This window comes from Trichocoleus sp. ST-U2 (genome assembly GCF_039961875.1).
Classification (GTDB): domain Bacteria; phylum Cyanobacteriota; class Cyanobacteriia; order Cyanobacteriales; family FACHB-T130; genus FACHB-T130.
In genome coordinates, this window is the sequence record NZ_JAMPJY010000006.1 from 173,014 (window position 1) to 225,341 (window position 52,328).

The window sequence follows — 52,328 nt, forward strand, 5'->3', positions numbered from 1 at the left end:
GAATGAGCTGCTGCTGAGCCTGTGTCTGAACTTCAAAGTCGGCTTTTTGTGCCAGCAATTGCTGGGTAATCAGAGCAATTTGGTTTTTCTGCTGTTCGATCTCGGTTTTTTGGCGATCGATTTGGTCAGCTTCCGCCTTCAAGTTTTTCAAGATTTGTTGGTCGGCTTGAAACACCAATTTGATCTGGCGACGCCGGTCGGAAAATTGACTGAGATTTTGGCTAGAAAGCAGGATTCCCCATCCTTGGTGAGAGAGTTGCTGGCGTTGCAGGAAACGCAAACGGGCAACTGTGGCGGCTTGCTTTTGTTGATAAGAGCGTTCCGCGATCGCCAGATCCTCTTGTAACGTCTTTAATTCCTGAGTGGCTCTTTGTAATTGGTACTGGTAGTCATTAAGCTGGGTACCTGTTAATTCCAGGTTTTGCTGCAAGCCACTGAGTTGTCCCTTCGCGGCTTTTTGGAGTTTTGATAAGCGATCGCGTTCTTTAGAATAATTAGACCGCTGCCGATCTAGTTGTTGCTGCATCTGTCGCAGCGTTTCTATTGTGACGGGTGACGGCGATGGTAAATCTTCAGCGAGCACCGGCATTGCTAGCAAAAGCCAAAGGAAAATTAGGCAACAAACAACCGGCAATCGGCACTGATGCCAAAAATTTTTCCTTTTTCCTGAAAATGGTGCTTTCATCCTTTCAAACTCAGTCGTGCCAAAACGCCGAATTTCATCATGATGCCACCAGAAATTTTATTCACCTAATATTCCAGTCGGCTTGCCGAACAAGCATTGCCGAACCACTGCATTTCCTGCCCTCTCCACCCCCAACCCCTAAGCGAAAAGACAGAGGGATTGGGCGTGAGGTGTTCTAATCACGCCCAATTATCCAGGCTTGATATGACTGCAAGCTGCGGCAGTTTAACAATTTAGCATTTAGCTAGAGTGTCGATGCTGGACACTGGCGACGATTTGTTTTGACAACCGAATGAGTTGATAAGCACCGGCTTTGCCTAAATTTTGGTACTCCTTGGGCTGTATTTTTGTGTTCTCTAAATATTTAGGCTCAGTCAAAATCAATACCGAAGGTGGCTTGGGTTGAGTCGCCGCGATCGCTTCAATGTATTCCATTGCCGAGCTAACTTTGGCAAAGTAATTCACCGGGCGCTGCGTGTAAAATACGACACTCGGTTTTTTGAAACCAATCATTAATATGGCTTCCCCTGGCTGCTGGACTTGGGCGATCCGTGCCGATAATTCCCGCAGCGGCATCTGACGTGCTCGATCCATCATGAAGTAGGCAGGCGTTACCACAAAGATGATAAAAGCCATAAATCCGATTAGATTTGAAGTCCACAGCCAACGCCACCGCCGTCGTTTCAGCAGCAACAGCCCTGTCCAAATAGCGGTTGCCCCCCAGATGATGCCTCCCCACACCGTCAAACCAGATCGTTGAACCATTTGGCGCAGATCGGGCACGGCAGGGTCATATCCTAAGAAGTTTGGGCTGTATAGAAGCGCACCTGCCAGAACTGATAAAAACACCACATTGACAACGCCACTCCAAAACAAAGGACGGAGGAATGAGGGCTGAGGACTGAGGACTGAGGACTGAGTGGGGAATTCTCCTTCCGGCTGGTTAACTGCTAATTCTGAACTACCGACTTCTTCCTCAGTTCTCAGTCCTTTCACCCCAGTCCTCAATTGGTCGCTGAACAAAAGTGCCACCAAAATTCCTGCTGCTGGCATTAAAGGCAGCACATAGCTGGGGAGTTTTGTCACCGCAACGGTGAAGAAGCCAAAGATCCCGGCAAACCAAAATAGAGCAAATAAACCTAAATGAGTGGAACGGGGGGAGTTCCGCCATTTGCTGCGCTGCCAAAAGCGGAGACGGGCGATCGCTACCGGCAAATAAATCGACCAAGGCGCAAAACCCAGCAGCACCACTAGGAAGTAAAAATACCAGGGTGCCCAGTGGTGATTAACAACGCCTGTGAAGCGTTCCAAGTTGTGATAACCAAAAAACTTATTAACGTAGTTTTCGCCGTTCCGCAAAATCACCAAAACATACCAAGGCACTGCCAAAACCAACACCAGTGCCAAGCCCCGAATCGGAAACATCTCCCGCAACACTTCCTGAGCCTTGCCCAGGTAAAGTAGAAAAGCCCCAATAATCAGAACGGGTAAGACAATGCCGACCGGCCCTTTCGTCAAGATTGCCAAGGCAACTAGCACGTAGAAAGCGAGATACCAACGAGTTTGGATCGCGGGTTGGTTGGTGTTGACATAGCCAAGAAAAAAAGAAAGTAGCGCACAACCCACGCAGCCGGTTAGCAGCATATCAGAGACGCCTGTGCGTCCCCAGACAATCATTTCTGGATTTAGAGCGATCGCAGCCGCACCTAGTAAAGCCGATAGCCACAACTGACGCTGCGTTATCATCCCATCCCTAGCTTGCCCCGTCACCGCACTCGGAGAAGGAAGCCCATAGTAGCGCAACGTATAGAAGCCTAATCCCGTCACAGCGATCGCAGACAGCGCCGAAGGCAATCGCACCGCCCATTCATTGACGCCAATCAGTTTATAAGCGATCGCCATCAGCCAGTAAACTAACGGCGGCTTATCAAAGCGCGTCTCCCCGTTAAAATACGGTGTAATCCAATCTCCCGTTACCGTCATCTGGCGGGCAGCTTCAGCAAACAGCGGCTCAGTTTCATCAACCAGACCGATATTCCCTAAATTCCACACAAAAGCCAGCCAGCAAACCACTAGCACCCACAGAATCGATAGACTCACCAGCACGCTGGGATGCTTCTCCCAAGATTTCCACCAACTTCTAACCGTTCGCTCAACCCTAAATTTCATGAACCCCCGAACCGTCCGTCAGTAATGGGCAACCTCAAAAGGCATTTTCCCAGACCTTAATCTAGCTGGAAATGCGACGCCAGCGCACTCATTGCAAGATGTCATGACTCCCACCTACCCAGCAGCACTTCCTGACTCTGGCAAAACCTATGAGTTCCCTAAATTGTCATTGGTGAATGGGTAATTGATAAGAAGTCATGGGTAATTCGTCCGTAGAGAAGAAAAAACAACTGACTTCTAACTGCTGACTATAAACGAATGACCCCCGACTATCTACGACCTAAGATTGCAAAACCAGTTGCCATTCCGACACCTGAGCATTCCAGACAGGCAGAGGCGTCTCACCCACAACATACGGTCCCCAATACCGGCGGGAACCATCTTGGGCAAATGCCACCAGAATATCCCCCTTTTTTAGCTGCAAATCCCCTCCAGGCAGCGATAAAGTCACGCCCTGACTCCCCCCTTCTCCTGGAGCAAAATCCCAGTGTGCTGGCTCCCCATAAGATGTCGTTGGTGGCTGATAAGTCAGCAACGCCAGCCGTAGCGGATACTCCGTTTGATTCGTCACCCGTAAAGGCCCTTGACGAACCGCAATTAGCGGTATTGGTCGATCGTCTGTGGGTGAGGCAACTGGTGTAGAGTTCGGCAACTTTCCCGCGCCGGGAGGATTTTCCCGCAGTGAAGCATTCGTTTTTGAGAGCAACGAAGCATCTAACTTTGCCCAATTGAGTTCCACCCGCTCCTGAAGCAGTCCCAGTCCTAACCCGATGAGTCCTAAAAGCACAGCAATCAGAAACCCAGGGTAAACCTTTAAAATCATAAGCTTTTGGATAGTCTTTCAGGAGTTTACCGTCCTTAATGGCAAAAAGCTCCGCCAAAGATGGACTCCTCGCGTGAGCGATCGCGCCCATCGCCATTTTTCATCTACGCCACAAAACAAGAATCTTGGGTGAGGCTTCTAGACACTCAAGCTTTGGATGTTTCCCGCCCCTATAACACTTTTGAAAGGGCTGTCCTGAGCGGAATCTCAATCATAAACTTCGTCCCTTCTCCTGGCGCTGAGATACAGCTCAATTGCCCACCATGTTTATCTACGACAATCTGATAGCTAATGGATAAACCTAGCCCCATCCCCTTGCCTACCGGCTTCGTTGTAAAGAAGGGTTCAAACAGACGTTGCCGAACTTTTTCCGGCATTCCCGGTCCGTTGTCAGCAATCTGAATCGCTACTTTCTCACCATTAATTACTTCCGTGTGAATCTGAATCTTTGGCAAGGGGTAATTCGCACTTTCGGGTCGATTATCGATTCCCCGTATCTTCTTACTCATTACCTCATCGATTGCATCAATTGCATTCGCCATAATATTCATAAACACCTGGTTAAGTTGTCCGGTGTAACATTCCACTAACGGCAACTCACCATACTCTTTCACCAGCTCAATTGCCGGACGCTCCACGCTCGCTTTTAGACGATGATGTAGAATCATCAACGTGCTTTCTAACCCAGCATGAATGTCCGCAGGCTTTCCGATTGCTTCGTCAACCCGCGAGAAGTTGCGTAAAGACTGCATGATCTCTCGAATTCGGTCAGTCCCTACTTGCATCGAAGTGAGCAATTTGGGCAAATCTTCCATCAGATAATCCAGCTCGATTGTCTCAGCTTCCTCTTCAATTTCGGCAGGTGGATTGGGAAAATGTTACTGATAAAGATTAACTAAGTTAAGTAAATCATGTACATACCCAGAAGCATGATGCAGATTACCGGAAATGAACCCAACAGGATTATTTACTTCATGGGCTACCCCCGCCACCAGTTGTCCCAGGCTAGATATTTTTTCGGTTTGAACTAATTGAGTCTGAGTTTGTTGTAACTGGTGAAGGGCTTGTTCTAGTTCCTGAGTTTTTTCCGATAAAGTGCTATTCTTAATTTCCAGTTCGTGAGAGTAAATTTGCAAGTTTTTGTAAATTTGGGCATTCTCTATTGAAATGGCGACTTGGGATGTCAATACTTTTAAAACTTCTAAGCGTTCTGAAGTAAAAACTCCTTGAGCCAAGCCATTTTCCAAGTAAAAAATCCCCGTCAACTGTCTTTTGTGAAAGATAGGCAACCCTAAGATGGGCTTGGGTTGGTTTTTCAGAATGTATGGGTCATTGATAAAGAGTCCTTCTGTAGTTGCGGAGTCTAAAACCACCGTTTCTTTAGTTCTTTCGATGTATTGGATTAAAGAAATCGGTAGATCATCGCAACTTTTAAGGGAAATTAAAGGTAAAGCCAAACAACTTTGTTTGCCCAAAAGTTTTTTAGCAACTAGCAACCATTGATTTGCTTTTTTTTAACAGAAGAATTCCTTTTCTCGCTCTGGCTGTCTCAACCAAGATATGGATCAACTTCTCCAGCAATTGTTCGAGAACAAGTTCTGATTAAATCGCAATTGACGCCTTTACAATTGCTGCTAAATCTAGTGCAGCAGAACCTGTTCCTGTTGTGGAAGTTGTTGTCAAATTTCTCTCAATGCTAATCGTTTCTCTAACAAGTAGCCGGGAGAAGAAATCAGAATATTTTGCTTCTAAATCTTTGGATTTTGCCGTTGCTCCCCACCGAATAAAAGTATAGTATGCTTCAGTTAAATAAAACTGAGCTAACTTCTCTCTACCAAGCGAGAAATAAAACTCTGCCGCTAGTTCATTAGCCAGTGCTCCTTCTTGGATATATCCTTGCTGTCTGGCTCTTTGAATGCTGATGTCATACAACTCCATCGCGCTAGAAGTTTGTTTTAATATCCGCGCCTTCTCTGCCTCTACTAAATCGTACTTATGTTGATAATTCAGTGGCGCATGGTACGCCCAATGTTTCATATTTTCTTGATTGGCATTTCCTGTATTTAGGTATTGTTGTTTCTCAGTATCGTTAACTTGGGGATAATGAGCCAAAAGAGCCAAGGAATGGTAGAAATTCAGTACGGCAACCTGCATAAAACCAAATGCAGAACCAGCTTGCTCTGCGGCTAAAGCTGCGCTTGCGATCGCGCCCTCGTAATCTTTAAATTGATACAGAAGAATTGTCTTAGCAACATAGGCAACAAATAAGCCAGTGCCCCCTTTCAATTCAATTAACTGGGGCAAGGTTTCGGCTTCATTAAAGCTTTCACCAATCAATAGAAATTTATCCGCAGCTTTGCCTTGAAAATTTAACGCTATCGGTATTTAAACTAAAATTCAGAAACAATAAAGATATAATCCAGACATGGCAAGTATTCCACGTTAAAGATTGAGCCATGAAAGAGACAACTCCTGCCGCCATGCCTGCTTGTTTTGAGAGATGGTGTAAACGCTTTGATGATATCTGGACGCATCAAGCCCAAAAACGGGAATTTAGGAACTATATAGGCGGATTATTGGGGGAAAGTGAACGAAAAAACCTGTCTCAAATGGCGGATAACGCGGTGGGAGTGACTTACCATCGATTACATCATTTTTTGACGGAAGCGCCCTGGTCATCCCAAGAGGTAAACGAGCGCCGATTGCTGGTGATGAATCAGTGCAGCCAAACCCGAATCAGTAGAGGATGCACGTTAATCGTTGATGACTCCGGGCATAGAAAAAGCGGCAATTTCACAGCCGGAGTGGGACGGCAGTACATTGGAGAAATAGGGAAAACCGATAACGGGATAGTAGTGGTAACAACTCATCTATATGATGGCAAAAAAAGCCTACCGTTAGATATAGAGTTATATCAACACGCGAGTTCTTTACCTGAGGGAAAAAAAGATAAAGACCTTGAATTCAAGAAAAAGCCAGAGCTAGCTTTAGGGTTAATTGGCCGCAGCTTACAGAGAGGATATCGACCGGGTATCGTATTAATTGATGCTGGGTATGGAAATAACACAACGTTTTTGCTGGAGCTGGAAAAAAGGAAACTCAAGTATCTAGGAGGATTAGCCAAAAACCGTAAGGTGATAATCCAAATAGGGACAAGTCAACGAGAAGAGATTCGCCTAGATAAGTTATCGGAATTTTTATCCGTAGAGGATTTCACCCCTGTTCAACTCAACCTAGATAAACCGAAAATTGTTTGGGTAGCTTCTGTTGAAGTTGAACTATCACAGCTAGAAGGAACGAGAAAAATTGCTATCGTCATGAATGCCTCAACCTTCGACTCTTCTAGTGACGTTGACTATTTTATTACTAATGTTGAATCAACAAAAGCCACAGCCGAGTGGATAGTAACTACCTACTCTCAAAGGATAGTGGTAGAAGTTTTCTATCGGGAAGCTAAAGGATGGTTAGGACTATCTGAATATCAAGTCAGAGATTATAGAAGCCTGATAAGACATTTCATTCTTGTGTTTTGCGCCTATACATTTATTTTATGGCACACCAAAACTGGAGGATTAAGAAGGCGTTGGGCGTCGAAACCTTTAAACACCTTTCCTGAAGCATTAGAGGCGTTTCGGACAGCCATGTCTTTCCGTTTTGTGCAGTGGCTGAATCAGAATCAGGACGTATTCTCATCTTATAAAGCGGCTTTGGGCTTTATTTGGGCTTGAAATCTGTCTAAGTCCCGCTAAGGAGTATCGGTAGTTCCAGCACTGACTCGGTCAAAGGCATCCATTAGGGTGGATACTTCAGTTTCACGACCATACAGTTTTTGGGGGATAAGCAATTGCCCAGATTTATCTCGCTGACCTGGAAGGAAGTATTCAATTTTGCCATTTCTTTGCAATTGAACGAGGCATTCCTCTAAATCTACCTTTAATCCTTGGGCGCTTTGATATCGAGCTTCAGCGTTTTTAGCTAATAATTTTATTACAATCGCTGAAATTGATGCCGGGATGTTTGGATTGATTTGGTCGGGAGAAGCAGGTTGTTTAGCAATGTGAAAATGAACGAGTTCCAGCGGATCAGTAGAAGAGAAAGGTAAATTTCCCGTCAGCATTTGATAAAAGGTGACGCCTAACGAGTAAAAGTCGGTACGGTAGTCAATCGACCGATTCATTCTCCCTGTTTGTTCGGGCGACATATAGGCAAGGGTGCCTTCTAGTAAAGTGGGATTACCTTGTGTCTGAGTTTCTCTAGAAAGACGCGATGAAATGCTGAAATCTATAATCTTAACTTGACCAGTTTTAGAATTCATCAGGATATTGTGTGGTTTAATATCTTTATGAATAATCTGGTTTTGATGCAAGGCGGCAAGGGTATCTGCTAGCTGAATAGGAATCGGAATAAACTGGTTTAAATCAGTTCTTAGGGGAGATTTGATAACTTTTTCTAGAGATTCTCCGTCAAAATATTCTAATACTAACGCTAGACCGTTGTTATAGTTTTCTAATGCCAGTGATTTAACAACCTCTTCTATATCCAAAGGAAGTAAAATTTTATATTCATGTCTCAATCGAAAAATTTCTTCAAGAGCGGGATATTCGGCTTTAAGGGCTTTTACACTCACAGAGGTTTGTTCAGCCTCTCTATTACCCTGATAAATAACCGTTTTGGCTCCTTCATGAAGGGGCAAAGGAGAAAGCTGATAACCCGTTAAGTTGATGCTAATTTTTGGAAGTTAGATAAGTATAGTATTGATGTGTGATATTAATAGATTCTAGGAGAGGAGACTTCTTTCGAGAAATTTCTCCGGCATAAGTTGTCGCAAAATTGACACAAATTGAATTTATACCTTTTTTCTATAAACTCCGAATTCAATTTTTAAATCTTATAGAGCGTATGAGAGGTGTTGGGTTTTGGTTATTGCGTTTTATAAGTTACTCACGATTAGAAAATGAATTTGGACGAAGTGCAAACCTACGCTGGATATGTAAAATGGAGCGATCGCTACCCCATTGCCGCAGCGCGATCGCTCCAATCCTAAGTTGTCTCCTGATTACCGTTGCCAGGGCTACCTGTATGCTGGTTGGCATAGGAGAAGGCACGGACACATCATCTCATCTGTATTGAGAATGCCCTTACTTTTAAGAAATTTTTTGATTCTAAATAAATCTCTATATTACAAACACAAATCTTTATTAAGGCGGCGCTTAGCGCGATCGCCGTCTCTAGCTTTAAAAACTTCCCAATCGAGGAAGTGGTAGGAGCATCAGATAATTAAAAAAAGCTTTTGGAAAGCAGGACATTACTTCGGAGTCAGCCTCAACGATGCAAAGGACTCGTCTCAACAATCTCTTTGATGTTGTCAGCCAACAGCTGAGGCGATGGTTTCGCAATCCCTGGCGACGGATATCGCTGGTGGTGATGAGCCTATTAGTGGGCGTGTTTCTAGGAACCGCTATTCCCACAACAGCGGGACAAACCGCTAACTGGGATGTGATTGCCGCTGGATTTTTAATTTTTTTCACCGAAACCGTGAATCGGTTCGTTTACGGCAGAAACCGGCGAGTTGTGCCAACAGGTGAAGGCGTTCCCAACCGCTTATTAGTGACAGAAATGTTGAATGCGCTGAAAATTGGTCTGACTTACAGTTTATTTATTGAAGCCTTTAAACTTGGTTCGTGATGGACTCTCTTCGCCAAATTTTTAACGATTGGATCGCTAGAAAAACGCCGACTTCAGCACAGTTGGAACATTTGGCAGCACAGGCGCTAGCAGATGACTTCCGGGCGAAAGCTTTTGGGATCGCACCCGCCAATGTGGAGGAAGTCATCCGCAAGCGATCGCATTTGTTCCTCTTAACCTATCCCCATCTTTCCTCAGTCCTTAGCCCGCAGTTCCTAGTCCTTAGTTTAGAAACGCTCTGGAACCTCTGGCTTCCCTTAGCCACAAAACTAGCGCAGGATCGGCAACAGTTAGGACGCCCCCTCATCCAGGGGATTTTAGGGGGACAGGGAACTGGCAAAACGACTCTGGGAGCCGTCCTTACCTTAATTCTCAAACACCTAGGGAACTCGACACTCAGCCTATCCTTGGATGACCTTTACAAAACCTATCGCGATCGCCTTGCCTTAAGAAAGCAAGACCCCCGCTTAATCTGGCGCGGGCCACCCGGAACCCACGATATTCAATTGGGTTTAGACGTTTTGGACTGTCTGCTTCAGCCATCCGGGCAACCGATTCCAGTCCCCCGCTTTGATAAATCTGCCTGGGAAGGTGCCGGTGATAGGACGCAGCCAGAAATTGTCCAAAACATCGATATCATCCTGTTTGAAGGGTGGTTTGTCGGCGTCCGTCCCATAGACCCCGCTACCTTTGACAATGCGCCACCGCCGATTGTAACCGCTGCTGAGCGAACGTTTGCCCGTGACATGAATGCCCGATTGCAGGACTATGTACCTTTGTGGGAACGGTTAGATCGGCTGATGATGCTGTATCCCGTTGATTATCGTCTGTCTGTGCAGTGGCGACGGCAGGCAGAACACGACATGATTGCTGCTGGTAAATCTGGCATGACAGATTCGGAAATTGATGAATTTGTCAAGTATTTCTGGAAATCGCTCCACCCAGAGTTATTTATCAAACCGCTGACGAGAAATCCTAGGACGGTAGACTTGGTGGTTGAGATTAATCCCGACCACTCTCCCGGTGACGTTTATCGACCGAGCGATCGCACAGATGGAGATCCCCCCAATTCCCTTTTTTAAGAGGGACTAGAAAAGAGCTGGTGCATTCCAAGTGCGAAACTGAAGATAAATGCCAAACCGCCCCATTTGGACGCCTCTCCATGCCCAATTGCATCGAATTTTACGCGATCGCCATCTCTTACCGCGAAACCAGCCCCTATTAGTTGCAGTCTCCGGGGGACAAGATTCTCTCTGCTTAATCAAATTACTGCTAGATTTGCAGCCAAAGTGGGGATGGCATCTAGGAATTGCTCACTGCGATCACCGCTGGCGTCCGGATTCCCAAGCAAATGCCAACCATGTGGAACAGTTGGCGAGAACCTGGCAAGTCTCCTATTACTTGGAAACCGCCCCAGAAACGCCATCTATCACCTCAGAGGCAGCGGCGCGGCAGTGGCGTTATCAAGCCTTGAGTGCGATCGCCCAAACCAACAACTTCCCATACATTGTCACAGGTCATACAGCGAGCGATCGCGCCGAAACCCTCCTTTATAACCTGATGCGCGGCAGTGGTGCCGATGGATTACAAGCCCTAACCTGGCAGCGTCCGCTGACTCCAACACTGCATCCAACACTGCAACTGGTGCGCCCTCTTCTAGAAGTTACTAGGGCACAAACCGCTCAATTTTGCCAAGAATTTCAGATTCCCGTTTGGGAAGATTCTACGAATCAAGATTTCAAGTATGCCCGTAACCGTATCCGCCAGGAGTTACTGCCATACTTACAAACTCACTTCAACCCCCAAGTTGAGCAAACACTGGCGAAGACAGCGGAACTGTTACGGGCAGATGTGCAATATCTTGAAGAAGCCGCTCAGAAGCTGCTGCAACAAGCCCTAGAAAACGAAGACTCGCCACTCAGCCCTGAGCATAAGCAGGAAAACCCCGCTCCTACAGCACTGAGCACTGACTACAGACGTGACCCAAGACTCAATCGCCTCGTATTGCGTCAAGCCCCCCTAGCCCTGCAACGTCGCGTCATGCGACACTTTCTCGCCTCAGTTCTAACCATCACTCCCAGCTTCGAGCAAATCGAAAAACTGACTGCCTTAATTACAGCCCCCAACCGCTCTCAAACCGATCCCTTTCCTGGGGGCGCGATCGCACAAGTAGATGGAGTTTGGATTTCAATTAAAAATTAAAAATCCAAAATTAAAAATTCAGAACGACTCATTTTAAATTTTGGATTCTTAATTTTTAATTCTCATGCCGCATTCAACTAACCACCGATCAAGGTGAGGAGAACTTGCCGCATCTCAGTAATTGATTGCAGCTGATAGTCACCCGTTTCCTGAACCTGAGCCAACGTCCCTACGATTGCCTCCAACTTCTGCCGCATCTCATTCAGGCGATCCTGCATTGGCTGTAGCGTTTCCTGATAGGTATTTACCTTGCCCACGAGTTCCGCCGCCGCCGCCCTCATTTCCTGCAATTTCTGCTCTAGCTGCTTAATCTGCTGGCGCTCTTGCTCCTGTTCGCCAGCTTGATGGTCAATCATGCCTTGAGCTTGCTGAATGCTCATCCGCACCTGCTCAATCTGGCTTTCCAGCTTTTGTAGTTCCTCTGCCTGTTGTTGTCGTTGTCCCTCCAATTGACTCAGAACCGGACCCAAGTCAATCTTTTGATTGTCCTGCCCTTCATTGTCCACAATCCCTTGCCGTCGCCGCAGCACCCGCAAGTGTTGATTTAAAACTTCTTCTCGCTCCCGCAGGTAGATGCGTTGGCCCACCAGCGTCTCATCCAGCATTTGGTAGCAATCCTGCTCCTCTGCTAGCTCATTTTCCAAACTGAGGCGGTCATACTCGCTGGCTTGCTCGATCTTCGTCTGCAATTCCTCAACCGTTTGACGCTGCAAGGTCAACTCTTCTTCTTGGTCATTGACAAAGCGCATCACTTTTTCCAAATCTTGCTGAAGATTTTGCACGGTTTCTTGCAGCTCGCCTAGGGGCATTTTCTCCAGCGCTTCCAGATCGACCTTTTGGCTAATTTTGACACCCGTTGAAGTTGTTGCCAGACGGTGAAGTTGCTCGTACAGCTCCTCCTGATTTCGCAACTGGAGACTCTGCATCTGAGCATACTCCTGCTTGATCTCCAGGGAGTTTTGAAGCACCATCCGCTCTAAACGCACTTTTTCCAGAGCCTCTTGAGCCTGCTTTAACTCCTCCGTGCGCCTTTGCAGTTCTTGAGTTTGCTGGTCTACTTCCGCTTGCTTCTGTTGGGCATTGTTGCGTTGTTGCTCCAGATTTTGCCAGTGCTGGTCTAGGGTTCCCTGCTGCCCGTTGACAATTTCAAAAGCCAGATTCAGTTGTTCTCGCACTGCTTCCGTAGGAGGGATCGCCGAAGCTAAACGATCTAGTAATTCCCGAATCTTTTGACCTTGCTCCTCATCTAATACGGTTCCCTGTTGGAACTCCGCCTGTCGTTCCTCCAAGCGTCGCTGCTCGCCCCGCAAGTGTTCCCACGCTCCCTCCATCTCGATGCGGTTGCGATCGCACTCTTCCCGCAGTCGCTCAATTTCCTCCCGCGAACTGTCAATTTCTTGACGTTGCGCCTCCAACCGTTCAAAGTCTTCCTCCAACTGTTGCAGCTGTTCCACCCGCGCTTCCATTTCCATTTCGCGCCGGTTTAACTCCTGACTCTGATAAGTCAGCGACTGCTTCCACTGTTCAATTTCTTCTTCCTGAGTTTTCGACTTTTCCAGTTGGCGAGAGAAATTCTGCAAGATATTCACCAACTGACGCCCCGCCTCTGTCGGCGGACGCTGCACTTGCCGATTCCCGCTTAGCTCAACCAGCACCAAGACGCCACCATTAAAATTATTGGCTTCTTCAGGAGCGGGAATCACTTCATCAGACGCAGCACGCCAACTCTGGTCATTCTGCTGACAAGCCAGCAGTTTTAGTTCGGCCTTGCCACCACCAAAAACACCGCCACTCTTTTTTTGTACTTCTGCTAGATACAGCACGCTGATGGTCCTCTTGATGTATCTTGTGCCCGCTTGTTGACCGATCTCTGGTCCCACCAGAGCCATGCCGCCATAATTCTCGCCCAGGCTTCATAACCAGAACGATCCTAACCTTTTCAGACCTTGTTGTGGAAGTGCCGACCCACGAGGCGCTTCCACCTTTGAATTCACACCCCGATCTAAAACGCGATCGCCTTTTGGTCAGTTTCTCCCTGAAGACTCCGTAATTTAGCCCGTGTTGGCAGCCACGTCAAGTCTTAAATTAAACTAAATATGTTTCGATTTCTTTCTTATTTAATATTTAACTTGAATCCTAGGCAATCCTGCCACAGACAATTCTCGGCTAGTTCCATTTCTAATTGAACCCGGCAAAAGCAACCAGACAAATAACTTGCATAGGTTTGACTTTTGTCAGTAAAGATTGTGCCTTCGCCAGAATCTCTTTCCCTGGTACTGTATTATCTGGCTCCATCCTTTACTCAAAGAAAAACTACCTAATTGTAAAGATTTTTATAGCAGGCACCGCGTAAAACTTGACAAATGCAACATTAACTCAGATTCAAACGGTTATTAGGAGCGCATTTTCATTACATGCAGGGAACGTTAAATGAAATTGATATACGCAGCATCCTGCAACTGATCGAATTAGGTCAGCGAACAGGTGAATTATTCGTGGAGGCATACAGCTCACCTGTTCAAGGAACGGGTGAGCATGTAGGGGCGCGACGTACCAGCATCCCCTACCGAGACGCAAAACTCAAAGAACCAGGGCCGTTCTGGTTTGTCTTCTTCCTCAACGGACAAATCGCCTATGCTAGCGATGGAACCGGCAGTTTGTTGCGTTTGCGCGACTACCTACGCCGTTATCGAGCCGAAACCTCCCTCAAAACTCTGGAAGTCCCCTTAATTGATGCGATTAATGCGCCCGAATACGGCTACTTGTGGGCACTGTTGGAAAATCATATTTTGACCCCCGCTCAAGGGCGCAGCATCATCCGCAGTATGGTGCATGAAACCTTATTCGACCTCCTCAGCCTTCATCAAGGCTCCTTCATCTTCGACATTGGCCCAGCGCTAGCACCACAACTTACCACCCTAGAAATTGCCCCCCTCGTCGCCAAGATCATGAAGCAGGTGCAGGAGTGGAAACAATTTCATCCCCACATTCAATCTCCCAATCACTGCCCAGTCATTGCCGACGCAGTTTCTTTACGCGCTGCCCTGCCAGAAAATGCTTTTAAAACCCTAGATCGCCAGCTAGATGGAAAAACCTCCCTACGGCAGCTAGCCCGATATCTAAATCGTGAAATTTTAACTGTGGCAAGAGCCATTTATCCCTATGTACAACAAGGTTGGGTACAACTGCAAAGTTGTACCAGCGACGAAACAGCAGCCAGTCGCCGAGTCGGAATTAGCATAGAATCCGATTCGACCCCAGCCAACAAAATTCCTCGCGTTGTGTGTATCGATGATGACGTTGCCATCGGTAAAACCGTCGAATATATCCTAAAACCACAAGGTTATGAGGCAACCGCGATTAGCAATCCTCTCAAAGCACTCAGTCTCGTCTTCCAACTCAAACCCGACTTGATTCTTTGTGATATTGCAATGCCCGACCTCGAAGGCTATGAGATTTGTGCCATGCTCCGGAAATCAACCGCTTTTCGACAGACCCCCATCATCATGCTGACTGGCAAAGATGGATTTATCGATCGAGTCAGAGCCAGGATGGTAGGCGCAACCGACTACCTAACCAAGCCTTTTGGAGAAAGTGAGTTATTAATGCTACTAGAGAGATATATTGGCCCTGGTGAAAAGGAATCAACGATATCAGAACCTTTAGACCCTACAGAGTTAAATCGAGAGATAGAAGAAACGGATGTACGAGTCGGGTAAAATTGCCCCACCGATAAGGCGGGGCTTCATTCAATGATGAAATTAGGAATAGACTATGGACTAGGGACTATCAACGACGGGCTACCGACTACAGATACTGAGCAAGTCGTGGGGGCAATGGTTTACCAGCAACTCTCCAAAGCAGGGGAGATATCTCGTAAACAGCGCCCGTACAGGAGTCTAAAGTTAGATGGGATACTTAAGTCATGACATGGTTGAGGGGTGAACCAATCGTGGCTTACGAGCGTTCATGTTTGAACCGGCAGACAGGTAGGTAGGGAGTTATGAGTGTAGTTCTGGTTGTAGAAGACAGTCCCGCACAACGGGCAATGATCTCAGACCTCCTCAAGGGAAGTGGGTTAACCGTAACGATTGCCACTGATGGTGTCGAAGCCTTGGAACAAATTCTCAAGTCTTGTCCCGACTTAGTGGTATTGGATATTGTCATGCCCCGAATGAACGGTTATGAGGTATGTCGTCGGCTCAAAGCCGACCCAAAAACCCAGAATGTTCCTGTGGTAATGTGTTCGTCGAAAGGAGAAGAATTTGACCGCTACTGGGGGATGAAACAAGGTGCAGACGCTTACATAGCCAAACCCTTTCAGCCAACCGAGCTAATAGGGACGGTCAAACAGCTGCTACGAGGCTAACAAGCCATTAGCCATTAGCCCAAAACTACTAACCTCCAAAGTTCTAGTAGCTTTTAGGTTTCGAGAAGTAACAAAAGCTAACAGCTAACAGTTAACAGCTAAGGAGATAGAATGGTCGGCAATCCGGACTTTTTAACAGGCAGCGGTCAAGATCACTCACCCGGATTTCAGGAACTGGAGAGTCCTGAAGGTGAATTACACCTGCGGTTTTACGTTCCATCCGGTAACGAATTTGCCCTAGGAGCCAGTGGAATCCGTGAAGTGGTTTCTCCATCACCAGACAGGATTACTCCAATTCCCAACGCTTCTCCCCTCCTGTTAGGAACGCTGAACTGGCGCGGGCAAGTGATTTGGGTCGCAGACCTCGGGCAGTTTTTAGGGGATTCATCTGCCCTGAACACAGATAAACCTGAGATTCCAGTGATTGCCGTTGAAGACCAGGACACCATGTTAGGCTTAGCCGTTGAGCGTATTGTCGGCATGGACTGGCTCGATATCGATCAGGTACAGATGCTTACTAACGTTCCAGACAGTATGGCACCTTTTCTTAAGGGTGAGTGGTTATTAGACAAAGAGAAAAATCAGTTTCTCCGACTATTAGACCAAGTCGCAATTGTTCGCTCAGCGCGATGGGCAGCATGAAATCAATTAAAAATTAAAAAGCAAAAAGGCAAAATGAATTTTTTAATTTTTAATTTTTAATTTTTACTTGTTTTGGGGAAGCAAATGAAATCAAGTACAGATTACACACAAGAATATCAACACGCATTTTCGGCCTACACGCTGGGCAACTACGAAGAGGCAGCTGCCATCATCGATCGGTTAGTCGAAAATTTTCCCAATGACCCAAATGCTCGGATTCTACGGGGTCATATTTACTGTTATGGATTACAGCAGTACGCGATCGCGCAAGAACAATACGAGTTGGTGCCTCAGCTCACCGACGACCAAGAGTTTATCGATTGTGCCAACAACGGAATAGAATACGCCCTCTCTTGCCAAAACTACTCCGAATCGGTTGGTGCAACTTCCGATCCCGTTGGTGGCGAGTTGGAACCAGACGAATTTGCACTCAACCATGATGATTATGCGATTCCAGAAGCCAACGCAGCATGGCCATCCCTAGAAGAACCAGAGATGGCAACTCAGGACATCTCTTCTCTAGATGATTTCGACTCCGGAGATTTTCAGGATATAGAGTCTTACTCAGCGGCGAATCCGTTTGTCAGCTCGGACTATACAGATAGTGCAACAGCACAAACACCAGAAGCCTATCACGACCCCTTTGCACAATCATGGTCGCCCAGTTCTCTGGATGACGAGGCTGGAGCGCCCGCAACCAATACAGATTTTGATGCAGAGGCATTTCCGCTCGACGCCTTTACTGACTTCGATCAAACGGCGGATCGTGAATTTCAAATGCCATCGGGCAACTTCGAGAATGACAATTCGACATTTGAAATTCCCAATTCTTCCGACACTTTAGAAGAACCCAATTTCAATTACTTTCCTCTGGAAGACGAAACACTGTTAATGAGATCCGGAGAGCTGGAATCCAGAAGAACAGAGGAGGAAAGTTTCGGATATGACAGTCAGGATGCCTTAGGCGATACCGAACCTTATACCAGTAGCAACGATCCCACCCGATCCCGTCACCGCCCGTTTGAGACTCATCCCTACGAAGACGATGCTACTTATGTCGCCCACTCCGAGCAAAACGGGAATACCCGAAATGACCAATTTGACTTTGAAGCCTTTGACGATGCCATTGGCTATGACTCGTTTTCCTCAGAAAATCAACAGCGCAACCGGCTCAATGAAAGTAGCAGCGACTTCTTAGACGAATTTGGTGATTTTGGAGACGATTTAGGGAGCATTCCGGATTTCGATCTGTCCCATTCAGAAGGCAATAGCCAAGGATTCTCCGCAGGAATTTCTGACTTGGGAACCTCTTCAAGACGGGCATCTGGAGATTCCAAGCGGAAAGTAGAGACGCGAACTTTTACCGAATCCTCCGGAAGTTCAAGCTTGGGCGTTCACGATGATGAATTCAGCATCACCGGAACCTCCGAACAAAGCCCCGGAACGATTTCCTTTACTCCAGAAGGCTCCAAAACAGAGCCAAACGTCACTATCGAACAAGGCCCTTTGGCTGCCTTTGAAAACGCCCCTCTGAGTAAAAAGCCGCTGATCTCTGCCGCCGCTGCCGGAATTGTCTCCGCCGTTGTCGTTGCACTTGTCAGCTTCATCTCCGCGAGTGCTGCTCCCCAAGACAGCAAAAACACTACAATCTCCCATCTCCGTAACACCAGCTGGGTGATGAGTCTGGCAGCGGGTGCCGCCACCTTTGGGACTACCCTGGCTTTAGGACGAATCACGACTCGGCAAATCAAAAAAACCACCGAAGACCTCCAAGCCCAGTTTGAGTCTGTCTCTGGTGGCAACTTTAATGCCCAGGCAACCGTTTACTCAGAAGACGAATTCGGTTCCCTTGCCGCTGGGTTCAACCAAATGGCTCGCGTCATCCTGACCACTACATCCGAAGCTCAACGCAAAGCTGAAGAGCAAGAACAAGCAAAAGAAGACTTGCAACGTCAAGTGATTCGACTGCTGGATGATGTAGAAGGTGCTGCCCGTGGGGATCTGACCGTGCAGGCAGAAGTCACCGCAGACGTTTTGGGAGCCGTTGCCGACTCCTTTAACCTGACCATTCAAAACCTGCGGGAAATCGTTCAACAGGTGAAGATGGCGGCTCGACAAGTCAGTAGAGGAGCGACTGACAGTGAAGTATTTGCTCGCGGTTTGTCTTCCGATGCGCTGCGACAGGCAGAAGAGCTGGCGGTGACTCTCAACTCGGTTCAGGTGATGACTGGCTCGATTCAGCGGGTTGCTGAAAATGCGAGAGAAGCAGAAGAAGTCGCCCGCGCCGCCTCTGCCACAGCCTTGAAGGGTGGTGAATCCGTAGAACGAACGGTGGCAGGAATTCTGCAAATTCGGGAAACCGTCGCAGAAACGACTCGAAAAGTCAAGCGTCTTGCTGAATCTTCTCAGGAAATTTCTAAGATTGTCGCGTTAATTTCAGGGATCGCTTCCCGAACCAACCTCCTAGCACTCAATGCCAGTATTGAAGCAGCACGCGCCGGTGAGGCGGGTCGGGGCTTTGCTGTGGTGGCAGATGAAGTGCGACAACTTGCAGACCGAGCTGCGAAAGCTTTGAAGGAAATTGAACAGATTGTGCTGCAAATCCAGAGCGAAACGGGTTCGGTGATGATGGCAATGGAGGAAGGCACTCAACAGGTAATTGATGGAACGAAGCGAGCAGAACAGGCAAAGCGGAGTTTGGAAGACATCATTCAGGTGTCAAATCGGATCGACGCCCTGGTTCGCTCGATTACTGCTGACACAGTGGAACAGACAGAAACTTCTTCTGCTGTTGCCCAGGTGATGCAATCGGTGGAACTGACCGCACAAGAAACTTCCCAGGAAGCGCAACGGGTATCCACTGCGCTGCAAAACTTGGTCGGAGTGGCACGAGACCTGCTAACTTCCGTCGAACGCTTCCGCATCGAAGCTACGGAGGGGAAATAAATTGAGAAATCAGAAATTGTGGGGCAAAAACGACTGAAAATCACCCTGGAAACGCGATTAATCGGGTTTCTACAAATCGGGCAAAAATCAATGATGTCGATTCTGTATAGATTGGGTACATTAAAAGCAATCTAGTGGAGAAAAAATCTTCTTTCTCCTACTCAGCACTCCCTACGGGAAGCCGCCGTATGGGCGTCAATAGCACTCAGCACTCTCGAAGGATACTGCTATGCAGCCGGAGCAACAACAGCGAATCATGGGCTACTTCATTGAGGAGGCGAAAGACCACCTCAATACCATTGAACAGGGATTGGTGAATCTGCAAAGCACCATTGAAGATTCTGAAATGGTGAATGAAGTTTTCCGCGCCGCCCATTCGGTCAAAGGCGGGGCGGCAATGCTGGGAATCAACAGTATTCAGAGAACCTCCCACCGCTTAGAAGACTGCTTCAAAGTCCTCAAAGAGTGTCCGGTGAAGATTGACCAAAAACTAGAGTCCCTCTTTTTGAAGGTTTCCGATACCCTCAAGGAACTGATAGAACAACTCAGTGGCCCATTTGGTCTGACTGAGGAAATTGCTAACGGTATCATGTCAGGCGTCGAGCCAGTGTTTGAGGAACTGAACCAGCATATGGCATTCCTAGTGAATGGGGCTGGCGGGAATGTCTCCTTAGAGGCGGCTAGCGGCGCTCAAGAGACAGGGGCGGCAACGGCGGCAGGCGGCTACCTTCGAGATGGGCAAGCCCAAAAACGCTTTCAAAGCGACGTACTCAACCAGCTGCGCGAAATGTTGCAGCTATTTAAACAAACCGACCAACCCAGATGCAGACAACAGCTTCAGGAAATCTGCGGCTCTTTGGAACGGATGGGCGAACAATATGAATGCCCGAAGTGGTCAGAACTGATTCAGGCTTCGGCAAGCGCGATCGCAAATCCAGAAAATTCCTATCGCACTCTGGCTACTGTCGTTATTAAAGAAATTAAACAAGCCCAAGAGCTGGTGCTAGCAGGTCGCGCTAGCTCAATTGAGCCGAGTTCCCAGCTCAAGGCACTCCTACCATCCTCCGCCACTCCATCGCTTTTGGAGCAACTGGATGCCGAACCCGCGCTCATCTATTCAGCCCAAGAACTAGCTGGAGCAACGACTGCCGATTTACAGACCCGAATCGCGTCTGTACAATCGCAGCATTCTATGACCCCAGCAGAAGCCGGAACCCGTCAAAGCCGACCAAAAGCAACCGACCGTTTCAACTACTCAGAGACGTTTATCCAAGAAGAACGGTTTGCGGCTGGTGAATCGGGGGCTGGTTTGAAAGAACCCTCCTTCACCTCCGCGAATTCAGATACGACGTTCTCTCAACCGAGTATCAAATCATCTCGGGGTAAGGAATCTGCCAATCATCCAGCCGATCCCAACGGGCCGGAAGTCGGCATGGCAGAACTCAATAGCCTTGCTGATTTGTTTGAAGGGGAAGCCCCGGATCTGGATGAAACCTGGCAAGAAGAACAAGTCATTGGCGATGGGGCAGAGAATATGGGCACAGAGCGTCAGGAATGGTTGAATCTTGAACAAGAAAACGACTTTTCTGACTTACTGGGTGGTGATACAGATGGGTTAGGAAAATCTGCCACTTCAGCAACCGAGGAAGATGATTTAACTTTATTTGGATTTGGAGAAGACTTAGTAGAGGAAGGCGAAACGCCTTCAGCCGAAAGCGAACGGGAAGATGCTACACAATTGTTCGCAGGTAGCGTGTTAGATGGAGATGGAAATGGAGATGATGATTTTTCTGACCTGCTGTTTGCGGCAGATGCCCCAAGCGCAGCTTCAGAATCAACCCCATCAGAGAATTTAGCCAATCTCTGGAGTGACAGTTTCTTAGAAGATGAAAGCTTTGAGCAACAGGAGAATGCCAACCCTTTAAGCGAGTCGCTTGCGGCTGCTACAGATGAAGATTTATTAGGCATTCTTACCTCTGAGAATTTAGACTTGGCACTCTTGGCGACAGAATCTGAAGCGTTAGAGTCGGATTCGGATGAAGATCTGTTTGGTGCTGCGGGTATAGATACTAACGAAAATGACTCGATCGAGGCAGCAGCGAGTCAGGCGTCGTCAGACTGGGAATTGATGACAACAGGAACGCTGTTTGGCGAAGCAGCCGAGAACAGCAACCAGGAAGTTTCAGAAGAGTTAGAAACTCCATCGATCATGTCTACAGAAGGGTCGGACTGGACTACAGATTGGTCGAGCGAGGATTTGCAGGTACTCGATAGTGTTTCTGCCGCCGAGCCAATCGCCACGACTGGTAACGATTTGCCAGATTTTGTGTTTGAAGATGAGCAGAGTACGAGTACAGCTTTGACAGGCGATTTGGAGATGGGTAGCCTGTTGGAAGATGAAGTTGATTTAACGGCAGCAGGTTGGGAAGAAGAACCTGACTTTAGCAACTTGGATCTGTTTGAAACCCCACACGCCAGAGCAGACAATGGCGATGTTCTCGATGAACTGATGTTGGATGACAACACAGATCTGTGGCTTGAAGAAACGATGCCAAGAAACGAGACAAACGACCTGCTGGACTTGAGTGCAGCGATAGGAACTCCTTTTGAGTCAAAAGCGATCGCACCCGAAATCGAAGCGGATGCGGTAGGAGATGTTAACCTCGACTTTAATTGGCCTGCCATACCAGGTGTGGAAGATATCGATGCCAGTACAAGCAGCGTTGACAGAGCTTTCCTAGAGGATTGGTCAGCAACAGACTTGGCGTGGGACGAGACAATCCAACCCGCGGGCTTCTCAGAAGTAACAGCAGCTCAAATGCCAGGAACGGCACGAGAAGACCTAGAAGATTGGGAAAACCAACTGGAGTTCAATGAAACTTTGGTTGAAGAGCCATTCTCAGCTTTAGACGATTTAGATATTCCCAGCAATTGGGCGTCTCCAGATGCATTTGCACTGGATACAAGCGCCTCAGACGCAAGGAACGAAGAAGCACTGGACTTGTTGGAGTTGGACAATCCACAAACCAGTCCCTTTAGCCTGGATTGGGAAAGTGAAGCGGAAAGCACTGGTAGCGAGATCGAGAACCTAGCGCTACAAGAAAATGCAGATGCGAATGGGGCGCTAAACTCTGTTCCTAATCTTACCGAAACTGTCTCGGTAGATGAGTTAGGTGATTTCTTTGGGTCGCAAGCAGCAGAGCTAGAAACAACAGAATTCGCATCTTTAGATGAATCTCTTGACATGAATGGGGAAAGCCATGAAGTGCCCCAACTTGACGCATTAGATAACTTCTTTGAGGCAGAGCCAGAAGCAACTGCAACAACTGAGTGGGATAGTTCTCTGGACTTTGCCAGCATGAGCCTATCCAATGGAAATACAGATGCTTTTGATGCTAGCCTAGGCGAGCCGTTATCCAGTTTGTTTGATCCTAGTCAGGAAGAGTCCCTTGTTTCGGCAGACGCCTCCGATGATTTCTTCGCTACAACCGATGCGTTTTTAGAGCTGCCGTCAGAGGAAACATCTCAAGAATCTCTGGATGCCGCAGAAAATCTAGAAACAATGTTAGGCGATGAGCCATCTTCCAGTACCGATGCGCTGGATGCGCTGGATTTGAATGAAGAAAATCTGTTAGCTACTGAATTCGACGCTGAGTGGGGAATCGACTCAGCAGCAGTACCTGTCGACGCAGCTTTCGAGCTTGATGAGGATCTCTTAGATTCCTCGTTGCCTGCGGAAGCCCCAGAGAATCTGGAAGCAATGTTTGGAGAAGCACCTGCACCAACTCCAGAAGCGCTGGAATTAGCAGATTCAGACCTATTTGGCAGCGACATGGACGATGCTGAGTGGGGAATCGACTTGGCGGCGGTGCCGGTGGAGTCAGACAATTTGGAAGCAATGTTTGGAGAAGAAGCATCATCTGCACCGACTCCAGAAGCGCTGGAATTAGCAGATTCAGACTTATTTGGCAGCGAAACGGAAGCTGAGTGGGGAATCGACTTAGCAGCAGTGCCTACGGAAGCCCCAGAGAATTTGGAAGCAATGTTTGGAGAAGAAGCATCATCTGCATCGACTCCAGAAGCGCTGGAATTATCAGATTCAGACTTATTTGGCAGCGAAACGGAAGCTGAGTGGGGAATCGACTTAGCAGCAGTGCCTACGGAAGCCCCAGAGAATTTGGAAGCAATGTTTGGAGAAGAAGCATCATCTGCATCGACTCCAGAAGCGCTGGAATTATCAGATTCAGACTTATTTGGCAGCGAAACGGAAGCTGAGTGGGGAATCGACTTAGCCGCGATGCCGGTGGAGTCAGACAATTTGGAAGCAATGTTTGGAGAAGAAGCATCATCTGCACCGACTCCAGAAGCGCTGGAATTAGCAGATTCAGACTTATTTGGCAGCGAAACGAGCGAAACGGAAGCCGAGTGGGGAATCGACTTAGCCGCGGTGCCGGTAGAGTCAGAGAATCTGGAAGCAATGTTTGGAGAAGCACCTGCACCAACTCCAGAAGCGCTGGAATTAGCAGATTCAGACCTATTTAGCAGCGACATGGACGATGCCGAGTGGGGAATCGACTTAGCAGCAGTGCCTGCGGAAGCCCCAGAGAATTTGGAAGCAATGTTTGGAGAAGAAGCATCATCTGCACCGACTCCAGAAGCGCTGGAATTAGCAGATTCAGACCTATTTAGCAGCGAAACGGAAGCTGAGTGGGGAATCGACTTAGCCGCGGTGCCGGTGGAGTCAGAGAATCTGGAAGCGATGTTTGGGGAACAAGAAGCACCAACTCCAGAAGCGCTGGAATTAGCAGATTCAGACCTAGACCTATTTGGCAGTAACGATACGGAAGCTGAGTGGGGAATCGACTTAGCTGCGGTGCCAGTGGAGTCAGAGAATCTGGAAGCGATGTTTGGAGAAGAAGCATCATCTGCATCGACTCCAGAAGCGCTGGAATTAGCAGATTTAGACCTATTTAGCAGCGACATGGACGATGCCGAGTGGGGAATCGACTCAGCAGCGGTGTCTCAAGAGGCAGCTTCCGAGTTAGAGGATCTCTTAGGTAGCGAACCAGTAGAGTTTGGGGATGGATTGGATTTTGAAGAGAATCTGTTAATTGGAGAAATTCCTTCAGAAAACCAAGCGTCCGACGCAGATGAGTTGAAGGAAGTTGACGATCTCTGGGACTTAGTGACAGAACAACAAGAGATTGCAAATCCTTCAGAGGCTGCTGTTTTAGATGAGTTGTCTTTGCTAGAGACAGTTGGAGAACAAGACCAAGACTTAGCCATCTCATTAGTGGAAAACGATGAGTTTGACGAATTAGAGGCAATGTTGGGTGAGGAAGTGTTCGCAGAACCAGCATCTAACTTGGCAAGTAACGATGAGTTTGACGAGTTGGAAGCACTGCTAGGCGAAGAGGAATCCGTGCCAGCGGCTTTTGATGCAGAAGACATGAATGAGTTTGCTGACTTGGAAGCTCTCTTGGGGGATGATGAACCTCAGCTTGTTCCTCAATTTGCTCAATCGCAGCGTTCTCCTACGAAGCCGATAGCTGAAACAGCTACATCCGCAGACGCCCTTGACGATGGATTTGGGGATTTGGAGGAACTGTTGGGACAGGCTGAGGAGACGATGGGTGGGCCACGTAGTGTGAAAACAAGCCCAGGCCAAGTTCGCCCGGTTAATCGTCCCCGTCCGGTTAAAGTGTTTGAACAGACCATGCGGGTGCCGGTTAAGCACCTAGACAACCTCAGCAACCTGGTGGGGGAATTAGTGGTGAACCGGAACACTTTGGAACAGGATCAAGAACGCCTGCGACAATTTCTGGATAACTTGCTGCACCAGGTACAGCAACTCAGTGACGTGGGAGCGAGGATGCAGGATCGGTATGAGCGATCGCTCCTAGAAAGCTCTCTACTCGCCAGTCGTCAAAGCAATCGGTTCAACGCCCGACCTGACCATACGTCGGCAGCGCAGGAGGCTCCCGCCAACAGCCGTTTTGGTTTGGGTGAATTGGAACTCGATCTGTTTACGCCTTTCCACAGCCTTTCCCAAGAAATCATTGAGCTAATTGTCCGCGTCCGAGAGTCGGCGGCTGACATTGAATTCCTCGTTGATGAAACCGACCAAGTCGCCCGGATGCTGCGGCAGGTGACGACTCAGTTGCAAGAGGGATTGACGCGATCGCGCATGGTGCCTTTTGCCCAAACTGCCGACCGCTTGCCCCGTGCCGTCCGCGAGATTTCTCTCAAGTGCGGCAAACAAGCCGAGCTACAGATTGAGGGTCGGGAAACCTTGATCGATAAAGTGATCCTGGAACACCTCTACGATCCGATGACGCACCTGGTGAACAATGCCATCACTCACGGCATTGAACCGCCAGAAGTGCGTATAGCCGCCGGAAAGCCTCCCGTAGGTCGGATTACCATCCGAGCCTTCCATCAAGGCAACCAAACCGTTATCTCCGTCTCGGATGATGGCGCAGGCATTGATTCAGAACGGGTAAAGGCAAAGGCAGTCGAAAAAGGGCTGATTACCGCATCTGAAGCCAAGTCCATGACCCGTCTGGAAGTCTACGATCTGCTCTTCCATCCTGGTTTTAGTACCAAAGACAAAGCCGATGACTTCTCAGGTCGCGGCGTCGGGATGGATGTGGTTTGCACCAGTTTGAACGAAATTCGCGGTGTAATCACAACAGACTCCACCCTAGGCAAGGGCACTACCTTTACCGTTCGTCTGCCCCTTACCTTAAGTATCTGCAAAGCACTTTGTTGCCTGAGTGACAAAGCTCGCATTGCCTTCCCGATGGATGGGGTGGAAGATATGTTGGATGTGCCCCAAGACCGCATTCAAACGAACTCAGAAGGTGAGACCTGTATCTCTTGGCGCGACTCTCTCATGCCCTTCCAACCTCTAGAGGAACTACTGACCTACCAGCGTCACCTCAGTCGAGGCACCGTTTATGGTGGAAACAGGGAAGATGACATGATTTCGGTTGTCGTGCTACGCAGTGCTGGCAATTTTATCGCCGTCCAAGTAGATCAGGTGCTGGGAGAACAAGAAATTGTGATTAAGCAACTGGAAGGCCCTGTGCCCAAGCCCCTAGGCGTCGCAGGTGCTACTGTCTTAGGGGATGGTCGGATCATGCCCATTGCTGACGTTCTAGAGCTGATTGACTTAGCGACGGGTCGGATTGGCAAAGACCGTAACGTTTCTCTGTGGGATAAGGCGGGTGTTTCCCTTCCTGTAGAGGCTCCAGCAGTGAAGACCGATCCGATGGTCTTGATTGTAGATGACTCAATTACGGTGCGCGAACTTCTCTCTATGACCTTTAACAAGGCAGGATACCGAGTGGAACAAGCCCGTGACGGTCAGGAAGCTTGGGATAAACTTCGGTCGGGTCTGCCTTGCGAGATTGTCTTCTGCGACATTGAAATGCCTCGCATGGACGGACTTGAGTTGCTCTCACGGATTCAGAAAGACCCCAGCCTCAACCATCTGCCAGTAGCCATGCTAACTTCTCGTGGCGCTAGCAAGCACCAGCAAATGGCAGCTCAGTTGGGAGCCAAGGGCTACTTTACCAAGCCTTATCTGGAAGAAGCGCTCCTTGATGCCGCCCAACGGATGATCAAAGGTGAGGTGCTGCTGAGTATTAACACGAACGCCTAATAGTAGGGGCGGGGAAACCCCGCCCTTTCTAGATAAAACGGAAGATGAGGGTAGGTAAGGTGGGCAAGTGTCCACCTTTTTTGATATCCGGCTCCGACGGGATAGTGGAACCCAGCCTGAAACAGCCTGGGTTCCATCAATCATGACCCAGGAAACCAGTGAGGTATTGGCTTTTACCAAGCGCTTAGGTCAAAAATCTACTGGTTGTTGCCCCGCCGCTACAGGCGCTACAGAATTTAACTTCAACTCTGGATGATCCGCTTGCACCTGCTGACAATTCCATTCGTTTCGGAACAACAGCACCGGACGCCCCCAGCTATCCTTCACCGTCACGGTGTTGAAAAGACGCCCTACTTTTTGCAGAGCCTCCCAGCCACCGGCTACCCAACGAGCCACACTATAAGGCAATAATTCTGTGTGAGTTTCAACACCGTATTCATTCTGCAAGCGAAATTGCACTACCTCAAATTGCAATTGTCCCACCGCTGCTAGGATTGGGTCGCGTTTGCCTTCATCCACTGAGTACATGATTTGCACTGCACCTTCTTCCCGCAATTCCGAGACGCCCTTGTGGAATTGCTTGAACTTAGAAGGGTTGGGGTTTTTCAGATAAGCAAACAATTCCGGAGAGAAGCAGGGAATACCTTCGTACTCTAGCTTCTGACCCGTATAAATCGTATCGCCAATTGCGAAGACGCCAGGATTGTTCAATCCAATAACATCGCCGGGATACGCTTCTTCAATCGATTCTCTATCTTGGGCAAATAGTTTCTGAGGACGAGACAAGCGAACGGTTTTGCCAGTACGGGCATGATTTACCGTCATGTCTTTTTCAAACTTGCCGGTACAGACCCGAACAAATGCTATCCTGTCGCGGTGCTTCGGGTCCATATTGGCTTGCAGCTTGAAGACAAAACCCGTGAATTCTGGGTAAGTGGGTGGAATTGCACCATTACTGCTTTGCCTGGAACCGGGTTTGAGGGCGTAGTCGAGAAACGCATCCAAAAATAACTCCACCCCAAAGTTGGTCATGGCGCTACCAAAAAACACGGGCGTCATGGTGCCATTGTGAACGAGGTCTAGATCCAGTTCTGAGCCAACGCCTTCCAGGAGTTCTAAATCTTCTTTGAGCTGATAGTAAAGTTCTTGCTCTAGCAGTTCTTCAATTCGGGGATCTCCCACGTCTACAACGGTATCCAGGGCTTCCCGCTTGCCATGTGCGCTGCGCTCAAATAGGTGAATTTTCTGCTGGCGTCGGTCGTAGACGCCCTTGAAGCGATCGCCCATCCCAATCGGCCAGTTTACCGCATAGGTTTGCAATCCCAATTCCTGCTCAATTTCATCCAGCAGTTCCAATGGTTCCCGTCCGGGGCGGTCGAGTTTATTCACAAAAGTGAAGATGGGGATTTTTCTCATCCGGCATACTTCAAATAGCTTCCGTGTTTGCGGTTCCAAACCTTTCGCTGCGTCAATCAGCATCACCGCATTATCTGCTGCCGCCAGCGTCCGATACGTATCTTCACTGAAATCTTGGTGTCCCGGAGTATCCAGTAAATTAATCTGACAGTTGTGATATGCAAACTGCAACACCGTCGAGGTAATCGAAATTCCCCGCTGTTGCTCCATCTCCATCCAGTCAGAAGTTGCCTTTTTTTGCGCTCGACGCGCCTTCACCGCCCCCGCTTCGTGAATCGCACCTCCGTACAGCAACAGCTTTTCGGTCAGCGTTGTTTTACCGGCGTCGGGGTGAGAAATAATCGCAAAGTTACGCCGACGCTCAACCGCTGCTTGTATTTCAGATTGAGTGGTTGCTTCTGGGGACTGGAAATCAGTAAACATTCGGATGCCTGGTTCGGTACTTTCAACAAAAATTATAAAAGGTTCGATTGTGAAACGATGAAGCGTATCCGTATACAACAGACGGAACAACCCAAACCGGAGATAGCCTTTTTACTTTTATTCGTTCTAGGGTTCCGATTGGACTAAGACGCGATCGCTTCTTTCAGTAACATTCCCGATTAACAACTCTTACCTTCATCAAAAATTTAGATTCACTCCTGCTAGCCGCAATTCGCTAGCAGTTTTGTCTAAGGAGGTAAGTCCAATTAACCGGAAGACCTTGCCCATTCGCCTGCTGTGTTGACAAGCTTTGCTCCTCCATTCGCGAGAACCTAATGCTAACAGAGGTTTCCTCTGTTTAGACTTTTCGCCCCAAGAAAGGGAGAAAGTTTCTCTCTTTCGTCAATAAAAATTCTCACCCTTCTTCCCCCGACTTGTGGGGGAACTGAGAACGCAGGGAAGGTTCGTTTAAGGTTGCACTTTCTTTATGTCTATCAACTTAATTTAATTTTAAGCGGATATATTCCGTTAACACTCGTCTCCTATCAAAGATTACGCACTGCTGACGAATCCAAATACAAGGCGGTAAGCAAAGCAAGTTTTTTTTGAAGTTCTACGCTAAGAAACCAACCGTCTTTTTGCCAGATTGCAAAACAACTGTAATTTATCCGGTGCAGACCTGCCCATGCCAACTCTCGCGAGCGAGCGATATCTAGCTATAAAGTAGCAACCCCAAGGAGACTTTATGCCATCACTCTTGCACAATCTTTTTACTTCCGGGCAATTTATCCCGCACGGACACTGCTATTTGTGGAAAACAGGGCTAGTGTGGCTGCATATTCTGTCAGATGGTTTAATCGCCCTGGCTTATTATTCAATTCCGCTGCTGTTGGTTTACATTGTCCGCAAGCGAGGCGATTTGCCTTTTGATTGGGTATTTCTGTTGTTTGGCAGCTTCATCATCGCTTGTGGGACGAGTCATGTGTTGGAAATTTGGACCCTATGGCACCCAATGTATTGGCTGTCAGGGTTAGTGAAAGCTGTAGCTGCTGTGATTTCTGTGGCGACAGGTATTGTATTGATGTCATTGATTCCTAACATCCTAGCACTGCCCAGTCCCGCTCAGATCGAGGAAGCCAACCGCCGACTGAAATCAGAAATTCAGGAACGTCAGCAGATAGAGGCGCAGCTGCGAAGTCAAGAATACTGGCTGAATACCCTGATTGATGCGGTTCCGAACGTGGTGAATATGAAAGACGGTGAAGGACGCTGGCTGATCTCGAATCAAGAAGGACTGAAGCTTTTTCAGCTCGAAGGTGTCGATTATCAGGGCAAGACAGACGCAGAACTAGAAGAATATACAGAATTTTATCAGGAAGCTCTTTTTGATTGTCAAGAATCCGATGAAAGAGCGTGGCGTGCAGAAACCATTAGCCATTACGAAGAAGAGATTTTATTACCCGATGGTTCAGCGAAGAAGTTTGATGTCGCCAAGGTGCCCTTATTCAACCCAGATGGAAGCCGTAAAGGGATTGTAGTCGTAGCAAGCGACATTACTCAACGCAAGCAAGTAGAGGCGGCATTGCGTGAAAGCGAAGCGAAAAATCGCGCCTTCATCCAAGCCCTACCGGATATGTTGTTTCGGATTTGCAGTGATGGGACTTTTATGGACTTTCAAGCGCCTAGAGAAGATGCTCTGGCGATGCCTCCCAGTCACTTTTTGGGGAAAAGCGTGTGGGAGGTATTACCTACCGAGTTGGCTGAAGCTACCATGTACAACGTATCGAAAGCGATCGCTTCCGGTGAAACACAACTCTACGAGTATCAAATGACTTCCCTAGACGGCAACCAGCACGATTATGAGGCTCGGTATGCGCGTAGCTTAGAATCAGAAGCTTTGGTAATAGTACGCGATATTAGCGAACGGCAAGCCGCGCTTCGCGAACGCAAGCAGGCAGAAATCGCTTTACAAAAATCGGAAGCGCAATTAAGAGAACAGACACTTCATCTAGAAAAAACCTTATGTGAGTTGAAACAAACCCAATCTCAATTGATTCAGAGCGAAAAAATGTCTAGCTTGGGTCAATTGGTTGCTGGTGTTGCTCACGAAATTAATAACCCTATTAACTTTATTTACGCCAACCTAATTCACACCGACGAATATACAAAAGAATTACTACATCTGATTCGCCTCTATCAGCAACACAATTGCGAACCTGTTCCTGAAATTGCCGCAGTCGTGGAGAACCTTGACTTAGATTTTCTTCAGGAAGACTTACCCAAAATGCTGTCCTCAATGAAGGCGGGGACGAACCGTATTCGCGAAATTGTCTTATCGTTGCGAAACTTCTCGCGCTTGGATGAGGCAGAGGTGAAGGCGGTTAATCTCCACGAAGGCATTGACAGTACGCTGCTGATCTTGCAAAACCGCTTGAAAGGGAAACTGGGACGCCCAGCGATTGAAATTATTAAAGAGTATGGCAAGCTGCCCCCCATCGAGTGTTATGCGAGGCAACTGAATCAAGTATTTATAAATACCATCACCAATGCAATTGATGCCTTAGAAGAGGCAGAGGCACAGAAGCGCAGAAGTGCAGAGGAGAATTTGGTACACTCTCCTCAGCAGCTTTGTTCCCCAGCGTCCCTGCCTTGGATTCGGATTCGCACTGAAGTTCAAGACGATCGTCAAGTTGTGGTTCGGATTTCTGATAATGGTCTTGGGATAACGGAGGAGGTACGCCAAAAGCTTTTTGACCCCTTCTTTACAACTAAACCTGTTGGTAGCGGCACAGGTTTGGGGTTATCTATCAGTTATCAAATTGTAGTCGAAAAACACGGCGGCAGCTTGAAATGCGTTTCAGCACCGGGACAGGGGGCGGAGTTCGCGATCGCAATTCCCGTTCAGCAGCAATATCGGCAAACATCTGTGGTTAGGGACGGAAATTCTGCTGCTGTTTCAGGATAAATTCTCTCTGCTTTAGTACCAGAAACTTTTGTGCCTTTCGGGTACGGAAAGCCGTTCGCTAGCGTGCGGCTCACCCCCAGCGATCGCGTGTTACAGTCTTGACTAGAGGCAACGCAACAGAAGCATTAGGGGGTTTAGATGTACGACACGGACAAGCGAAAGTTGTTGTCGGTACTATCTCATGGCTCGATCTTTCTTAGTACGACACTGGTGTCTATCGGGATACCCGTCGCGATGTTATTTGTATCCGATGATCCAGTTGTGAAAGACAATGCCAAAGAAGCAATCAACTTTCACTTCAATGTTTGGTTCTATGGAGCGATTATTGCCTTCTTAACTTTTATCACCCTTGGTTTATTGGGCTTTATCCTCGGACCTATCGGGTTTATCGTTCATTGGGCACTGACGATTCTGGCAATTACTCACTGTTTGGGTAATCCCGATCAACCCTACCGCTATCCCTTCACCTTCCGCATACTTTAAAAAAGGGAAAAGTAAAAAGGAAAAATTGTTTGAGTTTCACTTTTTACTTGCATGGCTCTTAAAAGGTACGTGAAGTCAAGAAAGCTGTAGGTTGATTAATCATAATTTTCCCATAAAACCCGTCTTCTTTGAGAAAACGGGTTTTTGCATATTTTTAAGCTTTTGTCAATACTGCGATAGATTTGACGATGTACAAAGTGCGATCGCTTCCGGTTCACCAATCCAGAGCGATGTGCGATCGCTGGCAAAATTCTAGAGCCTCAAGAGGTTAAAATCCTAATCTGACCCGATCAAACTCCTCTCTCCTGTACCGATGGCAGAAACTTTATTCTTCAACGCCCTCCGCGCAGCCATAGACGAAGAAATGGCTCGCGACTCAGCCGTATTTGTCCTTGGTGAAGATGTCGGTCACTATGGCGGCTCGTACAAAGTCACCAGAGACCTGTACAAAAAATATGGTGACTTGCGCGTACTCGACACCCCCATTGCCGAAAACAGCTTCACCGGCATGGCAGTAGGTGCTGCAATGACAGGTCTCAGACCAATTATCGAAGGCATGAACATGGGCTTTTTGCTCCTTGCCTTCAACCAAATCTCTAACAACGCTGGAATGCTGCGCTATACCTCCGGCGGTAACTTCAAAATTCCGATGGTGATTCGGGGGCCAGGTGGCGTCGGTCGTCAATTGGGTGCCGAACACTCTCAGCGACTAGAAGCTTATTTCCAAGCAGTACCGGGTTTAAAAATTGTCGCCTGCTCCACACCTTACAACGCCAAAGGATTGTTAAAGGCTGCCATCCGCGACGATAATCCGGTTTTATTCTTTGAACACGTCCTCCTCTACAACCTGAAAGAAGATTTACCAGAGGAAGAATATGTGCTGCCCTTAGATAAGGCAGAAGTCGTGCGGCAAGGCAAGGATGTCACGATCCTCACTTATTCGCGGATGCGTCACCATGTTATGCAAGCGGCAAAACAGATGGAAAAAGAAGGTTTCGATCCGGAAGTAATTGACCTAATTTCCCTCAAGCCGCTGGATTTCGATACCATCGGTGCTTCCGTGCGGAAAACCCATCGGGTGATTATCGTAGAGGAATGCATGAAAACCGGCGGAATTGCGGCAGAATTGACAGCTTCAATTAACGATCGGCTATTTGATGAGCTAGATGCGCCCGTTCTGCGGCTATCTTCCCAGGATATCCCCACACCTTATAATGGAGCGCTGGAGCGGTTGACGATTGTCCAACCAGAGCAAATTGTGGAAGCCGTGCAAAAGATGATGGCACTCCAAGTGTGATCGGTCATTAGTCCTTAGTCCCTAGTCTGAGTCAATTGCCAATGACGAATGACTAATGACTAATGCCCGCTGACAATCAATCCGGATCGACCAGCCCAAAAGGGATTATCATAGCATTTGTTTGAGCGGGTCGTGGTATGCAGAGACAGCGTTCTTTATTAGCCTTAATTCTGGTTCTGGTGATTGCTTCTATCACCGTGCTTGCCAGGATTCCAATTCGGCTGGGATTAGACCTTCAAGGGGGATCGCAACTGACGCTTCAGGTGAAACCCACTGAAGGCAAAGAAATCACGCGAGAAGATTTAGAAGCAGTTCAGAAAGTCGTAGAGAACCGGATTAACGGTCTTGGGGTCTCTGAAGCAATCGTGCAAACGGTCGGACAAGACCAGGTTTTGGTGCAGCTACCGGGGGTCAGCGATCCGGAGCAAGCGGAACGGGTGCTGGGTGGCACCGCTCAATTGGATTTCCGCGAACAAAAGCCGGGTTCGGAAACCCAGTTGCAAATTGAACAACAGCTGCGACGGGAATTAAAAGCGAAGCAGGAGGAGTTGAGAAAGACGAAAGATGAAGCGGCGATCGCTAAAAATCAGGAAGCTCTCCAGCGGAGTAACCAAGCGATCGCAGCTTTGTTTGAGCGCACCAACCCCCCACTCACGGGCAAAAACCTCACGGGAGCGACCGCCCGACCTTTTCAGACGAGCGACAACTGGAGTGTCAACATTTCCTTTGATGCTGAAGGAGGCGGACGCTTTGCCCAGTTAACCAAAAATATCGCCGGGACGGGACGCACCTTGGGGATTTTCTTAGATGAAGAACTGCTCAGCGCTGCTACCGTTGAAGTAAAGTATGCCCAAGAAGGCATCAGCGGCGGCGGTGCCGAGATTACAGGCAACTTTAGCTTAGAAGAAGCTAACGAGTTGGTCGTCCAGCTGCGGGGCGGTGCCCTACCCTACCCCGTAGAAATCATTGAAAACCGTACCGTGGGAGCCACCCTAGGTCGAGATAGTATCCAAAGCAGTATTTACGCCTCTATCGGTGGTCTGATTTTGGTATTGATCTTCATCGGCGTCTATTACCGCTTACCGGGGGCAATTGCTGGGATAGCGTTAGTCATTTATTCGCTATTGTGCTTATCTGCCTTTGTTTTACTCGGCGTTACTTTGACTCTCCCTGGGATTGCTGGTTTTATTCTCAGTATCGGGATGGCAGTAGATGCCAATGTACTGATTTTTGAGCGGACGCGGGAAGAATTAAGAGCCGGGAAGAGTTTATATCGTTCGGTAGAATCTGGTTTTTATCGGGCATTTTCCAGCATTTTGGACGGTAACGTCACAACGTTAATTGCTTGTGGGTTTATGTTTTGGCTGGGTTCGGGTCTGGTAAAAGGCTTTGCCCTGACGCTAGCAATCGGAGTCTTAGTGAGTATGTTTACAGCAATTACCTGTAGCCGTACCCTACTCATGACAGCGATCAGCTTTCCAGAATTACGCAAGCCACAATGGTTTTGTCCGAATTTGCAGGCGTCAAGGAAGTCTGAGCCAGAGGTAGGGTCATGAAATTAAATCTAATCAAACGGCGATCGCTCTGGTGGACGATTTCTGCCATCTTGATCCTGAGTGGACTGATTGCAATGGTAATCAACTGGACGCAAATCGGTGCGCCGTTACGTCCCAGTCTGGATTTTGTCGGCGGTACGCGGTTGCAGTTTGAACTCGATTGTTCTAAACCAAACAACTGCGATCGACCCATTGATATCGCGACGGTTCGGGAAGCGATCGCAGCTCAGGGTTTGGGTGACAGTAGCATCCAAGCGTTAACCAGGAACGCTCAAGGGCAAACTCAGCCGGGTGTGTCTATTCGCACCAAAGCGTTGAATGTTGACCAACGCACCAAGCTGCAAAATGCCTTAAACCAACTCAGAGCCTTCGATCCCCAAAAGACTCAGATAGACACGGTGGGACCGACTCTCGGACGCCAGTTATTTGCCTCTGGTTTACTGGCGATATTGCTCTCCTTTGTGGGTATTTTTGTTTACCTGACCTTCCGCTTCCAGTTCGACTACTCCTTGTTCGCCTTTGTTGCCTTGCTCCACGATGTTTTGATCACCCTAGGGTTTTTCGCTATCTTGAGCTTGGTGTTCGGTACTGAAGTCGATAGCTTATTTGTCGTCGCTATCTTGACGATCATTGGTTTCTCGGTCAACGATACGGTGGTGATCTACGACCGGGTTCGGGAAGTCATTAAACTGAATCCTGGAGAGCATATTAACCAGATTGTCGAGGACGCAGTTAATCAAACCCTGACTCGTTCGATTAACACCACCTTTACAGTGTTGCTGACTTTGTTTTCCATCTTTTTCTTTGGTGGAGAAACGCTGAAAAACTTTGCCTTAGCGCTGATTGTTGGGTTTGCCGCTGGTGCTTATTCCAGTATCTTCATTGCGAGTACCCTTTTAGCTTGGTGGAGAGAACGGACGGGTCAAGCGATCGCTATTGCGGCAACGGAACCCAAAGCTTCTGATGAAATCTGAAGGGCATAAGGCAAGAAGCAATGAATCAGGCAAGAGACGATCGCTGGGAGCAAGGGCGCAGAGGAGCTGGAGAGCCGGAGAGCGGGGAAGTACAGGATAATCTAGATTCAACTTCTCCTCTACCCCTGTGCCCTTCTGAACCTCTGACCCGCAACCCCCTCAGCCATGCCGATGATCCAAGCTTCCAACAGCAAGTGCAAAGGTTACACCGGCTGACTGTCTACGGCAGGTGGTTGGTCGCCGGGTTGCTTTGGATTACCATTGGTCCCTTGAGTCTCTGGGGCTTGCGCTACCCAATTTTTCTATTGCGGGAATACTTTACCTGGGCGGCAGTGCGATATGGACTTTATTACAATCCACTGCCAGCTCTGGGACTTGCTTTGTGCATTGGCATGACAGCTTCTGTATTGGTGTGGCAAAGCCGGAATATTTTACTAGGAATATCCAATCGGGAACAACATCGCTTAGAGCAACAGGTATATCGGATTCGCCAGCAAGGACAAAGTCACCCGCTTTGGAAGTGGGTTTGTCAAGTCAATTAAAACTTTAATTTCTAACTTTTAATTGTTTCTCAGGCGCACCGAGACAGAGCTGGTTCGGAACGAGTCTGCCGAATCGGAATTTCAATTAAAAACTCTGCCCCCTTTCCCGGTTCGGAAACACAAGTCAATTGACCGCCGTGCTTTTCGACGACAATCTGATAGCTAATGGACAAGCCGAGTCCCGTACCTGTGCCTATCGGTTTCGTGGTAAAGAAGGGGTCAAATAACTTACGACGGACTTCCTCGTTCATCCCAGGGCCATTATCAGCAATCCGGATGGCGATGCGATCGCTGTCTTTGACCTCGGTACAAATCCGAATACAAGACTGAGGAGCCGGGGAGCCAGAAAGCCAGGGAGATACCATCTCCTGTGCCCCTTTGCTTCTGGGTCCGTCTGCCTCCTCCAGGGCATCAATCGCATTATTGAGGATATTCATTAATACCTGGTTGAACTGACCGGCATAGCACTCCACCAATGGTAGGTCGCCATATTCTTTAACGACCTCGATCGCCGGATGGGTAGCGGTAGCTTTTAAGCGGTCTTGCAGCAATCTCAGAGTGTTGTCAATGCCTTCGTGAATGTTGACCGACTTCTTTTCTGCTTGGTCATGGCGCGAGAAGTTCCGCAGAGAGGCGACAATTTGCCGAATGCGGTCAGCCCCTAACTTCATTGAGGACAGCAGTTTCGGCATATCTGCAATCACGAAATCAAGATCGATTTCATCAATCAGATCCTGGATTTCTTCAGGGGGTTCGGGGGAGTGTTTTCCATAAAGTTGCAACAACTCGATCAAGCTTTGAATATAGTGAATGGCGTAGTCGAGATTCCCGTAGATGAAACTGACGGGATTGTTGATTTCGTGGGCAATACCAGCAACCAATTGTCCCAGACTGGACATTTTTGCACTTTGAATCAACTGGGTTTGAGTTTGTTTTAATTCGCTTAAGGCTTGTTTTAGCTTTGCTGCTTTTTCTCGCAATTGCGCTTCTGATTGTCGCAAAGCTTTCTCCGCTTGCTGACGCTCTTTAACTTCCCTTTTTAGAAGCTCATTGGCGGCTTTTAATTCAGCGGTGCGTTCCTCGACTCGTCTTTCTAAGTCGTTATTTGCTTGTTCCAGTGCTGCTTGCGATCGCTTGCGTTCGGTAATATCCCTCGTTATTGTGGCAAAGCCGCGCAGCCGTCCATCTTCACTTCGTAAAGCTGTCACGACAACATTTGCCCAAAACTGCGACCCGTCTTGGTGTAAGCGTAAAGTTTCCCATTCACACCGACCGTCTAATGCTGCCTTTTGTAGAACTTGCTCAGGTTTGCCGCTCCTGCTCTCGGTGGAAGGAAAAAAGCAGGAGAAATGCCGACCAATAATTTCCTCTGCCTGATACCCGTTGAGCCTCTCCGCCCCTTTGTTCCAACTAATAACTTTCCCGCTGGTATCGAGCATATAAATTGCATAGTCTTTGACATTTTTGATTAACAAGCGGAAACGCTCTTCGCTTTGCCGCAGTTCCTCTTCTGCCTGTTTGCGCTCGGTAATGTCACGGGCAGCGGCGTAAATTAATTGTTCTTCCGCGCACAGAGCGGCATTCCACAGCAGCCATTTGTAGGTTCCGTCTTTGCAGCGAAAGCGGTTTTCAAAAGTGACCGTCTCCCCGGTGCTGGATAGTTCCTGCAATTGAACCAGAGTAGATTCCCGGTCTTTGGGATGAATAAATGCAATCCACGGCTTGGCTAGAAATTCCTCAGATGTGAACAGGAGCGTTTTTTCGCACATCGGGTTCAGTCGCTTGAAATAGCCATCGAAACCAGCGATGAAAAACATATCCAGTGAGAGCGTGAAGAAACGATTATTCTCTGCTTCCACTTTGCTGCTCTCGGTAATTGGGGATTCTGCCGCTGGGATTGCCATTTTTCACTTTACCTACCTAGTTCGCTCAAATCATCTCCTTGATGCTTTCCCTGATGTTGACGGAGACTCTAGTCCTGATTAATTCTCAAATCTGGCGATGCATGTTTACACATCATATAGTTTTTTATTTATTACTTGACAGTTATTAACAATTTTTATGCGGAAGATTTAGATTTTGCATGTAAAATGCCTTGCCATATATTGCTGGCAAGAAATTTTTAATCCTTTAGCAGAGGATAGCAATCTTCTGTGAAGAGTTCCAGGAAATATAGCTTCTACAAGCTTGGGTGGGTATGATATCGTCTAGGCAACCTCTGTCTAGCTCCAGGCAACAGGGCTTGTCGGGTATATTTTCAAGCCACGAGGAGGCACTATCCTCAAGCGGAGATACAAATAATGAGTTTCCCGGTTTATTTGTGGCTGGGTTCGGTGCGGATTCACCCTCATATTTTGTTTGAGTCGTTGGCGTATGCGATCGCTTTCCGTTTATTAATCAAAAATGCTCGCAAAGATGCGATCGCACCCACGCAGCGCAGTTCGGTAATTGTCGGTGGCTTGGTAGGGGCGCTAGTCGGTGCGAAAGCGCTGGTTTTACTACAGCACATCGATTTAATTGGGAATAATTGGCAACTATTCTTTTTGGTTCTCCTTCAAGGAAAAACGGTCGTAGGGGCGTTACTCGGTGGATTGATTGGTGTAGAAATTACCAAGAAAATGATTGGTGTCAATCGATCTACCGGCGATGTTTTTGTTTATCCCTTGATTGTGGGAACGGCGGTGGGACGGATTGGCTGCTTTTTGACAGGATTAAGCGATCGCACTTACGGCATTCCCACTCATTTACCTTGGGGAGTAGATTTTGGTGATGGCATTCCCCGGCATCCGACTCAATTATATGAAGTTATTTTTTTACTAATTTTACTGATATTTTTACAAATTCGCAGCCGCTACCATCGGCAAGAAGGCGAATTATTTAAGTTTTACATGGTTTCTTATTTAAGCTTTCGTCTATTAATTGATTTCATTAAGCCAGATTTTCATCCCATCTACGGGCTAAGCGCCATTCAGATTGCTTGTTTATTGGGAATTTTATATTATCGGAACAGCATTCTAAAATTGTTCGTTTTTGAATCATCTAATGCAATTTACTGTCAAGGGAAATCAAGAAAAAGTAATCATTCGCATTCAAGGGATAAATAATCTCATTGCAGACGATTATTGGGATAGAAATTGGATTAATTCAGAAATTGAGATAATCTTACCTGGCTATCACGCTAATTTTTTGGGTGATATACGGACTGAGGAAATATTTATTTTCTTGGAACAACTTAAAGAGATATCTCAAACGCTATCTGGTATTGCAGAGCTAAATACAATGGAAGGATTGATAAACCTAAAAGCAGAAATTAATAATTTAGGACACATCCAATGGACTGGAAAAACAACTTATCCAATTGGTAATGGCAACACTTTAACCTTTAATTTCTCTAACGATCAATCTTTCCTCTCAAATCTTATAACTGAGTTGCAAATGATAACGAAGCATTTTTCTATAATTGGAAACCTGTGAATCCATACACCTAGAATCAATCAGGAAAGCTGCTCAACCGATTGTAATCATTTTAACAAAAAAATATATGCCTACTCGAAACTACCTTTTCTATGCTTTAACTAACAGCGTTTGCTCTAAATGTCTCGTCAAAGTAGAGGCAAAAATTATCTTTCGAGATGATTGCGTTTACCTGGTAAAGCACTGTCCTACCCACGGACATCAAGAAGTCTTAATTGCTGATGATATCGATTATTACAAACTCTCCCAGGAATTTATCAAACCAGGGGATATGCCGCTTAAATTTAATACTCCCATAAAATATGGCTGCCCCTATGACTGCGGACTTTGCCCCGATCACGAACAACATAGCTGTTTAACTTTAGTAGAAGTAACAGATCGCTGCAATCTTTCCTGCCCAATTTGTTACGCAGATTCGGGCACAGAAGAAGTTTCTCAACATTCCAGTCAATCCCGGCGTCATCGCACCTTAGAGCAAATTGAAAGAATGATTGATGCGGTGGTGGCGAATGAAGGAGAACCCCAGGTTGTGCAAATTAGTGGGGGCGAACCAACGATTCATCCAGAGTTTTTTAAAATTCTGGATATTACTAAAAGTAAGCCAATTCGCCATTTAATGATCAATACCAATGGTATTAAAATTGCCAAAGACCGAAATTTTTGCGATCGCTTAAGTCAATATATGCCCGGAATTGAAGTCTATCTCCAATTTGATAGCTTTGAGGCGGCAGCATTAAAGGAGTTACGGGGGGCAGATTTGCGAGAGATTCGGGAACAAGCGATCGCGCATCTCAACGAGTTTAACATCTCGACAACTTTGGTCGTTACCCTGAAAAAAGGGCTAAACGACGGCGAAATTGGCAAAATCATTGAATACGCCTTGCAACAGCGATGCGTGCGGGGTGTTACCTTTCAACCGATTCAGGCAGCAGGGCGTCTGGAGGGATTTGAGCATGAGCGCGATCGCTACACTCTCACAGAAGTTCGTCGCTCTATCTTACAGCAGAGTCCCTATTTTAAACCAGAAGATATTCTCCCAGTTCCTTGCCATCCCGATTGTTTAGCAATGGCTTACGCGCTAAAAGTTAAGGGCAAAGTGATACCCTTAACTGGGCTTTTGGAGCCAAATAATTTTGTAAAAATCATGCCGAATTCTGTTCTTTATGAACAGGATGATGAGCTAAAGCGAAATATTTTTAATTTGTTTTCCACTAGCCATTCACCCACATCTTCTGCAACATCTTTAAAACAGTTACTTTGTTGCTTGCCACTACTACCTGTTCCTGAAGGAATTACCTACGAAAATATATTCCGAGTGATGATTGTACAGTTTCTTGACCCCTTTAACTTCGATGTCCGTTCTGTAAAACGTTCCTGCATCCACATTGTGCATCCCGATGGGAGGATTATTCCATTTGATACGTTTAATATGTTTTACCGAGAGGGAAGTGCTGGATATCACTTGGTTAATAATCGTCCGGCATTGGTTTAATTGATATATAACCATTATTAACAACAAATATTAATTGGATTCAGCAGGAGTTTTATGGAACATCAAAATGAATTTCTTGGGGTACTTTCCGGAATGCTGTTGTTATTAGGTATGCATCTTATCGCCGGTCTAGCAGTATTTTTAGTAAGTTTTCCTATTGCTGCTTTGCTAGGAGGAGGATACGCTATTTTAATCGTTTGGGCGTTTTCTGCTATTTCTATATTCTTATGGCAGCTTTTATATGTGATTCCGCTTATTTTTTGGCTAAGACGGCGACAGCGACGGGCAATGGTGAAAGGGGTGATTATTTGTGCAGTTCTTACCGCTTTATTAAATGGGGGCTGTTATTTACTGTACTTTAGTTCTTTGTAAAACGCTATATCTTAGAACCCAACGATCTAGGAGCAAAAAGCTTATCTTTATAGGAACAAGATTATGAGGTCGATAAATAAAATTCCCGGAATAATTGGCGGTATATTCCTACTATTAGGAATAAATATTTTAGTTTTTGTTATTGTGGTATTTTTATCTATTTTTACTACGGCTACTCCAATTCTGGGAATACCAATTCTTTGTATTGGTTTATTTCAATTTCTCTATGTAATTCCAATTAGTTTTTCTCTAAGACGGCAACAAAGATGGGGATTGATGAAAGGAGTGATTAGTGGTGCAGTTCTTACTGCTTTACTCAACGGTGGTTGCTGGCTCTTCATCCTTTCGGTAAGCCGGTAAATATTAAATTCCCCGACCCAGTGGCACTAGATTGAGTGGCTGCTATTCGCGCCTTTTTTCGTCTTCTTTTCGATTTTGAAAGAAATGGGACGAGGCGATTGAGGCGTGAGGTTCGATGGAGATTGGCTAGAAACAGAACGCATGGCTAGCGGCGTCTGGTCTTTAATCGACGCTGGTTCGTCTTCGTGGCTTCGCAAAAAAGGAAAGCTAGATAGTTTGTCGTAGTTAGATGCGATCGCTAAAAACGCACCTCCCAGAATATACACCGGCAACGGCAGCGTGAACTGTTTCAACCACTGATAGATTTCTGCAAAGCCAAACAGCAGCAAAAAACTGGCAACCCACACTCTCATATTTCTACTCAACCCAATCCCAAAATTTATATCTCTATTAAAACCTAGATACCTAAAATAAAATGCGAGAGCCTTTTGTCAGTCTCTCGCGTCAGCAATTCACTTAGATAGCCCTTGCTAGAAGGCTTTGAACGCAGTCGTAGGGACTCACGAGCGTGCATCCCTACCCTTGGGGGTCTAGTTTATACTTTCGTCGCTGCCAACGGTTGGCTCTTTCCAGACGTTAACCGCTCGTAGGTTGCCCGCATCTTCAGACCGACCAGCACTTGGAACAAGCCAGTTCCGTTATTAGAGCCTGGATATTCCCGATGCTTGAGCAACAGTTCGGTCAGTTCCCCGTGGTACTTAGCCGCAGTCTTGCTGAGGTGGCTTTCAATGTAGATGACTTCCTCTAGCTTGTCGAACTGACCATCTACTTCCAGAACGGACACCTCATGACCATAGTAAGAGTCTGGGCCATAGTACATCTTGATGCCAGGGTAGCCGCAGGTTAGCTTACGACCGCAGGGTCTCCAATCAATCGTAGACCCTTCATCAAATAGATAAGCTGGCTCAAAACCTTCCACGCCATCGCGCTGAAGCAAGCGCACCCGCAGGATTTGACCTACCTTCTCTTCCTTGACTAATTGCGTCGGCAACACCTGGATCACAACGTCAGCGTGTTCCTTCTGCGGCTCGATGTAGGCAGTAAAATCTGGGCGGCGAGCGTTGATGGCAGCGAGTACGTCTTCGTAACGGTGCCCGCGCTCAGCCATATCCCGCTGAATCTTCCAGGCAATCTTAACGTCATCGCTGATGTCGAGATAAACGCTGAAGTCGAGGAGCGATCGCACCCGCTCATCATACAAAGGATGAAGCCCCTCAATCACAATAATATGGTTAGGATCGACTCGCTCTGGAGGATCGATCTCGCCGGTTTCGTGGTTGTAAATTGGCTTTTCAATGGACTGACCGTTCTTGAGCGCTTTGATCTGCTCGGCCATCAGATCGAAGTTATTCGCCTTTGGGTTCAGCGCCGTAATTCCAGTTTCTTTGCGCTGTTTCCGATCCAGGCTATGGTAATCGTCCAGGCAAATCACCGTGACGAAATCTTCCCCAAACAAATCTGTTAATCGGCGCAAAAATGTAGATTTACCGCATCCGGAGTCTCCAGCAACACCAATTAGAACCACGCGATCCAGCTGACTGGTCATAGCTTCCCTCTAACGCAAAAAATTTTTTCTCATTGAGTTTTAAGCAATCTAAATCCTCAGCCCGGAGGGCACCCCGTTGGTTACTCTTGCAGCTCTTGCGACACAGCAAGAAGGCATAACCAGTAGGAGCTTACAGCACCCTAGAGTAAGGCCCGTTGGGGAAGACTCAAGCTTCGTCCAGTAAGTATTTAATACTAGATGTTACACAGTATCTTACCAGAACGGGATAGACGCTACAAGCTAACCCCAGTGGAATCATCTCGCTCAGTATTTATGCTACGGCGTGCCGTGCATTTTTAGAAAGGAAAAATTAAATTGACTCAATGGAGACATTATTTAAATAAATTGCTGGCTACCCTAAAAAAAGCTAGCGAAGGGTTTCCCAATCGCCATCCGGCGAGGAAGAATATCCCTAATATTAGCGACGTTAACTATCCAGAAACTATCCAGATTCAGTCATTGCCCTCTTTTACCTGCCCTCGGTCAGCAGAGCGATATGTGGTGGAAAGACCGCTTTGTAGCAGAATGTTAACAGAAGGTGGGTTCGGAGATATTTAAGAGCAATGTACAATTCCACAGCAGCCAACGGTACTGCCAATTCAGAATCTGGTAGCCGCGTCTTTGTTTATGAAGTGGTGGGCCTGCGTCAGAACGAAGCAACTGACAACGTAAACTACCCGATTCGTCGTAGTGGCAGCGTGTTTATCACAGTGCCCTACAATCGCATGAATCAAGAAATGCAACGGATCGCTCGTTTGGGCGGCAAAATTGTCAGCATCCACCCTCTGGGTGCTGACAACGGAGCAAATGGCTCTAAGGGTAGCTCCCCCAGCTCCCTTGCTGCCGCAAGCGTTGAGTCAAGTGCAACGAATGCTCCTGCCACTTCGCAAACCGTCGCACAGGACACTCAAGCACCAAAAGAGAGTAAGCCTATGACTCAAGCGAAGGAAAAAACGGAAAAAGATATTCCCGTTAATATCTACCGCCCGAATAATCCCTTTATTGGTAAGTGTCTGAGTAATGAAGAGTTAGTTGGTGAGGGTGGGATCGGCACCGTTCGTCACCTGATCTTTGACATCTCCCAAGGGGATCTCCGTTATTTAGAAGGTCAAAGTATTGGCATCATCCCGCCGGGAAATGACAACAAGGGCAAACCCCACAAACTAAGACTGTACTCGATTGCCTCGACTCGTCATGGCGACAAGGTTGATGACAAGACTGTATCGCTGTGTGTCCGGCAACTAGAGTATAAGCATCCAGAAACGGGCGAAATGGTCTATGGTGTTTGCTCCACCCATCTGTGCAATCTCCAGGTTGGGGACGATGTGAAAATTACCGGACCAACTGGTAAAGAAATGTTGTTACCAGAAGATCCGAATGTCAACGTGATCATGTTGGCAACCGGAACGGGTATTGCGCCATTCCGCGCTTACCTGTGGCGGATGTTCAAGGAAAATGAAAGAGCAGTTAACACCGACTACGAATACAAGGGTTTAGCTTGGCTCATTTTCGGGATTCCCACCAGCCCCAACATCCTGTACAAGGAAGAACTTGAAGAACTGCAACAGCAGTACCCTGAAAACTTCCGCCTCACCTATGCCATCAGCCGGGAACAGAAAAACCCCGAAGGCGGCAGAATGTACATTCAGGATCGGGTGGCTGAACACGCTGATGAACTCTGGAAAATGATTCAGCAAGAGAATACCCACACCTATATCTGCGGTTTGAAGGGTATGGAAGGGGGCATTGATGAAGCCCTCTCCGCCGCTGCTGCCAAGGATGGGGTGACTTGGAGCGAATACCAAAGAACGATCAAGAAGGCTGGTCGTTGGCACGTAGAAACCTACTAGGTTACTACTGGCTGGAAGTCCTGCCTAGTCGTCTCTCCTTGACTCTCATAAAAACCCAGTTTCTTAAAGAAACTGGGTTTCTCAGTTTGATGGCGCTCGCTTCAAGCCAACTGGCGCGTCTGTCTTACCAGAATTGAAACTGGGAAGCAGGCGCGTCAATCCTTTGGAGGAAGGTTATTTTCCTGATTCATTGCAAGATATTCAGGCGTGGGCGTAGATTCGCACAGATGAATATCTGCAATGATTATTTTCTCTTGACAAAAGTCCTCAAAGGATATAAGCAAAGCAGTCAGTTGATCCAATGATGAGAATTAAGTTAAATTTAATTAAGTTCACGTTTAAGGTGCCAATGTTCGCCCTATAGGGACAAGCCTAAATGTCCTGGTGGTAGCAAATCCAGCTTTTGGCTGGGATTTCCTGCCTAAAGTCTTGCTCAATTAGGTAAAAAAAGGAATGTTTCAGTTCCTTCAATCAGCTCTCATCCCTTGTTTGTGATAACGCTTTATCTGCGCTGAATCTGCTTCTATTAGCCGTATCTAGAGACAACCGATTTATGAAATTTTCCTGGAGAATATTAGTACTTTGGACATTACCTGCCTTAGTCATAGGGTTTTTCCTCTGGCAAGGGGCATTTGCTGCTGCTCCCACCGATATGGGCAAAAACACTGCTAGTACCCGCATGACCTATGGGCGCTTTCTGGAATACCTAGATGCCCAAAGAGTTACCAGTGTTGACCTCTACGATGGGGGTCGGACAGCAATTGTCGAAGCCGTCGATCCGGATCTGGATAACCGCATCCAACGGCTGCGGGTAGATTTGCCAACAACTGCCCCAGAATTGATTGCTAAGCTCAGAAACGCAAATATCAGCTTTGATACCCATCCCGCTCGCAATGATGGAGCGATCTGGGGATTTTTGGGGAATTTAATTTTTCCGATTTTGTTGATTGCTGGGCTGTTCTTCCTATTCCGTCGCTCTAGCAACATTCCTGGCGGTCCTGGGCAAGCCATGAACTTCGGGAAATCAAAAGCTAGATTTCAGATGGAAGCCAAAACCGGCGTCAAATTTGACGACGTCGCCGGAATCGAAGAAGCCAAAGAAGAACTTGAAGAAGTCGTCACCTTCCTCAAACTTCCAGAGAAATTCACCGCCGTAGGTGCGAAAATTCCCAAAGGCGTCCTGTTAATTGGCCCTCCAGGAACCGGGAAAACATTACTCGCCAAAGCGATCGCAGGGGAAGCCGGGGTTCCCTTCTTCAGCATCTCCGGCTCGGAATTTGTGGAGATGTTCGTCGGCGTCGGTGCATCCCGCGTCCGCGACTTATTCAAAAAAGCCAAAGAAAACGCTCCCTGCTTAATCTTCATCGATGAAATCGATGCCGTCGGACGGCAAAGAGGCGCAGGTATCGGCGGCGGAAACGACGAACGGGAACAAACCCTCAACCAGCTCTTGACAGAAATGGACGGGTTTGAAGGCAATACCGGAATTATTATCATCGCCGCGACCAACCGTCCCGATGTTCTGGATTCGGCGCTGTTGCGTCCGGGACGTTTTGACCGACAAGTGATGGTGGATGCACCGGATCTCAAAGGGCGTCTGGCAGTTCTGGAAGTCCACGGACGGAACAAAAAAATTGCTCCCGAAGTTTCCTTAGAAGCGATCGCCCGACGCACTCCAGGCTTCACAGGTGCTGACTTAGCGAACCTGCTCAACGAAGCTGCCATTTTGACCGCCCGTCGTCGCAAAGAAGCCATCACGATGATGGAAATCAACGACGCGGTTGATCGGGTGGTAGCGGGGATGGAAGGCACGCCGCTGGTGGATAGCAAGAGCAAGCGACTGATTGCCTACCACGAAGTAGGACACGCGATCGTCGGTACCCTAGTGACCGACCACGACCCGGTACAAAAAGTCACCCTGGTGCCACGGGGTCAAGCGCGTGGCTTAACCTGGTTCACTCCTAATGAAGATCAAGGCTTAATCTCCAGGTCCCAGCTATTAGCACGCATTACAGGCGCTTTGGGCGGACGTGCGGCTGAGGAAGTCATCTTTGGCGATTCCGAGATTACTACAGGTGCTGGCGGAGACTTGCAACAGGTGACAGGTTTGGCACGGCAGATGGTCACGCGGTTTGGAATGTCTACCCTCGGCCCACTGTCCTTAGAAAGCCAGAGTGGTGAAGTGTTCTTGGGGCGCGATTGGACGAGCCGGAGCGAGTATTCTGAGGAAATTGCTTCCCAGATTGATGTGCAAGTGCGGTCAATTGTCGCGAAATGCTACAAAGATGCCTGCAAGATCATGCGCGAAAACAGGGAAGTCATCGATCGACTCGTAGACTTGTTGATTGAGAAGGAAACTATTGACGGTGAAGAATTCCGCCAAATTGTTGCTGAGTACACAGATGTACCAGAAAAAGAGCAATTTGTGCCGAGTTTGTAAATTGTCTTGAGTTTTGAGTTTTGAATTAATTCATAACTCTTTAGGATATGGGGATGAGGTAGCTCATCCCCGTTTTTTTTATTTGTGCTGGGAGGAAGGTGAATGCGATCGCGATATCTTCTCATTAAAAATCTTGCGACTTGGTAGCACCCGCTTGCTTGAGTAATTCAATCACCTCGGCGTGTTGTCCACCTTTGTGATGCCCTTCCATAATGCCCAATTCAGCATATTCAAGAGGATTACAGAAACCTTCCGCATTCACATCTGCACCCGCTTCTACAAGAGCGCGAACAATCTCAAGATGTCCTGCGTAAGCAGCATCAAGTAGTGGATAAAAATAGCCTTCGCTGGTTCTTTTGTTTACGTCTGCACCCGCTTCAATCAGCATCCTCACGATTTCATCATGCCCCCTTGAAGCTGCATTGCATAAAGCGGTGCTATTCATCCTACGATTAATGTCCGCGCCTGCTTGAATTAACGCTCTAACCTGTTCGGCATTTCCGTCAGAAGCTGCTTCAATTAAGGCAATTTCATTCATTCCCTCTTCTGAAGCACCCGCTTGTTTGAGCAGGCGAACAATTTTAGGATGTCTGTAACCCTCAGCCAGCATCATCGCTGTATTGCCCTCATCATCTCTAGCATCAAGGTCTGCACCTGCTTCTATCAAAGCCTGAGTTGAATCGGCATAACCTGCCATAGCAGCCCACATCAGGGCGGTACGACCATCCTTACGTTTAAGATTGATGTTCGCTCCCGCTTCCACTAACATTTTGACCATCTCAGCGCGTTTTCCTGTTGCGAAAAAGCTTCCAGCTACGTGCATCAAAGCGGTTTTCCCTTCACCGAGTCCATCTTCTTCGCTCACAATATCTAACTCAGCACCTGCATCAATTAGAATTTGAACTACAGGAATACGGACGTAATGAGCCGCATACATTAGGGCAGTTTGACCGTTAGAGCCAATGGCATTGATGTCTATCCCCTTCTCAATGGCTGCTTTTACCGCTTCGACTTTTCCAAACATTGCCGCCTCAATGAAGTCTTCTACATCCTTCTTCTGTAACCGCTCCTTTTTCTTGACCCCTTTCTCAATTTCTCTCTCCCCATACTTGCGGATATCTTCAGAAACCAAAGGATACAGATAGTCGTAAATTTCACGATGCCCGCTATAGGCTGCGTAGAGCAAAGGAGTATTAGAGTGTTCGTACCAAGCATTAACATCAGCTCCTGCTTCTACCAGCATTTGCACCATCTTAAATTGACCGTTGTTAGCCGCCGCCATTAATGCTGTGTAATCGCCTTTGGGGTAGTTGATATCTACGCCAGCCTTGAGCAGAAGCTGCATGATTTCTATATCTCCGTTTGCCGCAGCTAATGCTAGAGAAGTATCGCAACTGCGTCCTCCTCGAGGATTAACGCCTGCCTCTAGAAGAGCGCGAACGATCTCCACTTGTCCACGCTCAACTGCCATGCCTAAAGGTGTGTACTCGCAATCCCACCCACATTTATTGACTTCAGCACCAGCAGCAATGAGAGCGCGGACAATCTTAAGCTGTCCGTGTTTGGCAGCAACTACGAGAGGAACCGGAACATCCCAAGCTGTTGGATTGACCTCAGCTCCTGCTTTAAGCAAAGCTTTTACAATTTCAACATGACCGGAAGCGATCGCTGCTATCAATGCCGTCTTTTCTCTCCCTTCATCAAAATTTTCCTCTTCGTCAAACTCTACACCTTCATCTTGGGAGGAGTTTTGCTGCTCATTGGTACTCGCACTACTGACGTTCTTTTCATCGGAGAAAGCATCAACGAACTGTGTAAAGCCTGCGAAAAAGCGTTTTGTTTCTTCATCAGCATCCTCAGTAGCTTCTGCCAGCATCTGTCCATAGCTGGAGGTTCCTGGTACTGAAGAAACAAATAGACTCGGTTGGGAGCGAGCATCACCTTGAGGCAGTTCAGACTTAGCATTGACATTTGCCCCTGCCGCCAGCAATGCCTCCACAATGTCTAGATTTCCAATGCTAGAAGCTAAGACCAGTGGATGCTGACCCCTAGAATAATTCTTGCGGTTAGCATCAACTCCAGCCTCTAGAAGCTGATAGACTTGCTCGACATCAGATAACTGAATTGCCTCGAATAATCTTTCGATTTTGTTTTCAGCATTCACAAGCTTTCTGCACTCCAATATTACACGGTGGAGGAATTGATGCCGATAGCGTAGCCCTGATTTGAGGCAGTGTCCTGCGTGATTTCACCAAAACAAAAAGGCTCCTGTTAGAAAACAGGAGCCTTTTTGTTTATGAGTTATAAGTCTCTAATTCAAAACTCAAACTAATTAGTCGAGGTCAGGCATAGATAGCACTGGCTCGGTTTCACGGTCAATTCCTTTCTCGAAACCAGCAGCAGCAGCGCGGGCGCGACCAGCGTGCCACAGGTGACCGACTAGGAAGAAGAAACCCATGACAAAGTGGAAACAAGCCAACCAAGAACGGGGAGACACGTAGTTAAACGAGTTGATCTCCGTAGCAACGCCACCCACAGAGTTCAGGGAACCCAAAGGAGCATGGGTCATGTACTCAGCAGCACGTCGCGCTTGCCAGGGTTGAATGTCATTCTTGATCTTGTTCAGGTCAAGACCATTGGGACCGCGTAGCGGCTCCAGCCAAGGACCACGGAAATCCCAGAAGCGCATTGTTTCACCACCGAAGATGATTTCGCCACTAGGAGAGCGCATTAGGTATTTACCTAAGCCAGTTGGACCTTGTGCAGAACCGACGTTCGCACCTAAGCGCTGGTCGCGGATCAGGAAGGTCATTGCTTGGGCTTGAGAAGCTTCAGGGCCAGTGGGGCCGTAGAATTCGCTGGGATAAACAGTGTTGTTAAACCAAACGAAGCAAGAGGCAATGAAAGCCATCAAGGACACAGCACCGATGCTGTAGGAGAGATAAGCTTCTCCAGACCAGATCAAGGCACGACGTGCCCATGCAAAAGGCTTGGTGAGAATGTGGAAAATGCCACCAGCAATGCAAATCAGACCAACCCAGATGTGACCGCCGACGACATCTTCCAGGTTATCAACGCTAACAATCCAGCCGTCGCCACCAAAAGGAGACTTTAGCAGGTAGCCGAAGATCACTGCTGGGTTGAGCGTAGGACTGGTAATGACGCGAACATCACCACCACCAGGTGCCCAAGTGTCATATAAACCACCAAAGAACATTGCCTTAATCACCAACAGGAAGGCACCGATTCCCAAGAGAATCAGGTGAATCCCGATAATGGTGGTCATTTTGTTCTTATCTTTCCAGTCGTAGCCAAAGAAGCCGGAGTATTCTTCCAGAGTTTCCGGACCGCGAATTGCGTGGTAAATTCCACCCAAGCCCAGAACGGCGGAGGAAATCAGGTGCAAAACACCAACGACAAAGAAGGGGAAAGTGTCGATCACTTCTCCACCTGGACCCACACCCCAGCCTTGAGAGGCTAGGTGAGGCAGCAGGATTAATCCCTGTTCGTACATCGGCTTTTCGGGCACAAAGTGAGCGACTTCAAATAAAGTCATCGCTCCAGCCCAGAAGACAATCAGACCAGAGTGGGCAACGTGAGCGCCCAGCAGCTTACCAGACAGGTTGATCAGACGGGCGTTACCCGCCCACCAGGCGAATCCAGACGACTCTTGGTCGCGTCCGGCACCTGATACGAAACCACTATTAAATGACGTTTGCACGGGGTAAAACCTCTATTGTCATTAACCAAACAAGGTACCGACTTTAAGACTTAAGATTTTAGATTTTAGATTTTAGATGAATAACTATCCAAAATCTAAAATCCAAAATCCAAAACTTTACAGTGCGTTACCGCGAGGCAGAACCTCTTCAGGGAAGATAAAGTTCTCGTGGGGTTGATCCTGAGGAGCCATCCAAGCCCGGATGCCCTCATTGAGCAGAATATTCTTGG

Annotated in this window: 37 protein-coding genes and 2 pseudogenes (1 of these 39 running past the window's edge); 24 read left to right on the top strand and 15 right to left on the bottom strand. The window is 47.6% G+C overall.

Features of this window, described 5'->3' with window-relative positions; translation table 11 throughout:
* Window positions 1-589 carry the 5' portion of a M23 family metallopeptidase gene (locus NC996_RS06055; protein WP_242037643.1) on the bottom strand. 557 nt of this gene lie to the left of the window's left edge, so only the first 589 of its 1,146 coding nucleotides appear in the window; it begins with the start codon at window positions 587-589; its stop codon lies off the left edge, out of view.
* Here NC996_RS06055 and NC996_RS06060 point away from each other — a divergent pair.
* A complete protein-coding gene (locus NC996_RS06060; protein WP_242037644.1) occupies window positions 562-864 on the top strand; it encodes a hypothetical protein in 303 nt (100 codons plus the stop codon). The two genes, NC996_RS06055 and NC996_RS06060, sit on opposite strands and share 28 nt — an antisense overlap.
* A gap of 61 nt (window positions 865-925) precedes the next feature.
* Here the strand turns inward: NC996_RS06060 and NC996_RS06065 are convergent, their stop codons facing one another.
* The 5 genes from NC996_RS06065 to NC996_RS06085 all read right to left on the bottom strand — a co-directional run bounded on the left by NC996_RS06065 (window position 926) and on the right by NC996_RS06085 (window position 6,014).
* Window positions 926-2,854 carry a glycosyltransferase family 39 protein gene (locus tag NC996_RS06065; RefSeq protein WP_190687683.1) on the bottom strand — a complete coding sequence of 643 codons (1,929 nt, stop codon included), beginning with the start codon at window positions 2,852-2,854 and terminating at the stop codon, window positions 926-928.
* Between the two features lie 280 nt (window positions 2,855-3,134).
* Window positions 3,135-3,677, bottom strand: a complete 543-nt coding sequence (locus tag NC996_RS06070; RefSeq protein ID WP_190687685.1) for a hypothetical protein — start codon at window positions 3,675-3,677, stop codon at window positions 3,135-3,137.
* Between the two features lie 170 nt (window positions 3,678-3,847).
* Window positions 3,848-4,492: an ATP-binding protein gene (locus tag NC996_RS06075; protein WP_339380407.1), complete on the bottom strand. Its 645-nt coding sequence runs from the start codon at window positions 4,490-4,492 to the stop codon at window positions 3,848-3,850.
* Between the two features lie 63 nt (window positions 4,493-4,555).
* On the bottom strand, window positions 4,556-5,173 hold the full coding sequence (locus NC996_RS06080) for a GAF domain-containing protein (protein WP_339380408.1): 618 nt from the start codon (window positions 5,171-5,173) through the stop codon (window positions 4,556-4,558).
* A gap of 106 nt (window positions 5,174-5,279) precedes the next feature.
* Complete coding sequence (locus tag NC996_RS06085; RefSeq protein ID WP_190687688.1) at window positions 5,280-6,014, bottom strand: hypothetical protein; 735 nt, start codon at window positions 6,012-6,014, stop codon at window positions 5,280-5,282.
* Between the two features lie 119 nt (window positions 6,015-6,133).
* Here NC996_RS06085 and NC996_RS06090 point away from each other — a divergent pair, with 119 nt between their 5' ends.
* Window positions 6,134-7,405 carry an IS701 family transposase gene (locus tag NC996_RS06090; protein WP_190687691.1) on the top strand — a complete coding sequence of 424 codons (1,272 nt, stop codon included), beginning with the start codon at window positions 6,134-6,136 and terminating at the stop codon, window positions 7,403-7,405.
* Between the two features lie 26 nt (window positions 7,406-7,431).
* Here the strand turns inward: NC996_RS06090 and NC996_RS06095 are convergent.
* Window positions 7,432-8,406 (bottom strand): annotated as a pseudogene (locus tag NC996_RS06095) (serine/threonine-protein kinase); the annotation flags it as partial.
* Between the two features lie 599 nt (window positions 8,407-9,005).
* Here NC996_RS06095 and NC996_RS06100 point away from each other — a divergent pair.
* From NC996_RS06100 to tilS, 3 genes are read left to right on the top strand one after another with little or no spacing between them, the layout of a single operon-like run.
* On the top strand, window positions 9,006-9,362 hold the full coding sequence (locus NC996_RS06100) for a DUF565 domain-containing protein (protein ID WP_190414525.1): 357 nt from the start codon (window positions 9,006-9,008) through the stop codon (window positions 9,360-9,362).
* Window positions 9,362-10,444 carry a glycerate kinase gene (locus NC996_RS06105; protein ID WP_190687694.1) on the top strand — a complete coding sequence of 361 codons (1,083 nt, stop codon included), beginning with the start codon at window positions 9,362-9,364 and terminating at the stop codon, window positions 10,442-10,444. Before NC996_RS06100 ends, NC996_RS06105 begins: the two co-directional genes overlap by 1 nt.
* Window positions 10,445-10,493: 49 nt before the next feature.
* Window positions 10,494-11,564 carry a tRNA lysidine(34) synthetase TilS gene (gene tilS, locus NC996_RS06110; protein ID WP_190687695.1) on the top strand — a complete coding sequence of 357 codons (1,071 nt, stop codon included), beginning with the start codon at window positions 10,494-10,496 and terminating at the stop codon, window positions 11,562-11,564.
* Window positions 11,565-11,641: 77 nt separating this feature from the next.
* Here the strand turns inward: tilS and hmpF are convergent, their stop codons facing one another.
* On the bottom strand, window positions 11,642-13,453 hold the full coding sequence (gene hmpF, locus NC996_RS06115) for a pilus motility taxis protein HmpF (RefSeq protein ID WP_242037645.1): 1,812 nt from the start codon (window positions 13,451-13,453) through the stop codon (window positions 11,642-11,644).
* A 525-nt stretch (window positions 13,454-13,978) separates the two neighbouring features.
* Here hmpF and NC996_RS06120 point away from each other — a divergent pair.
* The 6 genes from NC996_RS06120 (at window position 13,979) to NC996_RS06145 (ending at window position 27,187) form a co-directional block, all read left to right on the top strand.
* The gene (locus tag NC996_RS06120) at window positions 13,979-15,283 is read left to right on the top strand and encodes a response regulator (RefSeq protein WP_190414519.1); all 1,305 of its coding nucleotides are present in this window, start codon (window positions 13,979-13,981) and stop codon (window positions 15,281-15,283) included.
* Window positions 15,284-15,316: 33 nt separating this feature from the next.
* Window positions 15,317-15,493: a hypothetical protein gene (locus tag NC996_RS06125; protein ID WP_190687698.1), complete on the top strand. Its 177-nt coding sequence runs from the start codon at window positions 15,317-15,319 to the stop codon at window positions 15,491-15,493.
* 74 nt (window positions 15,494-15,567) lie between these two features.
* Window positions 15,568-15,933 carry a response regulator gene (locus NC996_RS06130; protein ID WP_190414517.1) on the top strand — a complete coding sequence of 122 codons (366 nt, stop codon included), beginning with the start codon at window positions 15,568-15,570 and terminating at the stop codon, window positions 15,931-15,933.
* Window positions 15,934-16,044: 111 nt separating this feature from the next.
* Window positions 16,045-16,575, top strand: a complete 531-nt coding sequence (locus NC996_RS06135) for a chemotaxis protein CheW (RefSeq protein WP_190414516.1) — start codon at window positions 16,045-16,047, stop codon at window positions 16,573-16,575.
* 84 nt (window positions 16,576-16,659) lie between these two features.
* Window positions 16,660-19,521: a methyl-accepting chemotaxis protein gene (locus tag NC996_RS06140; RefSeq protein ID WP_190687701.1), complete on the top strand. Its 2,862-nt coding sequence runs from the start codon at window positions 16,660-16,662 to the stop codon at window positions 19,519-19,521.
* Window positions 19,522-19,750: 229 nt separating this feature from the next.
* A complete protein-coding gene (locus NC996_RS06145; protein WP_199303215.1) occupies window positions 19,751-27,187 on the top strand; it encodes a hybrid sensor histidine kinase/response regulator in 7,437 nt (2,478 codons plus the stop codon).
* A 189-nt stretch (window positions 27,188-27,376) separates the two neighbouring features.
* On the opposite strand, the gene prfC is transcribed toward NC996_RS06145, so the two are convergent.
* Window positions 27,377-29,026, bottom strand: a complete 1,650-nt coding sequence (prfC, locus tag NC996_RS06150; protein WP_190414514.1) for a peptide chain release factor 3 — start codon at window positions 29,024-29,026, stop codon at window positions 27,377-27,379.
* Window positions 29,027-29,771: 745 nt separating this feature from the next.
* Between prfC and NC996_RS06155 the strand changes: the two genes are divergently transcribed.
* The 6 genes from NC996_RS06155 to NC996_RS06180 all read left to right on the top strand — a co-directional run bounded on the left by NC996_RS06155 (window position 29,772) and on the right by NC996_RS06180 (window position 36,843).
* The gene (locus NC996_RS06155; RefSeq protein WP_190687704.1) at window positions 29,772-31,991 is read left to right on the top strand and encodes an ATP-binding protein; all 2,220 of its coding nucleotides are present in this window, start codon (window positions 29,772-29,774) and stop codon (window positions 31,989-31,991) included.
* Window positions 31,992-32,129: 138 nt separating this feature from the next.
* Window positions 32,130-32,474 carry a DUF4870 domain-containing protein gene (locus tag NC996_RS06160; RefSeq protein ID WP_190687707.1) on the top strand — a complete coding sequence of 115 codons (345 nt, stop codon included), beginning with the start codon at window positions 32,130-32,132 and terminating at the stop codon, window positions 32,472-32,474.
* 313 nt (window positions 32,475-32,787) lie between these two features.
* Entirely contained in the window at window positions 32,788-33,771 is a 984-nt protein-coding gene (locus tag NC996_RS06165; RefSeq protein ID WP_190414510.1) for an alpha-ketoacid dehydrogenase subunit beta, read from the top strand.
* 137 nt (window positions 33,772-33,908) lie between these two features.
* Window positions 33,909-35,327, top strand: coding sequence for a protein translocase subunit SecD (secD, locus tag NC996_RS06170; protein WP_190687710.1), 1,419 nt, complete (start codon window positions 33,909-33,911; stop codon window positions 35,325-35,327).
* Window positions 35,324-36,301, top strand: a complete 978-nt coding sequence (secF, locus tag NC996_RS06175; protein ID WP_190427144.1) for a protein translocase subunit SecF — start codon at window positions 35,324-35,326, stop codon at window positions 36,299-36,301. The genes secD and secF overlap by 4 nt, the downstream gene beginning before the upstream one ends.
* A 125-nt stretch (window positions 36,302-36,426) precedes the next feature.
* Window positions 36,427-36,843: a hypothetical protein gene (locus NC996_RS06180; RefSeq protein ID WP_190687769.1), complete on the top strand. Its 417-nt coding sequence runs from the start codon at window positions 36,427-36,429 to the stop codon at window positions 36,841-36,843.
* 29 nt (window positions 36,844-36,872) lie between these two features.
* Here NC996_RS06180 and NC996_RS06185 read toward each other — a convergent pair whose 3' ends face one another.
* Window positions 36,873-38,747 (bottom strand): PAS domain S-box protein, encoded by a 1,875-nt coding sequence (locus NC996_RS06185; RefSeq protein WP_190687713.1) that lies wholly within the window; start codon window positions 38,745-38,747, stop codon window positions 36,873-36,875.
* A gap of 396 nt (window positions 38,748-39,143) precedes the next feature.
* On the opposite strand from NC996_RS06185, the gene NC996_RS06190 reads away from it, so the two are divergent.
* From NC996_RS06190 to NC996_RS06210, 5 genes are all read left to right on the top strand, one after another.
* Window positions 39,144-39,947 carry a prolipoprotein diacylglyceryl transferase family protein gene (locus NC996_RS06190; protein ID WP_190687715.1) on the top strand — a complete coding sequence of 268 codons (804 nt, stop codon included), beginning with the start codon at window positions 39,144-39,146 and terminating at the stop codon, window positions 39,945-39,947.
* Entirely contained in the window at window positions 39,886-40,317 is a 432-nt protein-coding gene (locus NC996_RS06195) for a hypothetical protein (protein WP_190687717.1), read from the top strand. Before NC996_RS06190 ends, NC996_RS06195 begins: the two co-directional genes overlap by 62 nt.
* Before the next feature lie 67 nt (window positions 40,318-40,384).
* On the top strand, window positions 40,385-41,809 hold the full coding sequence (locus tag NC996_RS06200) for a radical SAM protein (protein ID WP_190687720.1): 1,425 nt from the start codon (window positions 40,385-40,387) through the stop codon (window positions 41,807-41,809).
* Window positions 41,810-41,863: 54 nt separating this feature from the next.
* A complete protein-coding gene (locus NC996_RS06205; RefSeq protein ID WP_190533574.1) occupies window positions 41,864-42,181 on the top strand; it encodes a hypothetical protein in 318 nt (105 codons plus the stop codon).
* A 63-nt stretch (window positions 42,182-42,244) separates the two neighbouring features.
* The gene (locus tag NC996_RS06210; RefSeq protein ID WP_190687723.1) at window positions 42,245-42,541 is read left to right on the top strand and encodes a hypothetical protein; all 297 of its coding nucleotides are present in this window, start codon (window positions 42,245-42,247) and stop codon (window positions 42,539-42,541) included.
* Between the two features lie 26 nt (window positions 42,542-42,567).
* Here NC996_RS06210 and NC996_RS06215 read toward each other — a convergent pair whose 3' ends face one another.
* Both NC996_RS06215 and NC996_RS06220 read right to left on the bottom strand, forming a co-directional pair.
* Entirely contained in the window at window positions 42,568-42,894 is a 327-nt protein-coding gene (locus tag NC996_RS06215) for a hypothetical protein (RefSeq protein WP_190523920.1), read from the bottom strand.
* A gap of 182 nt (window positions 42,895-43,076) precedes the next feature.
* Window positions 43,077-44,087, bottom strand: a complete 1,011-nt coding sequence (locus tag NC996_RS06220) for a phosphoribulokinase (protein ID WP_190414500.1) — start codon at window positions 44,085-44,087, stop codon at window positions 43,077-43,079.
* A gap of 563 nt (window positions 44,088-44,650) precedes the next feature.
* Between NC996_RS06220 and petH the strand changes: the two genes are divergently transcribed.
* Window positions 44,651-45,937, top strand: coding sequence for a ferredoxin--NADP reductase (gene petH, locus NC996_RS06225; RefSeq protein WP_190687728.1), 1,287 nt, complete (start codon window positions 44,651-44,653; stop codon window positions 45,935-45,937).
* Window positions 45,938-46,490: 553 nt separating this feature from the next.
* Complete coding sequence (gene ftsH2 / locus NC996_RS06230) at window positions 46,491-48,377, top strand: ATP-dependent zinc metalloprotease FtsH2 (RefSeq protein WP_190429954.1); 1,887 nt, start codon at window positions 46,491-46,493, stop codon at window positions 48,375-48,377.
* Window positions 48,378-48,501: 124 nt separating this feature from the next.
* On the opposite strand, the gene NC996_RS06235 is transcribed toward ftsH2, so the two are convergent.
* The 3 genes and pseudogenes from NC996_RS06235 to NC996_RS06245 all read right to left on the bottom strand — a co-directional run.
* Entirely contained in the window at window positions 48,502-50,541 is a 2,040-nt protein-coding gene (locus NC996_RS06235; protein WP_190687731.1) for an ankyrin repeat domain-containing protein, read from the bottom strand.
* Between the two features lie 168 nt (window positions 50,542-50,709).
* Window positions 50,710-52,098, bottom strand: coding sequence for a photosystem II reaction center protein CP43 (gene psbC, locus NC996_RS06240; RefSeq protein WP_190414496.1), 1,389 nt, complete (start codon window positions 52,096-52,098; stop codon window positions 50,710-50,712).
* Window positions 52,099-52,215: 117 nt separating this feature from the next.
* Window positions 52,216-52,328, bottom strand: a pseudogene (locus tag NC996_RS06245) (photosystem II protein D2); the annotation flags it as partial.

What these genes read in the sequence shown, in the direction of transcription:
- NC996_RS06060 (WP_242037644.1), top strand. Translation starts at nt 562, where the DNA reads ATGGTAAATCTTCAGCGAGCACCGGCATTGCTAGCAAAAGCCAAAGGA.
- NC996_RS06065 (WP_190687683.1), bottom strand. Translation starts at nt 2,854, where the DNA reads ATGAAATTTAGGGTTGAGCGAACGGTTAGAAGTTGGTGGAAATCTTGG.
- NC996_RS06070 (WP_190687685.1), bottom strand. Translation starts at nt 3,677, where the DNA reads ATGATTTTAAAGGTTTACCCTGGGTTTCTGATTGCTGTGCTTTTAGGA.
- NC996_RS06075 (WP_339380407.1), bottom strand. Translation starts at nt 4,492, where the DNA reads ATGGAAGATTTGCCCAAATTGCTCACTTCGATGCAAGTAGGGACTGAC.
- NC996_RS06090 (WP_190687691.1), top strand. Translation starts at nt 6,134, where the DNA reads ATGAAAGAGACAACTCCTGCCGCCATGCCTGCTTGTTTTGAGAGATGG.
- NC996_RS06100 (WP_190414525.1), top strand. Translation starts at nt 9,006, where the DNA reads ATGCAAAGGACTCGTCTCAACAATCTCTTTGATGTTGTCAGCCAACAG.
- NC996_RS06105 (WP_190687694.1), top strand. Translation starts at nt 9,362, where the DNA reads ATGGACTCTCTTCGCCAAATTTTTAACGATTGGATCGCTAGAAAAACG.
- tilS (WP_190687695.1), top strand. Translation starts at nt 10,494, where the DNA reads ATGCCAAACCGCCCCATTTGGACGCCTCTCCATGCCCAATTGCATCGA.
- hmpF (WP_242037645.1), bottom strand. Translation starts at nt 13,453, where the DNA reads ATGGCTCTGGTGGGACCAGAGATCGGTCAACAAGCGGGCACAAGATAC.
- NC996_RS06120 (WP_190414519.1), top strand. Translation starts at nt 13,979, where the DNA reads ATGCAGGGAACGTTAAATGAAATTGATATACGCAGCATCCTGCAACTG.
- NC996_RS06125 (WP_190687698.1), top strand. Translation starts at nt 15,317, where the DNA reads ATGATGAAATTAGGAATAGACTATGGACTAGGGACTATCAACGACGGG.
- NC996_RS06130 (WP_190414517.1), top strand. Translation starts at nt 15,568, where the DNA reads ATGAGTGTAGTTCTGGTTGTAGAAGACAGTCCCGCACAACGGGCAATG.
- NC996_RS06135 (WP_190414516.1), top strand. Translation starts at nt 16,045, where the DNA reads ATGGTCGGCAATCCGGACTTTTTAACAGGCAGCGGTCAAGATCACTCA.
- NC996_RS06140 (WP_190687701.1), top strand. Translation starts at nt 16,660, where the DNA reads ATGAAATCAAGTACAGATTACACACAAGAATATCAACACGCATTTTCG.
- NC996_RS06145 (WP_199303215.1), top strand. Translation starts at nt 19,751, where the DNA reads ATGCAGCCGGAGCAACAACAGCGAATCATGGGCTACTTCATTGAGGAG.
- prfC (WP_190414514.1), bottom strand. Translation starts at nt 29,026, where the DNA reads ATGTTTACTGATTTCCAGTCCCCAGAAGCAACCACTCAATCTGAAATA.
- NC996_RS06155 (WP_190687704.1), top strand. Translation starts at nt 29,772, where the DNA reads ATGCCATCACTCTTGCACAATCTTTTTACTTCCGGGCAATTTATCCCG.
- NC996_RS06160 (WP_190687707.1), top strand. Translation starts at nt 32,130, where the DNA reads ATGTACGACACGGACAAGCGAAAGTTGTTGTCGGTACTATCTCATGGC.
- NC996_RS06165 (WP_190414510.1), top strand. Translation starts at nt 32,788, where the DNA reads ATGGCAGAAACTTTATTCTTCAACGCCCTCCGCGCAGCCATAGACGAA.
- secD (WP_190687710.1), top strand. Translation starts at nt 33,909, where the DNA reads ATGCAGAGACAGCGTTCTTTATTAGCCTTAATTCTGGTTCTGGTGATT.
- secF (WP_190427144.1), top strand. Translation starts at nt 35,324, where the DNA reads ATGAAATTAAATCTAATCAAACGGCGATCGCTCTGGTGGACGATTTCT.
- NC996_RS06185 (WP_190687713.1), bottom strand. Translation starts at nt 38,747, where the DNA reads ATGGCAATCCCAGCGGCAGAATCCCCAATTACCGAGAGCAGCAAAGTG.
- NC996_RS06190 (WP_190687715.1), top strand. Translation starts at nt 39,144, where the DNA reads ATGAGTTTCCCGGTTTATTTGTGGCTGGGTTCGGTGCGGATTCACCCT.
- NC996_RS06195 (WP_190687717.1), top strand. Translation starts at nt 39,886, where the DNA reads ATGCAATTTACTGTCAAGGGAAATCAAGAAAAAGTAATCATTCGCATT.
- NC996_RS06200 (WP_190687720.1), top strand. Translation starts at nt 40,385, where the DNA reads ATGCCTACTCGAAACTACCTTTTCTATGCTTTAACTAACAGCGTTTGC.
- NC996_RS06205 (WP_190533574.1), top strand. Translation starts at nt 41,864, where the DNA reads ATGGAACATCAAAATGAATTTCTTGGGGTACTTTCCGGAATGCTGTTG.
- NC996_RS06210 (WP_190687723.1), top strand. Translation starts at nt 42,245, where the DNA reads ATGAGGTCGATAAATAAAATTCCCGGAATAATTGGCGGTATATTCCTA.
- NC996_RS06215 (WP_190523920.1), bottom strand. Translation starts at nt 42,894, where the DNA reads ATGAGAGTGTGGGTTGCCAGTTTTTTGCTGCTGTTTGGCTTTGCAGAA.
- NC996_RS06220 (WP_190414500.1), bottom strand. Translation starts at nt 44,087, where the DNA reads ATGACCAGTCAGCTGGATCGCGTGGTTCTAATTGGTGTTGCTGGAGAC.
- petH (WP_190687728.1), top strand. Translation starts at nt 44,651, where the DNA reads ATGTACAATTCCACAGCAGCCAACGGTACTGCCAATTCAGAATCTGGT.
- ftsH2 (WP_190429954.1), top strand. Translation starts at nt 46,491, where the DNA reads ATGAAATTTTCCTGGAGAATATTAGTACTTTGGACATTACCTGCCTTA.